We start from the raw sequence: 57,671 nt of genomic DNA on the forward strand, positions 1-57,671 counted from the left end.
GTCAACCTCACGGTGGTTCGCGAGGGCGTGACCACCACGATCGGCGCGGGCATGGTCTTGCTCATGGCGACGGTCTCCGCCTTGCTCGGCTGGGCATTGCTCGCGCTGCTCGAACGGTTCATCGCCCGGCCCCGCGCCTGGCGGATCTGGCTCGGCGTGGCGATCGCCGTACTCGCGCTGTCGTTGGTGATGCCGTTCAACTCCGGCGAGATCGATGGCTCCGCCCAGGTGGCTCTGCTGGTGATGCACCTCGCGGTTGGTGTCCCGCTGATGGCGCTGCTGGGCCGGACCGCGGGCGATTAGGGTTCAGGTGATGCTGTCGTTCACCTGTTGAGGAGCGTTCATGGCGATTCCCGGGCCGCAGGCCGGCACTGTTCCTGCCGTCTTCGAGAAGTTGGAGGCGCGGTTCGAGGGGATTCGGGGCGACAACCACCTCGAGCGGCTCTGGAATGGCGGGCGCTGGCTCGAAGGCCCGGTGTACTCGCAGGCCGGCCGGTATCTGCTGTTCAGCGACATCCCGAGTGACCGGATCCTGCGCTGGGACGAGACGACGTACGACGTGTCGGTCTTCCGCCAGCCCGCGGGTAATACGAACGGTCACACCCTCGACGAGCAGGGCCGTCTGATCAGCTGCGAGCACGGGAACCGCCGCGTCACCCGGACGAACCACAACGGCTCGATCCAGGTCCTCGCCGACAGCTGGGAGGGCAAGCGCCTGAACAGCCCGAACGACGTGGTGGTTCATCCGGATGGGTCGATCTGGTTCACCGATCCGGCGTACGGGATCGACTCGGACTACGAGGGGTTCAAGGGCGAGATCGAGACGGACGGCTGCCACGTCTACCGGCTCGACCCGGCGTCGGGGGACGTCACTCGGGTCGCGGACGACTTCGACCGGCCGAACGGGTTGGCGTTCTCACTGGATGGCACGCAGCTGTACATCACGGACACCGCCCGCGCGCATATCCGCCGGTTCGACGTGAAGGACGGCGGGCTTACCAGTGGGGAGTTGTTCGCCGAATGCGGCAACGGCGCGTTCGACGGCATCCGTCTGGATAGCCAGGGCCGGGTCTGGGGCGCGGCCGCCGACGGCGTACACGTGTACCACCCCGACGGCACCCTGCTCGGCAAGCTCCTTGTGCCCGAAACCGTCTCCAACCTCACCTTTGGCGGCGCCAAACGCAACCGCCTCTTCCTCACCGCCACCACTTCCGTCTACTCGCTCCACCTAACCGCCACCGGCGCTCCCCAGCCGTACGACAACTAGGTGGGTGCCGCCCGCTCGGCCTGGTGACGGCTGGTCGCGCCGCGCCGCAACGGCCAGAGGGCCGGTGCGGCGCGGCGCGCACGGCGTCGCTATTAGGCGAGGGAGTAGTAGTAGAGGGCGGAGGAGTTGTACGGGGTGTAGTTGTAGTTGTGCTGCATCAGGCCGAGCTGGCCCCACTTGGACTTGAAGACGATCGCGTTCACCGTGATGGCGGAGTGGTCGTCATTGCGGTACGAGACCCGCCGGTTGGCTGCGCCGACGTTGGAGTCGGGGCGGTAGCTGCCATCGTTCCAGTACTTGTCGTCACCGGGGGAGTTGATCCACTTGGTGTTCGTGCTGGCGGTGTTGTGCCAGGCGTACGAGTGGCAGTTGTACTTGCGGGTTGAGCTACGCAGCCGGGTGGCGTTCGGGTAGTTGTTGGCGACCCAGTTGTTGTTCGAGGTGATCTGCGCCGACGACAGTTCGGTCGTCATGTTGATCGCGGCGACCGCGGTGCCGCGCGGCGTGTAGACCGTGGTGTTGTTGTCCGTCGGGCCGAAGACCGTGTCCGAGGCGCCGGCGATTCGCTGCAAGGGTTGAGCGGAACGAGCTTCGCCGGTGGCCAGGAATGACCGAGTGGCCGGGTCGGCCTGGAGCGTCCGCGAGGCCGTCGATTCCTTGCTGGCAAGGGCCCTGCCGATGACGAGGCTGGTGCTTGCCTGGCCGACGAGGCCGTAGACGTCAGCGCGGGCCGCCTTCGCCTGGAGCTTCTCGCGGCTTTCGGCGACCAGTTGCGTGACCTGGTTGGCGTTCAGCGTGCGTCGTACGGCGTCCTGAGCCAGCAGTGTTTCGATCCGGCGGAACGACGCGTCGACCTGGCCTTGCTGCAGCAGAGTGGCCTTCGGCGCAATGGCCGGGCTCATCGACTCGTAGCGCTTGAGTAGTTCGGCGCCGGCGTCCGGGCGGGAGGCCAGGGCTGCGAAGCCGCTGAACCGGGACGACATCTTATCGAAGCCCTGCTGGGGATTGTTGAACGCCAGCATGTCGTCGTACAGCGGGTAGCGCAGCACGGTGTCGACCAGGGCGGCAGTCGACATCCCGGCCAGGGCGGCGGCCGGTACCTGCGTCACGCGCAGCATCTCGTCGTGGGTGGTCAGGCGCTTCCAGGCGGCGGTGCCTGGGAGCACTGGATAGCTGTAGGCGGCCGTCGAGGCCTCAATTACTGGTGTGGCCGTGGCCGGCTGGGCCAGTCCGACGGAACCCGTAACGACCGTCAGCGCCACCGCGCTCAGCACGAACCGTCGAGTGATCCTCCCCGCGCCGTTCTGACCAGTGGAGATGTCTTGATTTGTCACCGCTGTCCCCTCACTTATCGGCGTTTACCGGCGCGGACGCTACCTGCCGTTATCACTCATGTACAGAGCGAGAGGGGTGGGAGGTAAGTTTCCAACTTGCGCAAGACCTCAGCGCCAATTCGTGGACAGCAATCCGTGAGTGGTCGCGTTATGACGCGCCCACTCGCGGGAGCAGGGCAGGCTCCACCGTATTTCGCGTCCGACCGTCGCGGGGTTTTCCACAGCCCGGCCCGGCCCGGCCGGGCCGGACCGGGCCGGACCGGGCCGGACCGGACCGGGGCGGGGCGCCGGGGCGCCAAGGCGGCTGCTGGAGCAGCGGGTTCCTGTAGGCGGACCGGCGCCAAAGCGCAGCGGGTTCCCACGGCCGGAGCCGCGGGAACCCGCTGGGAGTCGGACGGGCCCGCGAGGAGCCCTCTGGAGGCCGGACGGCTCGGGCCGCCCGGAGGTCGGACGGCGAGGAGCCCTTTGGAGGTCGGACGGCTGGGGCCGCGGGGCGGTCTGGTTAGAGCTTCTTGAGTTGGTCGATGATGGTGAAGACGGCGAGGAAGCCGAAGGCCAGGAAGGCGAACAGCATGACCGCCGTGCGGAAGGTGTTGATGCGGATGGCCTTGGGCAGCGCGTGGGAGTTCATCCACCACAGCAGGCCGGAGTAGACGAACATCATCGTGCCGGCGGTGCAGGCGGAGATGACGAGCAGGACCAGCGGCTGGTCGAGACCGGCGAGCAGCACGATGATGCCGAACGCGACCAGGCCCCAGACGAGCACGAAGTACAGCTTGGACTCGGTGATGGTCGACGTACGCAGGTAGCGGGCCTTGACCATGTCGGCCGTCAGCCGCGAGGTGTAGTCGACGATGCCGGTGGCCGCGGCGAACAACGAGAACGCGCCGATCGCCCAGAAGAGGTAACCGAACCAGCCGCCCACCAGGGTCTGCAGGGTGGTGCCCTCGATCTTGAGGAAGCTGATCTTGTTCTCCACGGCGGGATTCCCGAACAGGGTCGCGTGGGACAGCATCGAGGTGAAGACGATCGTCACGATGGTGATGACCACGAAGGTGGCCGCCTGCTCGACGTTCGCGAACTTCCACCACTGGCGCCAGCGACGCAGGTTGGCCTCGTCATTGCCGAAGACGTAGCCGTTCGCGGTCGGATCGGCCTCGGGCTCACCGGTGACCGGCGAGACCAGTCGCGGCACGTGCACGCCCATGCCGAAGCCCTTGTCGCGGATCCAGTTGCTCTGGCAGAGGTTCTGCCCGCCACCGGCTCCGGCATACGCGATGGCGCCCATCATCAGGGCGAAGCCGAGTTCGTCCACCGGGAACTGCGGGTTGACGGCGGCGTCGCCGAGCGCGCTGTAGGTCTTGCCGCGAATGGCGAAGACCAGCGCGAGAATGACCAGCAGTGCCACGGCCGCGATCTTCACGAAGATCAACCGCTCGAGCATGACGTAAACAACGGGGGCCAGGGTGAGGATCGCGCCGATCACCACCAGGATGCCGATCGCGATCCAGCGCGGATTACCGCCGCCGAACAGGTACGTCAGCATCGACGCGGAGCTGGTCGCCCAACCGGGCCAGAGGTTCGCGAAGTAGGTCATGATCGCGAAGAACAAGCCCCAGTGTTTCCAGTACCGGTTGAAGCCGGTCAGGGCGGTCTCACCGGTGGCGAGCGTGTACCGCTCGATCTCCATGTTGAGGAACCACTGGATCGCGACGCCGACGACCGCGCCCCAGAGAAAGACGAGTCCGACCTGCGAGGCGATGTACGGCCAGAGGATGAACTCGCCCGAGGCCAGACCGACGCCGGCGCCGACCATGCCGGGGCCGACCACCCGCCAGGCCTTCGAAGGTGGATCTGGCAGGTCGCGGATCTGTGGAGCCGGCAGGTTCTTGGTCGGCAGGTTGAAGTCCGTTGAGTTCCGCGTCGCGTCTACCATCGCTCCTCGTTTCCTCGACCCCCTCGTCGCGAGGCTAACCAAGTAAGGGCTTACCGGCGAGCCGACACGGAGACTTGCGTCACAGCACTACCCAGGGTCAGCAGATGTCACCATCCGTACGGCGTTCGCGATGCGCCGGGCCCGGGTCTCGGGTCGTTTGGCCTCCTCGATCGCGTTGACGTGTTCTCGGCGATGGCCGAAGCTCAACCGGTCGAACGCCTCGCGCGCGTCGGCGTCCGCGAGCGCTGTCGCCAGGTCGTCCGGTACCGCGATGGTTCGCTCCGAGGCGTCGCGTTCGACCGTGACTGTGACTTGGTCACCTGGGCCTTTACCTAGTTCGGTGCGGAGTTGCTTCAGCAGGCCGAGGCATTTCCCGCCGCCCATGCTGACGATGGACCCGCTGTACGGCAGGCCGTCGAACGTTGCCCGCACGGGGATCCGCCCGCCGCCGCCGAGCGCGTCGATCACCGCGGGCGGCACCGCCACGAAGGCGCCACCACCCGCGCCCGCCTCGATCGTGCCCTCGAAACTCTCCATGCCAGTGAGAATATCCGGATTCTCCGGCGGCGGAGAGAGGTGAGAAATCCCTGTGGACAAAGAGAAAGCCAGGGTTGGACGCCCACTTGGTCAGAAGAGTCCGATGAACGGCGACACGCCGGGGCATAAGGGTCCGATGACACGCCGGGGGGAGTGGGGGTTATGGGCGGCGGGAGAGGGGGCTGGGCCACCAGGTGCGGGGGCCGATGTCGTGGGCGAGGGCTGGGACCAGGAGGGAGCGGACCACCATGGTGTCGAGCAGTACGCCGAAGGCCACCATGAACGCGATCTGGACCAGGAACAGGATCGGCAGTACCGCCAGCGCGGAGAACGTTGCCGCCAGTACCACCCCGGCCGAGGTGATCACGCCACCCGTCACCGCGAGCCCGATCAAAATCCCCGGCCTCGTGCCATGCGACAGCGATTCCTCCCGCACCCGGGTCATCAAGAAGATCGAGTAGTCGATGCCCAGGGCAACCAGGAACACGAACGCGTACAACGGAATCGACGGATCCGCCCCCGGGAAGTCGAACACGTGGTTGAAGACCAGCGCCGAAACACCCACGGTGGCTCCGAACGACAGTACGTTCGCGACCACCAGGAGCACCGCGGCGGCGATCGACCGGAGCAGCAGCATCAGTACCACGAAGATGACCGCGAGGATGGCCGGAATGATCACCCGCAGATCCCGTTCGCTGGCCTTCAGTACGTCGAGGTTGATCGCCGTACTGCCGCCGACCAGCACGTCCGGCGAGATCCGGTCCAGTTCTTGCCGGAGATGCTCGACAACCTTCGTCGCGGCAGGGGAGTCCGAGGCGGGTTCGAGCGTCGCCTGGACGAGAACCTTGCCATCGACGACCTTCGGCGGCGCGCCCGGTACGCCCGGTGCGCCCGACGTGGACGGCGCGGCGGAGGCGATGCCCTCGACGCCGGTGGCCACCTTGACCACCTCGGCGGCACGATCGGCCGGGGCGATGATCTGTACGGGCGTACCGGAGCCGGCCGGGAAGTGCGCCGCGAGTACGGCCTGACCGGTGACGGACTCGACCTCATTCAAGAACAAGTCGTCCTGCCGAATGCCCTCCGCCTTGAACGTCGGCAGGAAAGCGGCGCAGGCGAGCAGCGCCAGGGCAGAAACCACCCAGACCTTGCGAGGGCTGCGACCCACCAGACCGGAGACGCGGCCCCAGAGACGCTTGCTGTCGACAACATCCCGGGCATGCACGTGGTCCACCCGCGGAATGACCGGCCAGAAGATCCTCCGGCCGAAGGCGAGTAGCACGGCCGGGAGGAAGGTCATCGACGCCACGAGAGCACCGGCGATGCCTAGCGCGCCGACCGGCCCGAGGCCCTTCGTACTGCCCAGCTGCGACAGCAACAGGCAGAGCAGACCCATGATCACCGTGGCGGCGCTCGCGGCGATCGGTTCGATCGAGGCCCGCCAGGCGATCCGCATCGCCTGGTACTTGTCCTCGTAGTCGTGCAGCTCTTCCTTGTACCGCGACACCAGCAACAACGCGTAGTCCGTCGCGGCACCGACGACCAGGATGAACAAGATGCCCTGGCTTTGACCGTTCAACTCGATCAGGTCGTTGTGCGCCAGCGGGTAGACCACCAGCGCGGCCAAGGCGAGACCGAAGACGGCCGTGAGCAGTACGGCGATCGGCAGGATCGGGCTTCGGTAAACGATCAGCAAGATGATGAACACCACCGCGAGCGCGACGCCGAGCAAGATGCCGTCGATACCACCGAAGGCCACGACGAAGTCCGCGAAGACACCGCCGGGCCCGGTCACGTAGACCTTCAGCCCAGTCGGCAGCAACTCCTGCTTGATCGACGTACGCATGGTGTCGGCCACCGCGAACAGCACGGTCTCGCCCTCGGTCACCACATCGGCGGCCCGATCGCCGTTCAGCTCGACCACGAGCATCAGCGCCTTGCCGTCCTGGCTCGGGATCACCGTTTTGGCCGGGGCGGCGAGGTAGTCGCCGATCGGCGTGCCGTTCGACAGCTTGAGCGTCGGGACGGAGGCGAGGAAGGCGGCCGCCTTGGCCTGGTCGGGCTTGGTGATGCCCTCAGGTCGCTCGATCACGACGAAGTACGGCAAGGCGGCGGAGTCGACGAACTTGGCCGATTCGGTGTTCACCTTGGTGGACTCGGCCTGTTTCGGCAGGAAGTTGGCGTTGTCGTTCTCCTGGACCTCGCTCAGCCGCCCCACGGTGGGACCGCCGATACCGGCCAAGAGCAACCAGGCGACCAGTACGGCGGCCAGCCCGGCCCGAACTCCCCAACGCGACTTCCGCTCCACGTCGTCCCCTCCTAGGCAGTCAGTCCACCGCACATTAGCGGGTTCCTCTCATGGCCTGACGACAGGTGTGCGGGAGCCGTTTCGCCGACGTAACAACGAGATGACTGCTCGGAAACACCCCGGTCATAGCTTCCTGAGCTAATCAAGGACGACGCCCGCCCGGCGTGGAGATGATCGGAGAAGCCATGACGCTCGAGGCACAGCCCGAAGGTGTCGCGCTGCGTGAGCAGCACGGCACGGTCGGTACCGTGGAGGCGCCCAGGCCTGGCCGCTGGATCGATGCCTGGGACCCCGAGGACCCGAAGTTCTGGGCCGACAAGGGCCGCAAGGTCGCCCGGCGTAACCTCTGGCCGTCGATTTTCGCCGAGTTCCTGGGCTTTTCCGTCTGGCAGCTGTGGAGCATCGTCGTGGTGTCGCTGCCCGCGGCCGGGTTCACCTACTCGATGGACCAGATGTTCTGGCTCGTCGCGGTGCCCAGCCTGGTCGGCGCGACGCTGCGGCTGCCGTACACGTTCGCGGTGCCGAAGTTCGGTGGCCGGAACTGGACCGTGGTCTCCGCCTTGTTGCTGCTCATCCCCGCCAGCGGTCTCGCCTTCTTCGTCAGCCGCCCGGAAACACCGTTCTGGCTGATGGTGGTGATCGCGGCCACGGCCGGTGTCGGTGGCGGCAACTTCGCCAGCAGCATGACGAACATCTCGTTCTTCTTCCCGGAGAAGGACAAGGGCTTCGCGCTGGGCATCAACGCGGCCGGTGGCAACCTGGGCGTCGCGGTGGTCCAGCTGCTGGTGCCGATGGTGATCGTCGCCGGCGCGGGTCTCACCCTCGGCCGGGCCGGCCTGATGTGGATCCCGCTGATCGCGCTCGCGGCCATTCTCGCCTGGCGCCTGATGGACAACCTGTCCGCCGCCACCTCGTCGTTCACCGCCTCGGTCGCCGCGGCCAAGCGGCTGCACACCTGGATCATCTCGTTCCTCTACATCGGCACCTTCGGCTCGTTCATCGGCTTCTCGGCGGCCTTCCCGCTGCTGGTCAAGACGACCTTCCCCGAGATCGCGGCGGTCAAGATCGCGTTCCTCGGCGCGCTGGTCGGTTCGGTCTCGCGGCCGCTCGGCGGCAAGCTGGCCGACCGCGTCGGCGGTGCGCTGGTCACGGTGATCGCGTTCGTCGTGATGGGCGTCGGCATTCTGTCGGCCGTCGCCGCCCTGGGATCCGACAACTTCACCTGGTTCCTGCTCAGCTTCCTGGTGCTGTTCGTCGCCAGCGGCGCGGGCAACGGGTCGACGTACCGGATGATCCCCGCGGTCTTCCGGCAGACCACCAAGGACGTGGACGGCAAGCCTGAGCCCGCCCGGGCCCGGCGCGAGGCGGCGGCCTGTATCGGTATCGCCTCCGCGGTCGGCGCGTACGGCGGCTTCCTGGTCCCGCGTGGTTTCGCGATCTCCACCGGGGAGTTCGGCTCGCTGGTACCGGCCCTCTACACCTTCTGCGGCTTCTACGTCGTCTGCCTCGTCGTCACCTACGTCTGCTACCTGCGCCGGGGCGGACCGCTCAGTCAGGAACGCGTATGACCGCAGGGGTTGCCACGCATTGCCCGTACTGCGCGCTGCAGTGCGCCACCACCCTGCACCCGGCGAACCAGCCGGGTGCGGGGCCGGTGAGCGTCGAGCCGCGAGACTTCCCGACCAACCGTGGTGGCCTTTGCCAGAAGGGCTGGACCGCTGCGGCCGTACTGGATGTGCCCGATCGCCTGACCACGCCGCTGATCCGCAAGGACGGCGTACTGACGCCCGCGAGCTGGACCGAGGCACTGGACTACGTCGCGGAGCGTATCAACGCGCTTCAGGCGGAACACGGCAACGACTCGGTCGCGGTCTTCGGTGGTGGCGGGCTCACCAACGAGAAGGCCTACGCGCTCGGCAAGTTCGCCCGGGTGGCGCTGCGTACGGCGAACGTCGACTACAACGGCCGGTTCTGCATGTCCTCCGCGGCAGCGGCGACCAATCGGGCGTTCGGAATCGACCGAGGGCTGCCGTTCCCGCTCGCGGATGTTGGTGACGCCCAGGCCGTTCTGCTGGTCGGCAGCAACCTGGCCGAGACGATGCCCCCGGCCGTCGCGCATCTCGCCAAGGCGCAAGAACAAGGCGGCGTGGTCGTCGTTGACCCGCGTCGTACGCCGACCGCGGCCCTGGCCGACGTACACCTGCAGGCGACGCCTGGGACGGACCTCGCGCTCGTACTGGCCCTGACGCACGTAGTGCTGCAGGAGGGCCTCGCGGACCAGGACTACCTGCAGGAGCGTACGGACGACCCGGACGGGTTGCACCGCTCAACAGCCGGGTGGTGGCCGGAGAGGGCCGAGCGCGTTACCGGCGTACCGGCGGCGCAGATCCGGCAGGCGGCGCGCTTACTCGCTGCAGCGGCTCCGGCCAACGGCGGCGAGGGGTGCGTCATCATGACGGGCCGAGGTGCCGAGCAGCACAGCAAGGGCACTGACACCGTCACGGCCTGCATCAACCTCGCACTGGCCCTCGGCCTACCTGGACGGGCCAACAGCGGCTACGGCTGCATCACCGGCCAGGGCAACGGCCAAGGCGGCCGGGAGCACGGCCAGAAGGCGGACCAGCTTCCGGGCTACCGCAAGATCGACGACCCGGCCGCGCGCGAATACGTCGCGAACGTCTGGGGCGTAGACCCGGCAGACCTTCCCGGCCCAGGTAAGAGCGCAGTAGAGCTCATCGACGCCCTAGGCACTCCGGAGGGCCCGAAGGCGCTCCTGGTCCATGGGAGCAACCTGATCGTGTCGGCACCTCGGCTCGCCAGTGTGCGCGAGAGGCTCGCGAGCCTGGATCTGCTCGTAGTGGCGGATGTAGTTCCGTCCGAGACCGCCTTGCTTGCCGACGTGGTTTTCCCGGTTACCCAGTGGGCCGAGGAAGAGGGCACGATGACGAGTCTGGAAGGCCGAGTCATCCGTAGGCGCCAGGCCCTTCGGCCGCCCGGTGACGCCCGTAGCGACCTGGCGATCTTCGCAGGCCTGGCCGAGCGTCTACCCACGCGGAGCGACGGCTTCAGCTTGGACCCGGCAGAGGTGTTCGACGAGCTGCGAGAGGCCAGCAAGGGCGGTATCGCCGACTACGCCGGAATCAGCTGGGACCGGCTCGACGCGGGTGAGGCGCTGTTCTGGCCTTGCCCGGCCGACGACCACCCCGGTACGCCGAGGTTGTTCGCGGATCGCTTCGCTACTCCGGACGGTAAAGCCCGCATTGTGCTGGTGGACCACCGGGCGGTGGCGGACGACCTTCGTGCCGACGCGCCGCTCTACCTCGTTACCGGCCGGCTCTTGCAGCACTACCAAAGTGGCGCGCAGACCCGCCGGGTAGCGGAACTGGCCTCGGCCGAGCCGGAGGTCTTCGCCGAACTGCACCCGCGCGTGGCGACCCGCCTCGGCGTACCCGATGGCGGCGAGGTCGAACTCCGTACGGCCCGCGGTTCGATGCGGTTGGCGGCGCGGGTCAGTTCCGACGTACGGCCGGACACCGTGTTCGTGCCGTTCCACTACGGCGGTGCCGGCGCGGTCAACGAGCTGACGAACGACGCCCTCGACCCGGTGTCGCGTATGCCCGAGTTCAAGGTCTGCGCGGTCGAGGTGCTGGCCGTCGCGAACACCAGGGAGGTGTCGGCATGACCCGTGTGATCGTGATCGGCGCCGGTATGGCCGGAACGCGATTCGCGGACCGGCTCGCCACCGAGGCACCCGGCCGGTTCGACGTCCAGGTGCTCGGCGACGAAGCGCCGTACAACCGGACCAGGCTCACCGAGTACGTCGCGGGGCGTGCCGCGGCACCGGCCGTCGGCCCGGGTGGACCCGGGGTCGTGCGGATCGACCGCGCCCGGAAGTTCGTTGTCGACGGCAACGGCCGGCGCTGGGACTACGACCACCTGGTCTTCGCCACCGGCGCGGCCCCGGCTATTCCGGCCGGGCTCGGTGCGCTGCCCGAGGGGTGTCACGTACTCAGGTCCGCCGACGACGCGCGGGAGATCGTGGCCGACGCCGAGGGCGTACGGCGCGCGGTGGTACTCGGCGGCGGCGTTCTCGGCGTCGAGCTGGCCTGTGCGCTGCGCGACCGGGGTGTCGCCGTCACGGTGGTTCACGACGGCGAGGCCTTGCTGGAGAAGACGATCGGCCTGACCGCGGGACGCCGGGTGACCCGCGCGGTTCGTGGTCTCGGTGTCGAGGTGATGCTCAACGCCGAGGCCGGCCGGATCGTGGCGCGTGACAACCGCTTTCGCGCGGTCGAGCTGAGCCGCGGCCGGGTGGTGCACGGTGAACTCCTGATCGTTGCCTGCGGCACCAACCCGCGTACCGAACTGGCCCGCGCGGCTGGTCTCACCATCGGCGCGACCGGTGGCATCGCGGTCGGCGCGAACCTGACCAGCGGCGATCCCGCCATCCACGCGATCGGGGACTGCGCCGAGGTCGACGGCGTTCGCACCGGCACGGTCGAGCCGGCCTGGGAACAGGCCGACGCGCTCGCGAACATCCTGCTGGCCCAGGGCGAGTACGAGGCCCGTCCGGAGGTCGTTCGCCTCACCGCGGGCGGTCTGGACGTGCTCGCGATCGGCAGTACCAGTGCGCAGGGCGAGGTCGTCCAGCTGGACGACGGCGAGCGGTACGTCCGGGCCGTACTGACCGACGGCATCGTCCGTGCGGCGGTCAGCGTCGGTGCGCCCGAGGTGGCCGCCGAGCTCGTGTTGCTGGCGGACCGGCACACCCAGGTGGACGGCGCCACGCTGCTCAAGACCGAAGAACCCAGTACTAACAAAGACAGCACGGTGTGCCGCTGCAACGGCGTCACGCGCAGTGTCATTCGGCAGGCGTGGGAAGGCGGAGCCGACAGTGTCGCCGGCATCGCCAAGCAGACCAGAGCGACCACCGGTTGCGGCAGCTGTGTCGGTGCTGTCGGCAACCTTCTCGACCGGCTTCGGCAGGGCGAGACCGAACCCGTTCCGGCCAGGAGGGCAACGATGACCGAACTGAAGCAGGCCAAACACGTGGTGGTGGTCGGTGGCGGCATGGTCGCGCACCGGCTGGTCGAGGCACTGCGGTCCCGCGACGAGAACATCGCCTGGCGGATCACCGTTTTCGCCGAGGAGCCGCGGCTGCCGTACGACCGGGTCGCGCTGACCAGCTACTTCTCCGGCCGCGATCCGCAGGACCTGGCGCTGGGTGAGCCCGAGCTGTGGGACGACCCGGCGGTCACCCTGCGCAAGGGCGTTGGCGTCACCTCGATCGACCCGGCTGCCAAAACCGTCGCGACCACCCGCGGCGAGGTGGTCGGCTATGACGAGCTGGTGCTCGCGACCGGTTCGAGCGCATTCGTACCGCCGGTCAAGAACAGCGACGTCCAGGGCTGCTTCGTCTATCGCACGATCGACGACGTCGCCGCCCTGCGCACGTATGTCGAACGCCTCAAGAGCGAGCGCGAAGGCGATGTCAGCGGCGTGGTCGTCGGCGGTGGTCTGCTCGGTCTGGAGGCCGCGGGCGCGCTTCGGGCCCTCGGTGCCACCACGACCGTGGTCGAGTTCGCGCCACGCTTGATGCCCTTGCAGGTGGACGAGGGCGGCGGCAGTGCGCTCGCCCGGCTGATCCGCGGCCTCGACGTGAACATCATGACCGCCAGCCAGACCACCAAGGTCCGTACGAACACGATGGGCGCGGCCAAGGCGATGTCGATCGCCGACGGCGCCGACGTACCCGCTGACGTGGCCGTCTTCGCGACAGGTGTCCGTCCCCGCGACGAGCTGGCCCGGAACGCGGGTCTCGAGATCGGCGAGCGCGGCGGTGTCGTCGTGGACGCCTCCTGCCGTACGTCGGTTCCGGGCGTCTGGGCCATCGGTGAAGTGGCCTGTATCGAAGGCCGGGTCTGGGGTCTGGTCGCACCCGGGTACGCGATGGCCGAGATCGTGGCCGACCGCCTGCTCGGTGGCGAGGCGACCTTCCCGGGCGCCGACTCCTCCACCAAGCTGAAGCTGCTCGGCGTGGACGTGGCCAGCTTCGGTGATGCCTTCGGTACGACGGAAGGCGCGCTCGACATCGTGTACGCCGATCCCGTCGCCGGGGTCTACAAGAAGCTCGTGCTCTCGGACGACGCCCGCACGTTGCTCGGCGGAATCCTCGTTGGCGACGCCTCGGCGTACGCGGCACTCCGGCCGATGGTCGGACGCCCGCTCGGCGTGGACCCCGCGTCGTACCTGCTGCCGGAAGGGGCGCAGCCGGCGCAAGGGGAGCTGCCCGACGACGCGGTGGTGTGCTCCTGCAACAACGTTGCCGCCGGCACCATTCGTTGCGCCGTCCGGGACGAGGGTTGTAGCGACATCACCTCGTTGTGCGGCAAGACCAAGGCCGGTACGAGCTGTGGGTCCTGCCTTCCGCTGGTGAAGAACCTGCTGAACAGCGAACTCGCCGCCGCCGGTGTCGAGGTCAGCAAGGCCCTGTGCGAGCACTTCGAGCTGTCCCGCGCGGAGCTGTTCGACGTTGTCCGGGTGACCGGGCTGCGCACCTTCAGCGAGATCGTGACCCGCCATGGCAAGGGCCGCGGCTGCGATATCTGCAAGCCGGTGATCGCCTCGATCCTGTCCAGCCTGGACCCGGGCGGCCACGTGCTCGACGGCGAGCGCGCGACCCTACAGGACACGAACGACTTCGTGATGGCCAACCTGCAGAAGGACGGCACGTACTCGGTGGTTCCACGGGTTCCGGCCGGGGAGATCACGCCGGAAGGCCTGATCACGATCGGCGAGGTGGCCCGCGACTTCGGGCTCTACACCAAGATCACCGGTGGCCAGCGAATCGACCTGTTCGGCGCGCGGATCGAGCAACTGCCGGCGATCTGGGCCCGGCTGGTCGACGCCGGATTCGAGTCGGGCCACGCCTACGGCAAGGCGCTGCGCACGGTGAAGTCCTGTGTCGGTTCCACCTGGTGCAGGTACGGCGTACAGGACTCCGTGGGCATGGCGATCGCGCTCGAACTGCGCTATCGCGGTCTGCGCTCGCCGCACAAGCTCAAGCTCGGCGTCTCCGGCTGTGCCCGCGAATGCGCGGAGGCCCGCGGCAAGGACGTCGGCGTGATCGCCACCGAGAACGGCTGGAACCTGTACGTCGGCGGCAACGGCGGTATGACGCCGCGGCACGCGCAACTGCTCGCCTCGGACCTGACCGACGAGCAGTTGCTGCAGGCAATCGACCGGTTCCTGATGTACTACGTACGGACCGGCGACCGGTTGCAGCGCACTGCGACCTGGATCACCTCGATCGAGGGCGGCCTGGACCATGTTCGCGAGGTGGTGATGGACGACAGCCTTGGCATCGCGGCGGACCTGGACGCGGCGATGTCCGCGCACGTGGATTCCTACGCCGACGAATGGCGCGCGACGCTGAATGATCCGGACAAGCTCGCCCGGTTCGTTTCGTTCGTCAACGCTCCCGACCAGCCGGACGCCGATCTCCGGTACGTGGTGGAGCGCAACCAACCCCGGCCGGCGACCCCGGCCGAGAAGGAACTGACCGGACCGGTGCTGTTGGCCGGCCCACGACTGGAGGTTCGCTCATGAGTGTTCCGACGATGGCGGTCACCACCGCCGTCTGTGCCTACGAGGTGCTGCTGCCCGAGCGGGGTGTCGCCGCCCTGGTGGGCGACCGGCAGATCGCCTTGTTCCGCACCCACGACGGCACCGTGTTCGCACTGGACAACCAGGACCCCTTCAGTGGTGCCAACGTGCTGTCCCGCGGCATCGTCGGCAGCCGGGGCGAGGTACCGACCGTGGCCTCGCCGATGTACAAGCAGGTGTTCGACCTGCGCACCGGGCAGTGCCTGGACGATCCGGAGGTCCGCGTCGCGAGTTACCCGGTGTCCGTCGTCGACGGCCAGGTAGTGGTGGGGTATGGCGACAACTAGACCGGGACCGCTCAGCGGTTGCACCCTGGTCGTCACCGCCCACCGGCGGGCCGACGACCTGATCGCCTCGTTCGAACGACGTGGCGCGAAGGTGGTGCACGCCCCGACCCTGCAGATCATTCCGATCGAGGAGGACGCCGCCCTGGTCGAGGCGACCCGGCGGGTGATCGCGAACCCACCGGACGACGTCGTGGTCACCACGGCGGTGGGCTTTCGCGGTTGGATCGAGGCGGCCGACACCGCCGGACTGGCCGCGGATCTGCTCAGCACGCTCGAGCAGGCCCGGCTGCTGGCGCGCGGCCCGAAGGCCCGGGGCGCGATCCGGGCCGCCGGACTGGTCGAACACTGGTCGGCCAAGTCCGAGACCACCGCCGAGGTGGTCGAATGGCTGCAGAACGAAGGCGTCAGCGGACGCAAGATCGTCGTCCAGTTGCACGGCATGTCCGATCCGGGTTCGCTCGAGGCGCTCCGATCCGCGGGCGCGTCCGTTCGTGGGCTCGAGGTGTACCGCTGGGGTCCCGCGCCGGACGAGGCCGCGGTGGACCGCGCGATCGGGCAGATCTGCGCGGGCGCGGTGGACGCCGTGGTGCACACGTCGGCCCCGGGCGCGCAGGCGATGCTGGACGCCGCCGCGCGCTCCGGGGTGTACGACGAACTCGTCGCCACCTTGCGCGGCGGCCGGGTGATGAACGCCTGCGTCGGGCCGATCACCGCGCTGCCGTTCCGCACCATCGGCCTGGACCCGGTGGTGCCCGACCGGTTCCGGCTCGGCGCGCTGATCCGGATCGTCACGGACAAACTGATCGACGACAACGCCCGCTCGATCGAAACCGAACTCGGCCCGCTCGTGATCCGCGGCGGCGCCGCCGTACTGGATGGCACGGTGTTACCCCTCGGCCCGGGCCCTCGCGCCGTACTCGCCGCCCTGGTGGCCGCGGGTGGCGACGTGGTGTCCCGGCCGGACCTGCTCTCGGTACTGCCGGGGGCCGAAGACGTTCATGCCGTCGAGGTGACGGTCAACCGGCTGCGCACGGCGATCGGACGGCCCGAACTGGTCCGTACGGTCGTCCGGCGCGGCTACCGCCTAGCAGTCGCAGGAGGCGCATCATGATCGATCTGGTTGCAGTCGCTCACGGTACGGCGGACCCGCGGGGGATTCGTACCGTCCGGGACCTCGTTCGGGAGATGGCCGTGTCGCGGCCGGAAATCCCAATGTCGTTGGGGTTTGTCGACGTGCAGGAGCCGGCGCTTCCGGGGCTGGTATCCCGTGTTGTTGCCGATAGCAACCAGTCGGTGCTGGTTCCGTTGTTGCTCAGCAGTGGGTATCACGTCGGCGTGGACATCGGCCGCGAGGTCGTACGCCGCCCTGGCCAGGTGGTCGCCGCGCCTGCGCTCGGGCCGTCCCCGGTGCTGGCCGACGTACTGGTGGATCGGCTGGGAGACCTGAGCGGGATCGACTCGGTGGTACTCGCGGCCGCGGGGTCATCCGATCGGGCCGCGCTGCTCGACTGTTCGGCGACGGCCGCGCTGCTGGGTGAACGGCTCGGGCGGTCGGTGGAGGTCGGGTACATCTCGGGCGCGGGGGAGCGGCTCGGGCCGGTTATCGCCCGTACGCCGGGAAGGGTGGCGGTGGCGACGTACTTGCTGGCGCCCGGCTTCTTCGCCGATCGCGCTGCGCGGATCGCTGGTGCGGCTGGGGCGGTTCGCTGCTCGGCGCCACTCGGAGCGGACCGCCGTATCGCGCAACTCGCCCTGCAACGGTATGACTTGGCTCTCGCATCCACCACAAAGCGACGAGTGGACGCGTTTTGCCGCTGAAGGCCGACGCGCACCCGCGCGCTCACGGACGAGCGGCAAAACGCGTCCACTCGTCGCCACCCTGGGCGCCGGCCAGCCAGTTTTGACCTGGTGGCGAAACTGTCGGTGGCACGGTTTAGCCTTCGGGACATGGGATTTCTCGACCGCTTCCGCCGTTCCGCTGCTTCGTCGGATGCCGCTGCCTCTGGGCCGCCGCCAGCTTCGGTCTCTGCAGGCGCGGTGGCCTCTGCTGGCGCGTCGGCTGAGGTGGAGGACGCGTTGCGCGAGCAGCTGGTCGACTGGATCCGGCCTGGGTTCCTGGATCGGGACGAGGTGCTGGATCGGGCGCGGGACTACTTCGAGGGCGAGGACGAGTCCATCCCTGACGAGCGGATCACTGTACTGGTGGACGAGGCCTGGGCTGCCCGTCTGGCCGAGCAACGGATGTGGACCGGCGAGAGTGACGCGGAGCGGTTGGAGGCGGCGTTCGAGCACTTGGAGAACTCGGGCGTCGTGGCCCGAATGAACTTCACCTGCTGCCAGACCTGCGGAGTCGCCGAAATCGGTGACGAGCGACCGGACCCGAGTTACGCCGGCTACGTCTTCTTCCACCAGCAAGACGCCGAACGCCTCGCCGATCCAGATCCGCACCTCTTCCTCGCGTACGGCGCCTTCGACACCACCCGCGAGAACTACGTCGCCAAAGACGAGGCCATCGGCCGCCAGATCACCGTCGCCCTGACCCAAGCCGGCCTACCCCACACCTGGACCGGCTCCGCCACCGAACGAATCTCCGTAGGCCCCCTAACCTGGCATCGCCCCCTCCCGGACTAACCCCACGGACTGGCCTTCACCTCGCCCACTGCGCTCGCGCCCGCCGGTGGGTGCCAGCCCTTCGATGCGGAGTGCCCAGGCCAGTAAGAGTGTCAGTGCACGGTCAGCTCGTCCGCGAAGATGTAGTCCGCGAAGTTCGCGTGTGCCTTCGTGAGCCGGACCTTCACGTGCCGCGCGTCGACCGACGCGAAGGCCAGATCGAACCATCTACTGCCCGGCGCGGACGTTGTCGCCCGCTCGGTGTAGGTGACACCGTCGGTACTGGTCAGCACGACGACCTGGTCCGGCCGGTAGTTGTGCTCGCCGTCGGCGTACTCGCGCAGGGAAACCGCCCGAACCGGCTTGGTCTGGCCGAGATCCGCTGCGAGCTCGACCGTTCGAGTCTGACCAGCGTTCAGGTGGAATCCGTAGGACAGCCCGTCGGTGTAGTGACCCGCGAGACGTGCATCCACCGATTCGGCGTTCGCAGTGTCCGGGTACGGCGGATCGGTGGGCTCGTGGGTGACGCCCCGAACCAGGTTCGGCCCCAGGTCGCCGTACACGTTGATCTCGTCGACGAACAGGTAGTCCGCGTAATGGCCGTGCGTCTTGGTCAGGCGGACGGTGACGTATCTGGCGGTGACCCGGTCGAAGGCGAGGTCGTACCAGCGGCCGGTGGGTAGGCCGGTCGATGCGACAGCGCTCCCGTTGACGATCACCTCGACGCGGTCCGGCGTGTAGTCGTGGTCGCCGTCGTCGAACTTGGCCAGCCGCAGACGTTCGACCGCTCGCGTGGATCCAAGATCGACGTTGAGGTCGACGGTTTTCGTCTCGCCCGCGGCCAACTGGTAGCCGTACCCGAGGCCGTCGTCGTAGCCGCCGGCGCCTTGTCCGTCGGTCGACTCGTTACCCGCGTCGGGATAGGCCGGGTCGGGTGGCGCGGACTTGGTGTACGTGCGTCCCCAGGCCAGATCGTGCTTCGGCGCGGTCGCGGCCTCGTAGACCTCCACCTCGTCGAGGAACATCACGTCACCACCGGCCTTGGTGAACTCGACGCGGACGTACCTCGCCGGGACGGCATTGAAGTCGACGTCGTACCAGACACCGGAGTTGCCGTTCGCGCTCTTCTGCGTACCGCGTTGGGTGTACCGGATGCCGTCCACGCTGGTGAGGACGCGAACCTGGCTCGGCCGGTACGCCGGGTACTCCTCGTAGGCGTGCGCGCGGACGTTGTCGATCGTGCGGGTCGAGCCGAGATCGACGGTCAGGGACGCGGTCCGGGTTTGACCGTTCACGACCTTGTAGCCGTACGTCCGGCCGTCGTCCCAGGCGTCGGCCGGTATACCGTCCGTTGCCTCGAGACCTGCGTCGGGGTACTCCGCGTCAGGCTGCGGTGACAAGGTGTACGACCGGCCGCCCGCAAGGTTGGCCGCGGTGAGAGGCGTGCCGCTGATCTCGGCCGAAGCGACCTCGCCCGCGGTTTCGATCCGGACGTGCCGGGTCTTCGCGTTGAGGCCAGTCAGACCCGTGGTGACATTCGGGACCTCGGTCCACCGGCTGCCGTCGTACGAGATGGCGATCTTGGTGTTCGCGAGGTTCGTACCGGTCAGGCGGACCGTGTCGACCTGGGTCTGGCGGCCCAGGTCGAGCTTGAGCTGGCCGTTCTGGCCCGCGTGCCACGTAGTCGCCGGGTCGTCGTCGATGGCGTTGGCGGGGCTGCCGACGGTGGCTGTGGCAGTCGCCGTACGGGCCGGGTCCGGTACTGAACGCCCGCTCGCGATGTCGAGGGCCAATCGCCGTACCCGCGTCATGTACTGCGTGTCGGGCGTGTAGAGGTCGCCCCGGCTGGCGAGGGCTGCGCCGAGTTGGCGGGCGAGTGGGGCGTTGGTCTTGCCGATCAGCGTGAGGACCTCCCAGTCCTCCAGGCCGTCGCGCAACGACTCGTAGCGGACGGTCGACTCGATGGTCATCCGGTCCTTGTCGGGCAGGACGATCCAGGCATCGCCCTTCACGTCCTGGTCCTTGATGTTGTACTGCCAGTTGTTGAAGGCCCAGTGCAGATAACCCGTGACCTGGCGGGAGTAGGCGAACCACATGGTCAGGCGCTGGTTCCACTGCGGCTGGTCGATCGCCCGGTTGAGATAGTTCCCGACCGGCAGATTGCAGTTATAGAGCCAGAGCTCCTTGCCCTCCGCGCGACCGGCGTCCCAGTCGGCCGTGTGCTCGCCGTAGGCCAGCATGTTCGGGATCAGTATGTCGGTCCGGGGACGAAGGAAGTCGTGGAACGACGCGTCACCGAGTTTGACCTGCGGCCAGTGCTGCTTGATCCGGTTCGCGATCGCGTTGTACGCCTCCTGCGCATGCGCGGCGGCCGGCTCGTCGCCGACGTGCATCCACCACTTGTTCGTCCAGCTCTTGGCGGCGAGGTGATCGCGGAGAGCGGGCACGTACTGGTCGATCCAGTTGTTCGCGGCGGGTGAGTCGTACGGCACCCACTGGCGTCTGCCGTCGGAACCGATGATCTCCAGGTCCCACTTGGTCCGGTTGTTCGGGCCACCGGCGAGCCAGAAACCTTCCAGCCGCTTGGCCATACCGGCGTCGATGAAGAACTGGACCACCTGGTCGAACCTGGCCCAGTTGAACGTGTAGCGCCCCTGCGCATCCGGCCGCGTGCCGCCGTCGAGCAACATCGTGACCATCGGGATCGCCAGGTTGTTGGTCCGGTGCTGCTTCATCGACTTGGCGACGTTGCCCGCGAGCTCCCACCAGCCAGGGCTGTACCGCTCGACGCCGTAGTACTTCTTGATCGTCTCCTCGGGATACTCCGACCAGGAGATGTCACCGAACAGCAGCGTCCACATCGACTGGCTGAACCCGCTGTCGATCGCGTCCGGGATATCCACCGCGCGCACATCGATCTTGATCGGTACGACGCGGTGGCCGGCGTTGGTGACCACCGAGGCCGTGCCCTCGTAGAGACCGGGCGGCGTGGTCTTGGGAACGTAGGCGTTGATCCAGATCGGCTGCGTAGTACGAGCCGCGACCGTGGTGCTCGGGCGGTTGGAAAGGCCGTCGGGGAACGCGGCGGGCCCGTTGCGGATGACCGGGTAGATGGTCTTGTTGTCCCACCAGGGCAACAGCGAGTTGCGCTCGAGGTCCTGGTAGTCAACGAAGTGGTAGGCGAGATTTCCGGCGCCGATCTGCGCTCCGCCTGGGCCACTGAGCGCGGTGAACTGAACGGTCTCGATGCTGAACTGCCGGTCGGAACGAAGGACGATCTGGCCGCCCTCGTACTCGTTCCGCCCGGTGTCGAGCGTGACCGTCCGGCCCGCCTGAGCACTCGGTCGAGAATCCCGGAAGACACTGGCCGACGACGGCTCGGTCCACACCTCCGGCCCATCGCCGACCACCTGCCGGCCAATCTGCGAGCCAGTCCGCTGGTCGGCCTCAGCTGCTGCTGGTGCTGCCGTGGTGGTGCCGGTGATGGCGAGCGTCGTCACCAGCAACGCGGCGAATATCTTCCGCACATCTGCCCCTCAAGTCGGGTATGCCACCCACTGTCAAGGCAATCCGACCCCACGAGGAGAAAACGCGAAAGACCTTTTCCAGTCCGCTCGAAAAGCTTGCTCGATCAAGGAATGAACTCAACGCCGTGGACGGCGGGGTCAGTCGGCCAGGGCCTTGAGGTCGGCCTGGCAGCGGCGTTCTACCTCGGCCAGTTCGGCCAGGGTTTCGTCGATGTCGCGGCGGCGCTGTTCGAGTTCGAGCCGCCTAGAGGTGATCTGCTCGAGCAGGTAGGTCAGCTGGCCCTTCTCGCCCGGCTCCGCGTCGTACATGTCGACGATGGTGGCGATCTCGTCCAGGCTGAAACCGAGCCGCTTGCCGCGCAGGATCAGCCCGAGGCGGACCCGGTCGCGCGGGTGATAGACGCGCACGGTGCCGCGGCGTTCGGGCGTCAGCAGGCCCCGGTCCTCGTAGAACCGGATCGTGCGCAGCGTGACGTCGTACTCGGCCGCCAGTTCGGCGATCGACCAGGTCCGGCTGTCGGCACTCACCTGGATATTGTGCACGTCGCCAGCATGCTTTACGTTTACGTAAGCGTCAATCACCGGACCCGCGTCAGAATCACCTGGACCCCTGGAGTCGGAATGTCCTTCGAGCTGTCCCCTGAGCACAACGAGTTCCGCGCCAGCGTGCGCGACTTCGCCCAGGCCGAGATCGCGCCGTACGCCGCCGAGTGGGACCGCAAGCACCACTTCCCGGTCGACGTGGTGCACAAGATGGGTGAGCTGGGTCTGTTCGGTCTGACCGCTCCCGAGCAGTACGGCGGCGCCGACGGGGACTTCACCAGCCTGTGCGTGGCGATCGAGGAGATCAGCCGGGTCGACCAGTCGATGGGCATCACGCTGGAGGCCGCCGTCGGGCTCGGCATCAACCCGATCCTGACGTACGGCACCGACGAGCAGAAGGCGGAATGGCTGCCCGACCTCGTCGCGGGCAAGCGCCTCGCGGGATTCGGTCTGACCGAGCCGGAGTCCGGATCCGACGCCGGCGCGACGAAGACCCGCGCCGTACTCGAGGGTGACGAGTGGGTCGTCAACGGCTCGAAGCAGTTCATCACCAACTCGGGCTCGTCGATCACCTCGGTGGTCACCGTCACCGCCCGCACGGGTGAGCGCGCCGACGGAAAGCCCGAGATCTCCACGATCATCATTCCGAGCGGTACGCCGGGCTTCGTGGCCGAGGCACCGTACGACAAGCTCGGCTGGCACGCCTCCGACACGCACCCGCTGAGCTTCACCGACTGCCGGGTGCCCGCGGCGAACCTGCTCGGCCAGCGCGGCAAGGGCTTCGGCCAGTTCCTCGCGACGCTGGACGACGGCCGGGTGGCGATCTCTGCGGTGGCCCTCGGTTGTATCAAGGCCTGCCTCGAGATGTCCGTGCAGTACGCAGGTGAGCGCAAGACCTTCGGAGTGCCGATCGGCGCCAAGCAGGGCGTGGCCTTCCAGATCGCCGACCTGCAGGTGATGGCCGACGCGGCGGAGATGCTGACGTACAAGGCCGCCGCGCTGAAGGACAAGGGCGCGCCGATCAAGGAGTTCAAGCAGGCCGCGGCCGTCGCGAAGCTCTACAGCACCGAGGCCGCCGTCACCGCCACCCGGATCGCGACCCAGGTCTTCGGCGGCTACGGCTTCATGGAGGAGTACCCGGTCACCAGGTTCTACCGCGACGCCAAGATCCTGGAGATCGGCGAAGGTACCTCCGAGGTTCAGCGCATGCTGATCGCGCGTGGACTGGGCCTCCCCGTCGAATGAGTCGAGGTCCGTTGAGTGAGCGTGTGAGGATGCAGGCATGAGCCGGGATCACTGGACAGAGTTCAAGGTCGCGCGCGAGGCGACGGTCGCACCGCCCGAGAAGGCCGCGGCCAAGCTCGCTTCGCAGAACAAGTTGTACGTACGCGACCGGATCGGGCTGTTGCTCGACGAGGGCTCGTTCGTCGAAGACGCGCAGTTGGCCAACGCCCTGAACCCGGGTCTCCCGGCGGATGGCGTGGTCACCGGCCGTGGGCTCGTCGACGGCCGGCCGGCGTTGGTCGTCGCGAACGACCCGACCGTGAAGGCCGGTTCGTGGGGTGCTCGTACGGTCGAGAAGATCGTCCGGATCACCGAGGTGGCCCTGCGCGACGAGCTGCCGATCTTCTGGCTCATCGACTCCGCGGGCGCGCGCATCACCGACCAGGTCCAGCTGTTCCCCGGGCGGCGTGGCGCCGGGCGGATCTTCCACAACCAGGTCGCGCTCTCGGGCAAGGTCCCGCAGATCTGCTGCCTGTTCGGCCCGTCCGCGGCGGGTGGCGCGTACATCCCGGCGTTCTGCGACCTGGTGATCATGGTCGACGGCAACGCCTCGATGTACCTGGGTTCACCCCGGATGGCCGAGATGGTCGTCGGGGAGAAGGTGACGCTGGAGGAGATGGGCGGCGCCCGGATGCACACGAGTGTGTCGGGCTGTGGCGATCTGCTCGCGAGCGACGACGCCGAGGCGATCGACCTCGCCAAGCAGTACTTCTCGTACGTGCCGGGTTCGTGGCAATCCAACCCACCGTCGTACGACGCGGGGGAGGCGGGCCGTGCGTTCACGCGCGACCTGGTTCCGGCCGAGGAGAGCGTCGGGTTCGACATCCACGACGTGATCGACGCCATCGCGGACGCCGACTCGTTCTTCGAGCTCAAGCCGTCGTACGCGCCGGAGCTCGTCACCGGCTTCGGCCTGCTCGCCGGTCAGGTGGTCGGGTTCGTCGCGAACCAGCCGGCGGTCAAGGGTGGCGTGTTGTTCGTCGACTCGGCGGACAAGGCGGCCCGGTTCATCTGGCTGTGCGACGCGTTCAACATTCCGCTGGTGTATCTGTGCGATGTGCCGGGCTTCATGATCGGCTCCGAGGTGGAACGCGCGGGCATCATCCGGCACGGCGCGAAAATGATCACCGCGGTATCCGAAGCGACCGTGCCGACGGTTTCGGTGATCGTGCGCAAGGCCTATGGCGCCGGGTTGTACGCGATGTGCGGGCCGGGCTTTTCGCCGGACGCCTGTATCGCGTTGCCGACGGCAAAGATCGCGGTGATGGGTCCGGAGGCGGCGATCAACGCCGTGTACTACAACAAGATCCAGGAGATCGCGGACGAGACCGAGCGGGTGGAGTACGTCTCGAAACTGCGCGAGGAGTACGAAACCGATATCGACATCCTCCGCCTCGCCGCCGACCTTGTCATCGACGCCATCGTCGAGCCGGAACACCTCCGCGAAGACCTGATCGCCCGCCTGGCCGCCGCCCAAACCAAGTCCCGCCACTTCTCCACCCGCCGCCACGGCGTCCCCCCGGTCTAACCCCCCCACCCCCACCCCCACCCGCCCACCCCGCCACGCCCAGCCAGCCCGTTGTATCCCGTTCATCGGACTCTTGTGACACGGCGTGTCGGCGTTCATCGGACCCTTGTGACGAAAGGGATGGCGGGCCTTGCATGCATTCGTCGGAATCTGCCCTGCGAAACCTGCACCGGCACGCGGCGCCTGGGGGCAGATTCCGACGAATGAAGGCAAGGTGGAGGTGCCTGGCGGTTGCCGCCTGGGGCGTCGGCCCGCACGTGGTCACAAGGGTCCGATGAACGTCGACACGCCCTGTCACTCGCGTCCGATGACACGCCGGGGTCTGGGCACAAGGGTCCGATGATGGGCGACACGCCGGGTTACAAGGGTCCGATGAATGGTATGCAGCGGTCGGCCGGGCGTGGTGGTGCTGTTAGAGGACGCCGGCGAAGGGGTCGTCTAGGGAGTGCCAGTCGAGGGTGGTCAGTTCGGCCTCGGTGAGGAGGCAGGCGTCGAGGATGGCCTGGAGGCGGGCGGGGTCGAGGCCTACGCCGGTTGCCACCAGGGTGCATTCGGCTAGGTGCTCGGTGTCGGACCATTCGCCGAGGGCGCCGAGGGAGGCGCTGAAACCGGCGGATTCCCAGCGCACGCGTTGGGTCGGGCGGTTGGCGAGCCAGACGACGCCCCGGCTGCGGACCACGCCTTCGACGATGGACTCGAGGGCGTCGTTCAGCCGGGCCGGGTGCAGCGGCCGGGTGGATCGCCAGAGCACGGTGGTGACGCCGGCCTCGTTCGGTTGCAGCCCGGCCGCTTCGGCCAGGACGCCCGCCCAGGCCTCGGCTGCGGCGAAGTCGAAGGCGCCGGTCTGGGAGACCTGTCCGGCCGGTACGCCGCTGGGGTCCGTTTCGACGACGGTGGTCCGCGGGTTCAGGTGGCGGAGCAGGTTGTGCAGGCGTTGCGGCGCGGCGGCGCGGTGGGCGTTCGCCAGTACACAGACGTCGGCGTATTCCACTTGGCGCGCGGTCAGCTCGGCCACGTTACGGCGGTCCGGCGCGCCGAGGTTCAGCCCGCGCTCGGCTAGCAGTTCGTCGCCGGAAAGCTGTTCGACCAGCAGTACGGCGTCCACCACGCAGGTGACGGTGTCGACCGAGATGGCGTCGGGCATCGCCGCGACCAGCGTGGCGGCCAGCGGGCGGGCCTCCATCGCAGGCGGCGCGGCGAGCACCAGGTGCTGCCAGTGACCGCGATCAACCAGAGTCTCGAGAAGCGGCAGCAGGCATTCGATCAGCTGGCAGGCGCCGCAATCGTCACCCACGGCGAACTCCCCGGAGTCCAGCGTCTGCCAACCCGAATCGGCCCAGCCGGCGCTCAGCGGATCCACGCTCGGTGACTGCTGGACCACCTTGCCGGCGGCCGAGACCAGTCGCCAGGTGAGCACCTCGCGGGTGGCCAGCTCGTCCTGCTCCACCACGATCGCGGCGGTGCCGGGGGTGAGCATCGCGGTCAGTACAGGCTCGCGCAGGGTCGTCGAGAGTCCGACGAGCAAGGTGAGCGGAGTCTTCTGGTGGGCGGCCATCTCCGCATTATATGAAAATCGTTTTCACTAGTCCAGTCTTTGCAAAGGCGGGATTTTCCGCGCGATTTCGGCCCAATCCCGGCCTGTCCGCCGTCGACCGGGATCCGGGTCGAGATGCAGGTGTTAACGGTTAAGGGTTCTCGCCGGGCGGCACGCGGGGTTACCGTCGGCGGAGACGAGCCGGGAGAGTCGATGACCGAACAACCGCGGCAGCCGCCGGTCGACGGCGGGTCCGGACCGGAGTTCGCCGCCGCGCTGCGAGCGGCGATCCGGGCGCGTGGTCTCGGCCTCGAGCGGATTCGGGACCACCTCCGCGCTCGCGGGGTCTCGGTCAGCCTCGCCACGCTGAGCTACTGGCAGTCGGGCCGGAGCCGTCCCGAACGGCGCGAGTCCTTGGTCGCGCTCGACCAGCTGGAGTTGGTGCTGGAGGTCCCGGTCGGTTCGTTGTCGGGCCTGCTCGGGCCGCCCCGCCGTCGCGGGCGTTGGCTGAGCCGGGTGCCGAATGCGCCGGAGATCGCCGCCTTCTGGCCGCAGCCCGAGGCCGTCGATGACGCCGTACGGGCGGTCGACACCCGGTGGGACGAGCGGTTGACCCGGATCAGTCAGCATGACCAGGTCTTCATCAGCGCGGATGGCGGGGAGCGGTCGTACCTGTCGCGGCAGGTCCTGCGCGCCGAGGCGGACGGGCCGGACCGCTGGGTGGTGATCATGCATGTGGACGAGCATGATCGCGAGCTGCCGTCGATCCGCCCGTTGCGGCATTGCCGGTTGGGGCGCACGGTGTGCCGTCCCGAGACCGGTCTGCTGGTCGCGGAGTTGCTCTTCGACCGGCCGTTGCTACGTGGTGAAACGATCATCACCGAACACGAACTGGTCAATGTCGCGCCGTATCCGTCGGCGAGCAATTACGAGCGGAAGTTCCGGCTGCCGGTGCGGGAATACGCGCTCGAGGTGCATTTCGATCCGGCCGCCGTTCCGGTGCGTTGCGAACGGTTCTCCCGTCTCGACGGCGAGGCCGAGATCGTCCAGCAGGTAACGGTCGACGCCTTCTCCGTGCATGGCGTGGCGCTGAATTTCGGACCTGGGCGGTACGGTTTCCGCTGGTCGTTCAGTGCTTAATTGTTAAAAGCCGTAGCGCCTTATTGCACGAGAATTTCGGGCCTACTGTCAGGGCATTCCCCGGACAGTGAGGAGATTCCCGTGGCCCCCAGCAGGAAAGTCGCCGGTGGTTCGCTGTTACTGACAGCGGCCCTGTGCCTGCTCACCAGCACCCCCGCCCACGCCGGCGCCTACCAAGCCCCGACTGGCGCCTATCAAGCCCAGGCGCCCCAAGCCGAAAGGTCCGCCCAAGCCGAACGGTCCGCCCAAGCCGAACGGTCCGCCCAAACCGAAAGGTCCGCCCAAACCGAACGGGCTGCGCAAGCAAGGCAAGCCGGCGCCGGACAAGCCAGACAGGCCGATCCAGCCCAGGGCGTCCGGGCGGTGAGTGCCGCGATTCCGCCCGCGCCGGATCTGGCCGGCCGGTGGATCGCCCCCGACGGCCGTCTGATGGTTGCCGTCACCAACGAACAGGCCGCCGCCCGGGTCCGCGCCGCCGGCGCCGTACCGCAGCAGGTGACCCGTTCCCAAGCGGACCTCGAACGTCTCCGTGCCCAGGTCGACCGCGTAGCCCGCGCCGATACCGGCAACCACCTGCAGAGCTGGGGCATCGACCCCGTCACCAACAGCGTGGTGGTCAAGACCCGTAACCCGAAGGCCTTCCGCCTCAAGGCCCGGGGCGTACGGATCGTCCAGGTCAGTACGACGTTCCGCCAGCAGGCTGGTGACGTGAACCCGGGTGATCCGTGGTGGCCGGGCAGCGAGACCTACTGCTCGGTCGGCTTCGGTGCTACCGATGCCCAGGGCAACAAGCACTTCCTGACCGCTGGGCACTGCACCAACGATACGAACCAGGCGGCGTACGGCGAGAGCAGCCAGCGCAACCGGATCGGCACCTCCAACGTAGGCGGCAGCCGTAGCGTCAACGCCCGCGAAGGCGACATGGGCGTGGTCGCGGTGACCGAGACCGGCTGGAACCTCAGCGCGAGCGTCAACACCTGGGGCCAACCGGCCGTCACCGTGACTGGTTCGGCCGAGGCGATCGTGGGCGATACCGTCTGCCACTCGGGAAACACCGCGCCGAATTTCGAATGTGGCAAGGTCAACGCGGTCAACCAGTCCATCGACTACGGCAACGTCGTGATCGACGGGCTGACCACGACGAGCGCGTGTTCCCAAGGTGGTGACTCTGGCGGCGCGTGGTTGCGCGGCGACAAGGCCGTCGGCCTGCACTCCGGTGGTGAGAGCACCTGCCAGGCCAACCAGGACAACTCGATCTTCCAGCCGGTCAACGAAGCCCTGACGAAGTGGGGCCTGACCTTGTTCACGGGTACGCCGGATCCCGGCGGTGATACCCAAGCTCCGACCGTACCGGCCAACCTGCGGTCAACCGGTACGACGGCCGCCAGCGTTTCCCTCGCCTGGGACGCCTCAACCGACAACGTGGGCGTGACCGGGTACGACGTCTACAACGGCTCGACCCTCGCAGCCTCGGTAACCGGTACGACGGCCACGATTTCGGGTCTTACCTCGGACATGGCGTACTCCTTCACCGTTCGGGCGAAGGATGCGGCGGGCAACAAGTCCGGGTCTTCCGCGGTCGTGACCGCCAGGACGCAACCGGGTAGCAGCGGTGGACGGACGTTCAGCAACGGTACGGACTATCCGATCCGGGACTACCAGACTGCGGTGAGCGCGATCCGCTCGACGGCTACGGGTGCGGCCGCCGTACCGCTGAAAGTGGTTGTCGAGGGCAACCACACGTGTCTGGAGGACCTCAACATCAGCCTGGTCTCACCCTCGGGCCGCTGGTACTACCTGCAGCGCTATGGCGGGTTCACCTGCCACCCGTTGCCCGCCAGCAAGACGTACTCGGTGACCCCGGTCGCGGGTGAGGCCGCGAGTGGAACGTGGACGCTGCGCATCGGCGACAACGGTCCAGGCGACACTGGCACTCTCACCGGCTGGACCATCACCGTCTGAATCGAAAACCTCTGAAATAAAGGAAAACGGTCAGGAACGTCGGCCCTGCCCCGGCGTTCCTGACCGCGTCAAGGGGCGTCAGCCGCCGGTGGGCCCGGTCCAGCCGGCCGGGATCTTGCCGACTCTGACGCGTTGCGGGTGGTCGCCCACCGGGACCGAGGCGATCTTCTGCCCGGTCGCGAAGCTGATCGAGGTCACCCGGTCGGCGCCGCTTTCCGACACCACGCAGGCCGAACCGTCGCCGCTCACCGTCGCCCAGTACGGTTTGGAGACGGTGACGAGCGGGCCATGCTGCAGGGACGCGCGGTCCACGATCGTGGCGTAGTCGTCCATCGTGCCGGCGACGCAGAGCTTGCTGCCGCCCGGGTTCATCGACAGCCCGTGATGGCGGGAGTCGTTCACCCACTTGGTGCGATCCTCGGTGGTGTTCGGGTTCTTCGGCAGGGTTTTGATCCGGGTGATCTTGTCGGTCGCCACGTCGTACTCGATCACGCCGTTGAAGAACGACACCTGGAAGTAGAGCTTCGTCTCGTCCGGGCTGAAGGCGACCGGGCGCACCGAGTCCGACAGGTCCGAGCGGCCGAAGGCGTCCAGCCGCGCGCGCATGTCGATCTCCCGCACCTTGGCGAACGTGGTGGTGTCCACGATGGTGATCTTGCGATCACCTTTGGTCCAGTCCAGCCACGGCTCGTCCAGCGCGGTGTTGACCTCGCCGATCGAGCTGGTCCACAGGTAGCGGCCGCCGTTGGTGAAGGTGTTCTCGTGCGGTTTGTCGCCGGTGCCGTACGAGCCGAGCTGCTTGCCGGTGTTGATGTCGAGTACGTGCACGGTATTCGAGGTGGAGGCGGAGACCGCGACCCGGCGGCCGTCGGGGGAGACCGCCATGTGGTCCGCGCGATAGCCGGACACCGGGAATCGCCAGTTCACCTGGCCGGTCGTCAGGCTGACCGACACCACGTCGGCGAAACTCGGCCGGGAGACGACCACCGAGGCGCCGTCCGGAGTGGTGTACATGTCGTCGACGAACTGATCGTGACCTTCGCCGACGCTGTTCCGGATGCCGAGGAAGTAGGCCAGCTTGATCGGGTCGAGATGGATCTCGCGCAGCCGCGCGTCCTTGTCCGGGATCAGGTTGATCCGGCCGATCTTGGTCAGGTCCGGCGTCGACGCGACCACGTCGGCGGTGCCCTCCCAGTTGTTGCCGACGAACAACACCTGCGTGGTCGCGGCCGAAGCGGAGGTGCTCGCGTGGGCGGCGGGCAGCGTAGTGGCGGCCAGAACGGCGGCGCTCAGCCAAACGGCGGTACGGCGGGTGAAACGCATCCTCGTTCTCCCTGCGGCTCGGGCGGTTCCGCGCCTTCGGCGGGCCAGCGGGCGGCAGGCCCGCCGAAAGCTCAGCGGCACTAGGTAATCAACCGGTAGCGTTGTGTCGCTAGGCCACAACCGCCAAGGTGGACCCCCTTTGTTGTGGCTCATCGACAACTGGAAGGCCGCGGCGTGACGGATCGGGCGAGGTTCAGCGCCGTCGTACGGGAGATGGCGGCGGATCCCGCGGTGATCGAAGCCGTGGTCGAGGCCGCTCGCGGTGATTCACCCGAGGTGGCGAGCCTGCCGATCGCCGAGAACCGCCGGCACATCGCGGTGATGGTGGCGGCCGGGCTGGCCGCGTTCGACGATTCCACCGGGCCTGGTGTCGAGGACTTCGCCGCGGCGGCCCGCCTTGGTACGGATCGTGCCGCGCAGGGCATTCCGTTGACCGAGCTGCTTCGCGGCGTGCACGCTGGCCGGAGCCGGGCTATCGCCATCGCGGTCGAGCGGAGCCGGGCCGCGGGCGTGCCGTCGGGGGTACTGCTCGATGTGCTGCTGGAGTTCGAACGGTACGCGGGCGCGCTCGAACGGCACGTCGTCAGCGGCTATCACACCGCCGAGTTGCAACTGGCCCGAACGGTGCGCGACGTCCGGAGCCAGGTGCTTCGGCGCCTCCTGCTTGGCCAGGAGCCCGAGGTTTCGCCGGACGAGCTCGGCCGGGTCCACCTCGATCCGCGCCGGTCGTTCTACTGCCTGCGGTCCGACGTCACCGATCCGGTCCAGGCCCAGACCCTCGAACGGCGCTTTGCCGACGTGGGTGGCGTCTTCGGCCTGGTGGAAGGCAAGCTCGCGGGTCTGATGCCACGTAGGCCCGGCAAGAAGCTCGTCACCGCCGACGAGTTGGTGGTGGTGGCACCGGCCGCGCCACTGCGGGAGATCCCGGCGCTCTACGAGACCTGCGGGCACGCCTTGTCCGCGGCGAACGCCAGTGATCGCCGGGGGCTGCATCAGCTCCAGGACCTCGCGGTGGAGACGGCCTTGGCGACCCAGCCTGCGCTCGCCGCGATCCTGACCCGGGACCTGCTCGGCTCACTTGATCCAGCGGACGCCTTCCACCGGCAGCTGGCCCAGACGGCGAAGGCCTATCTCGATGCCGACCGGCGGCTCGATCGCACCGCGGCCGCGCTGCACCTGCATCCGAACACGGTTCGCTATCGCCTGAGCCGGTTGACCGCGCTGACCGGGTGGTCGCTGGATGCGCCCTCGGAGAGCGTGCTGCATACGCTCCGCGACTGGTGGGCCTTGCAGAACTGGCTCAGTACGCTCCAGCGCGGGGAAATGTGATCGCGCTGCGTGGTCACGGTCTGATAGGCAGGCGGTATGAGTATCGAGCTGCGGCCCTTCGAAGACGCCGACGCGACGCAGGTGCGCGATCTGTTGTCCCTGTCGTTCGCGGAAACCATCACCGACGAGGACTGGACGGTCGAGCTCAACGTGCACGAGCCCGAACGGGGTCTCGTCGCGGTCGACGGCAAGGAGGTTGTCGGCTACGCCTGCATCTACTCGTTGTCGATGACCGTGCCGGGTGGTCCGGCGCCGGTCGCGGGCGTGAGCATGGTGACGGTCAAACCGACCCATCGGCGGAAGGGCATCCTGCGGCAGCTGATGAGCCGCCAGCTGACCGGGTTGTACGAAAGCGGTGCCGAGCCGGTTGCCGCGCTGACCGCGAGCGAGCCCGAGATCTATGGCCGGTTCGGGTACGGCCTCGCGAGCGAGCATCTCCGTCTGACGATCCCGCGCAAGCCCGGGCAGTTGCGGTCCGTGCCGGGGGTGGAGGACGTCGAGGTTCGGTACGCCGATGTCGCCGAGTCGCTCGACGAGTGCACGCGGATCCACAACGAGGTCGCTGCCACCCGTGTTGGCATGTTCCAGCACAACGGCGGCTGGCCGGCGTACGTGAGCAACGAACTCGTGCTCGCCGGAGGAACCGGTGGAGGTTCCAGCGCGGCCCGGTGCGTTCTGGCGCGCAAGGACGGTTCGCTCACCGGCTACGCGTACTTCCGGACCAAGCGGGCCGTGGAGAACAACGCCGCCCGGAACACCGTGCTGGTCGACCGCGTGCACGCCACCGACCTCGCGTCGTACGTCGCGCTCTGGCGGTTCCTGCTGGACCAGGACCTGATGACCGAGACCAGGTTCGGGCGGTTCGCGCTGGATGACCCGTTCATGACGCTGCTGCTCAACGGCCGTCCGGCGCAGCCTCAACTGTTCGACGGCCTCTGGATCCGGCTAGTGGACTTCCCGCGCGCTCTAGCGGCTCGTACCTACGAGAACGAGGTAGACGTCGTACTGGGAGTTCGAGACGAGTTCTGCCCTTGGAACGAGGGCTCCTGGCGGCTGACCGGTGGGCCGGGCGGAGCCACCTGCGAGCGCACTACGCAAGCCCCGGACCTACTGGCCGACGTACGCGACTATGGCGCGCTGTACCTCGGACGGCCGGGTCTGACCCGTCTCGCGGACGCGGGCCTCGTCGAGGAGTTGACGCCGGGTGCGCTCCTGCGGACTTCCCAGGCCTTCCGGACCGAGCGCTTGCCCTGGTTGGACACCGGCTTCTAGCCGGAGGCAACTCGGGGCAGGAGTGGTCTGAAGGCGGGATAGCCTGCCGAGATGCAGCCGAACGGTGCGCGCCGCTCCAGCGCCCTAGCGGCGGCAGGTGCCGTAGGTCTGGCTGCTGCCGCCGTGGGCCTGGTTGTGCTCGTATCGTCCACCGGCAGCGTTCGCCCGGTCGGAGAGAGTACGGCGGTCCGTACGCCGCCAACGACGTTTCCCACGCCGGACAACACTCCGACGCCTCCGGTGTCCAGTCCCGGCGGGAAGCGGCCCGAGCCGATCGACCTGCCCGAGTGGCTGACGCTGGGCCTGAAGTTCATCCTCTACACCTTGGCTGCGGTGGTTGTGGCCAGTCTGGCGTACTTCCTGGTCCGGCTGCTCTACCGGTTCTTGCGGCAGCTGCGCCTGCCCAAGGTCGAGCCGGACACTTCGGAGGACTGGGAGCGCGTCGCCACAGAACGCCTCGCAGACGCGGTAGACCAAGGCTTGTCGGGCATGAACTCGGGTCGCGCCACCGATGCGATCGTGGCCTGCTGGGTTGCGCTCGAACAAGCCGCCGCCGGTGCTGGCGTACCGCGGGAAGCGGCCGAGACGCCGTCGGAGTTCACTGTCCGGGTTCTTGCCCTTGGCAACGTGTCAGCCGATTCACTGGCCGAACTGGCTGCGCTGTACAAGGAGGCCAGGTTCTCCGCCCATGAGTCGAGCGAGGAAGACCGGCAACGAGCCCGTACGGCGCTCGTACGACTCGGTGACGAGCTCACCGCCGCCGCAGCCCCTGCAACCCCAGCAGCTCCTGCAGTCCCTGCAACCCCGGCAGGCGAGTCATGATCACCAATCGCCGCCTGGCCGCGCAACACCTCGGAATCAGCCTCGGCGTGGCTCTACTGCTGGTACTGGCCTTCTCGGTCCTTAAGTACCAGCCGAAGCCCGCGTGGTTTGTAGCCGTTGCAGTCGCCATTGGCCTCGTCTCCCTCGCAGTGCGGCTCATAGGCCGTCAGCTGACTCAAACGTCCTGGCCCGAGAAGTCCGAGCCGTACGCCGGTGCCTGGCGCAATAACGACAGCCGGGCGCAGTTCCTGGCGACCTGGTTGCAGGAGTCGCATCGAGACCCCGAAACCTTCACGAGGCGGGTGCAACCGCTCCTGACGGAACTGGCGGCCAACCGGCTTCGCGGCCGCCACGGCGTGGACCTGGCGGCTGAACCCGGCCGGGCCCGGGAAATGCTCGGCGCCGAGACGTGGGACCTGATCACGGCCACCGAACCATCCACCGTCACGTACGGGCGGATCGAGCGGGCCATCGAATCCATCGAGAATCTGTAGGGACGTGTAGTGGGAACTGAGCAGATGCGACTCGCCGAGGTATCCGCGCTGAGCCGTGAGGTGCTGAACCGGGTCGGGCAGGCCGTTGTCGGCAAGCAGTCCGCGCTGGAGCTGGTGTTCGCCGGCATTCTCGCGGGCGGGCATGTCCTGCTGGAGGACTTCCCGGGACTAGGCAAGACCTTGGCCGCCCGCTCGTTCGCGCAGGCGATGGGCCTCGACTTCCGGCGGGTCCAGTTCACCCCGGACCTGCTGCCCTCGGACGTCACCGGCGCGTTCGTCTTCGATCAGCGCACGGCGGAGTTCGTGTTCCGCCCCGGCCCGATCTTCACCGGGTTGCTGCTGGCCGACGAGATCAACCGGACGCCGCCGAAGACCCAGGCCGCGTTGCTGGAGTCGATGCAGGAACACCAGGTCACGGTCGAGGGCGAGACCTTCCCGCTGCCCAGGCCGTTCCACGTGCTTGCGACGGCGAACCCGGTCGAGTACGAAGGCACCTATCCGCTGCCGGAGGCCCAGCTCGACCGGTTCATGCTGCGCGTCGGCTTCGGTTATCCCACCGCCGAGGAGGAGTGGGAGGTGCTGCAGCGCCGGATGGGCCGCCGCTCCGAGGACCAGCAGGTCGAGGCGGTCATCGATGCCGAGGGCCTGTACGCGGCCCAGCAGGCGGTCGAGACCGTCACGGTGGACGACACCGTCGGCCGGTACTGCGTGGATCTCGCCGCGGCGACCCGGCGTGACTCCCAGGTGCTTGTGGGCGCCTCGCCGCGTGGCTCGCTCGCGCTCTTGCTCACCGCCCGGGCGTACGCCGTGATCCAGGGCCGCGACTACGTCGTACCGGAGGATGTGAAGGCCGTCGCGGAGTCGGCGCTGGCGCATCGAATCACCGTCCGGCCCGAGCTGTGGCTGCACGATGTGACCGGCGCGACCGTCGTTCGCAACGTGCTCGGCGCGGTCGCGGCACCGCCGACCGTGCACGCCGCCGCCGCGACGTCGACCCCGGCCGGCGCCGCCGGTTCGACACCGGCCTCGGCCGGCGCCACCGGTTCGACATCGGCCTCGGCCGGCGCCACCGGTCCGACCGAGGCCGGTGCTGGGAATCCGGCGGACGCGATCCGGTGAGCAAGACCTGGCGGCCGACGCACGCCCACGTCCGGGCGGTCGGAATGTCCGCGGCGCTGGTGCTGATCGCGGTGGTACTGCGCCGTCCGGACGCGGCCGTGCTCGGTCTGCCGCTGGCCGTGCTCGCGTTCTGGGGTGCGTTCGCCCGCCCGGCAGGTTCACCCGCGGCCGCCGCCGAGCTGGACGCCACCACGTTGTTCGAAGGCCAGGCGACCGGCTATCGCGTCCAGGTGAATGGCCTCGACGACCGGGCCGACCTGATGGTGGTGGCCGTACCGCGCGGCAAGTGGTTCGCCTATGACCCGGTTGGTGGCGCGCGGGCGATCGTCGTACCGCCGGGTGGTCGCGCCGAGGTGGAGCTCGGCGTGCGCTCGCAGCGATGGGGACGCCGGGCGATGGAACGACCCGTCATCACGTGCACGTCGTTGCTGGGCGCCTACCGGACGGAACCACTTGAGGTGGGCGCGGCCGACGTACTGACTTTGCCGTTGCGAGAGGGCTTCGCCGCGGTGGACGCCGTACCGCGCCCGGCCGGGCTGGTCGGCCTGCACAGATCCAGACGGCCTGGGGAGGGGACGGAGCTCGCGGGCATCCGGCCGTTCCGTACGGGCGACCGGTTGCGCCGGATCAACTGGGCCGTTTCCGCCCGGACCGGCGAACTGCATGTCACCTCGACCTGGTCCGACCGCGATACCGAGGTGGTACTGGTACTCGACACCGGCGACGACATCGGCGTGAGTGAAGGCATCGACGGCCGGGCCAGCAGCCTGGACACCGGCGTCCGCGCGGCCGCCTCGATCGCCGAGCACTACCTGCGGCACGGCGACCGGGTCCGGCTGATCGATACCGGCGTGGGTGTTCGTTCGGTGCGCCCGGGCACCGGCCGCGGTCATCTGCGGCGGATCCTCGACGCGCTCGTACGGGCCGACGCCCGGTCCATGCAGCGCGATCCGAACCAGCTGGCCCAGCGCGAGCGGATCCGCCCCGACAGCCTGGTGATCGTGCTCAGCCCGCTGCTCAGGCGGGCCGTACTCGGTCACGTGGTGACGCTGGCCCACGCGGGCTGCACGGTCATCGCGGTCGACACACTGCCGGACCACGTCGGCAAACTCGACGAGGACCACGATCCACAGGCCTGGCCGTTGGCCTGGCGGCTGCGACTGCTCGAACGCCGGGTGGAGCTGGACCGCCTCGGCGATCTCGGCGTACCGACGGTCGCGTGGCGAGGTGCCGGCACGCTGGACGAGGTGCTCCGCGACGCGAGCCGCCTGGCCTCCGCCCCGAGGTTGCGCTGATGAACCTCGCCGAACGCATCAACCTCTGGGCCACCCGGGTCCGCGCCGCCGGCCGTGTCGCCGTACTGTCCCGCCTGCTGATCCTGGTTTCGGGTGGATTGGCCCTGACCATCGCGGGGCTGCAGCCGTGGGACCAGGTCGACCTGGTGCTGTACGCCGGAATCGCCGCGCTGGTGGTGACGATCGCGTTGCCCGATTCGGCGGCGCCGTTCGCCTTCCTCGTGGCTGTGGCGGGCGGTTGGCTGATGCGCGGGCCGTCGGAACCGGGCTGGCAGGTCGCGGCGGTCGCGATGGCCCTGGTCGCGTTCCACCTGGCCACGGCGTACGCCGCTCAGCTGCCGGCGTACGTCCGGGCCACAGGTACGACGGCGCGCAGGTGGTTGCTCCCGGCAACGGTGGCCCTGCTGCTCGCCCCGGCCGTCGCGGCCATGTCCGCGTTGGTCCGCAACGCCGAACTCTCCGGCAGCCTCGCCCTAACCATCACCGCCCTGGCCCTCGCCACCACGGCCTACTACCTTCCGACTCAGGACACTAGAGCGTGCGGCGGAAGGCGACGAGGGGGTAGGTGGTGTCGCCAGGGCCGGGGAACGTGGTGGCGGACTCCAGGGTGAGGCCGTGCAACGGGGCGCGGGAGACCAGGTAGGCCAGGGAATCCTGGGCGCGGACCCGGTTCGGGGGATTGCCGCGGGCCACTCGGCTCGACTCGGTCTTGTCCACGGTGGTGACGAACAACCCGCCCGGTTTGAGCACCCGTGCCGCCTCGGCCAAGAGCGCGTCGCTGTCATCCACCAGATGCAGGAGCCACACGGCCGTGACCGCGTCGCAGCGCAGATCCGCGATCGGCAACGAACCAGCGTCGGCCTGAGCGACATGCCCGGGCAGCCGGACGGAGGCGCGCTGGAGCATCGCCGCCGACAGGTCGACGCCGTGCACCAGATGGCCCTGGGCCGCGAGTTCGGCCGCGACAATGCCCGTACCGATGGCCAGGTCGAGTACTCGCCCGGGTTTGCCGAGCAACTGATGTACGGCGGCCGCCGCGGCTTGGGCCCGTTCGGCACCACCCCGGGTGTCGTCATACCGGTCGGCCACGGCTTCGTCGTACTCGAACGGGGTCTTCCACAACGACGTCCAGGAGATTCCGACCTGCGCCAGCATTCGCCGGACCAGCGGCAGGGAGATGCCGACGACGTTGTGGTGATCGCCCTCGATTCCCTCGACAAAGGCACCACCGAGGCCGTCGACGGTGAAGGACCCGGCGACGGCGAGAGGCTCGCCGGTGCCGACGTACGCCTCGATCTCCTCGTCGGTCAGGGTGGCGAAGAAGACCTTGGTGGAGGCCAGTTCGCGCAGCTCGATCCGGCTGCTGGTGTCGAACAGGCAATGCCCGGTGTGCAGTACGCCCGAGCCGCCGCTCATCGCGCGCAACCGGGCGCGCGCCTCGTCCGGCGTACCGGGTTTGCCGTAGGCCACGCCGTCGATCTCCAGCACCGAGTCGCAGCCGAGCACGGTGGCATGGCCGTCCAGTTCGCTCACTACCGCGCGCGCCTTCAGCACGGCCAGCGTGCGGGCGAGTTCGCCCGGGGAGGGCGCGGTGACGTGGTCCTCATCGACGCCGGAAACGATCACTTCGGGCTCGACACCGGCGTTGCGCAGGGTCTGGAGCCGCGCGGGAGAGGCGGAGGCCAGGATGAAACGGGTCACGCCCCAACGTTGTCACAACCGGCCCCGCCCACGCAGGAGCGGGGCCGGTGCGACGTACGGCTGACGTTTGTTACAGCCTGCCGAGGGCCCGCACGAGCGGATCGAGGCCGAGCGAGCCGAGGTTGAGCGCGTCGCGGTGGAACGCCTTCAGGTCGAAGTCGGCGCCCTTGCGCTGCTGGGCGTCGGCCCGGGCCTGCAGCCAGATCCGCTCGCCGACCTTGTACGACGGTGCCTGGCCGGGCCAGCCGAGGTACCGGTTGAGCTCGGCCTTCAGCATGTCGGTCTCCATCCGGCAGTGCGCACGGAGGAACTCGAAGCCGAGCTCGGCGTTCCAGGTCTCACCCGGGTGGAACCCGAACGGGTTGTCCTTCGGGATCTCCAGCTCCAGGTGCATGCCGATGTCGATGATCACCCGGGCCGAGCGGAACGCCTGGCCGTCGAGCATGCCGAGCTTCGCGCCCGGATCTTCCAGATAACCGAGCTCGTCCATCAGTCGCTCGGCGTACAACGCCCAGCCTTCACCGTGACCCGAGACCCAGCAGCCCATGCGCTGCCAGCGGTTCAGCAGGTCGGCCCGGACCATCGTCTGCGCGACCTGGAGGTGATGCCCCGGCACACCCTCGTGATAGACGGTGGTGACCTCGCGCCAGGTGGCGAAATCGGTCTGCCCCGCGGGCACCGCCCACCACATCCGGCCGGGCCGGCTGGTCAGGTCCTCGCTCGGACCGGTGTAGTAGATCGAGCCGTCCGACGTCGGTGCGATCATGCACTCGATCTTGCGGATCTCCGGCGCGATCTCGAAGTGCTTGCCGCCCAGTTCCGAAACCGCGGAGTCGGCGAGTTCCTGCATCCAGTCGCGGAAGGCCTCTTTGCCCTTGATCATCCGCGCCGGGTCGTTGTCGAGCAGATGCGCGGCGGCCTCGATACTGCGGTCGCCACCGTTCAGGCCGGCCGAGATCTCCTGCATCTCGTTCTCGATCCGGGCCAGTTCCTCCCAGCCCCAGGCGTACGTCTCGGCCAGGTCGACCTTGGCGCCGAGGAAGTTCCGCGACGACAGCTCGTACACCTCCTGGCCACAGCCGTCCCGGGTCGGCGCCTGCGGGGCGAGGTCCGTCTCCAGCCAGGCGCCGAACTCGTCGTACGCCGAACGGGCCTGCGCGGCTGCGGTCTCGACCTTCGCGCGCAGCGATCCCTCCGGTGCGCGGGAGGCCAGACCGGCGAAGAAGTCGTCCCCCTCGGCGCCGGTCCAGCTGGCGATCCGGGTGGCCACGTCGTTCACCTGGCGCAGCGCGGACACCCGGCCCTGCGCGGCCTGCGCGGTGAGGCTCTCGCGGTACTGCCCGAGGGCGGTACCGACCTTGCCGAGCCGGGTGGCGATGGCCTCCCAGTGCTCGTCGGTCGCGGTCGGCATCAGGTCGAACACCTGGCGGATCTCGGCCGCGGTGGAGGCGATCGCGTTCAGCTGGTACTGCGGAACGCCGGCCTCCTGGGTTTCCAGCTCAAGGCCGAGCCGTTCCAGCAGGGCCTCCTTGGCAACCTGCTCGCGCTCGCTCGGGGTTTCGGTGGCCTCCGCCTCGGCGATCGTGCGGCGGGCCAGCTCGGCCTGCGCGCCGAAACCGGCCGGAGAGTAGTCGGGATACTGGTCGTCGAACCCGTCGATGCCCATGAACGTCGCGCTGGTGGGCGACAGCTTCACGAACTCGTCCAGGTACCGCTCGGAGATCCGGTCGATCGGACTCTGCGGGGTCGTCTGCTCGGTCACCCGGCGACACTACCGCCCGGCAGGACCCGTCGTCAGTGCCTGATGGCACCCGGTTCTCCAACGTTTTCCGCCGTACCGTAACGGGCAGGTGGCTTGTCATGGCGTGCGGTCGTGGCGCTAGTGTCTCCGCCTTGCGATGCACGCACCTGGACACCGGAGCTGAAGCACGAACTTCCGACTCAGGACACTAGCTGCTTGGAGTGAGACCGGTTTTGGCGTCGAGCAGTTGCAGGAGTTCGTAGGCGACCACCTCGACATCCTTGTGGCGCCACTCGGCCGCGCGATACACGCAGGCGATCAACCCGCTGCGATGAACCCGGCGGAAATCCCCGTACACAAAGGCATGCCGGGCCTTGGTCTCGTCATTCGCGCCCTCGGTCAGCCCAAGGTGCCAATCGCCGTACTGCTGCCACGAATGCGACTCCAGATACGCGTTCTGCGCATCCGCCCCGGGCTGAACCTCACCCCAGTCGCTATCGAGCACATACTGCCGCCCCTCGATCAACCGCCGAGCCTGCTCCACCGCACCCGCATTAACCGCGTACCTGGCCATCCCCCCAGTGTGCCAACCACCCACCGCACGCGCCCGCCGTTCCACCCTTTCCGGGGGTCATCCCGTCAAACACCTTCGGACGCTCGTCCCGTCAACACCTTCCGACAGTCGTTCCGTTGAATACTTTCCGACGGTCGGACGCGGAATGCGGTCGCGCATGCCGCCTGTGCCCGGGACTGCAAGCACGACAAGGCAAGTCGCGGCAGGCATATCCACAGATCCCGCATTTTGCGTCCGACCGTCGGAAAGTATTGAACGGAGAACACCTCCGCGACGGAGAACACCTCCGCGACGGAGAACACCTCCGCGACGGAGAACAGCTCCGGGACGGAGAACAGCTCCGGGACGGAGAACAGCTCCGGGACGGAAAGGAGCGTCGGGAGGGAAGGGCCGCGGGGAGGGGCGTGAAACGAGGGTGGGTGGTTAGGGGTGGGCGCTGGCGCGCCAGCGGCCGGGGCCGTGTTGGAGGGGGCGGTGGACGTTGCGCCAGTAGGACGCCCAGTCGCTCGAGCGCTCGTCGCTCCCTGCGCCGGTGGTCCCTGTGCCGCCAGCCGAAGCGGAAGTCGCTCGGGCGGCGACTACCGCCACTAGAGCGGCCAACTCCTCGGGAGTCGGTTCGCCCTTCACGACCTGCAGTACGGGCTTGTTCTCTTCAGTCACGGCTCTTCCTCTCTCGCACGTCCGACGAACCTCTACCGGCTTCGACGGACGCAAGGGCCTACAGCGGGATGTTGCCGTGCTTCTTCGGGGGCAAGGTGTCGCGCTTGGTACGGAGTAGCCGAAGCGCTCGGACGATCTCCGACCGGGTTTCGCTCGGCTTGACCACGGCGTCGATGTAACCGCGCTCGGCCGCGATGTACGGATTTGCCAGGTGGTCCTCGTACTCGGTGATCAACTGCTGGCGACGGGCCTCGGTGTCCTCACCGGCTTCGGCCGCCTGGGCCAGTTCCCGCCGGTGCAGGATGTTCACCGCGCCTTGTGCGCCCATAACCGCGATCTGCGCCGTCGGCCAGGCCAGGTTGATGTCGGCGCCGAGGTGCTTCGACCCCATCACGTCGTACGCGCCGCCGTAGGCCTTCCGGGTGATGGTGGTGATCATGGGCACGGTGGCCTCGGCGTACGCGTAGATCAGCTTCGCTCCGCGGCGGATGATGCCGTTCCACTCCTGGTCCGTGCCGGGCAGGAAACCGGGTACGTCCACGAAGGTCAGGATCGGCAGGTTGAAGGCGTCACAGGTACGTACGAAGCGGGCGGCCTTTTCGCTCGCGTCGATGTCGAGCGTGCCGGCGAACTGCATCGGCTGGTTCGCGACGACGCCGACGGCCCGGCCTTCCACCCGGCCGAAGCCGACGATCATGTTCGGCGCGAAGAGCGACTGGATCTCGAGGAAGTCCCCGTCGTCCAGTACCGCCTCGATCACCGTGTGCATGTCGTACGGCTGGTTCGGCGAATCCGGGATCAGCGTGTCGAGCGCCAGATCCGTTTCGGTCGGGTCGAGCTCGGCCGGGGCGTCGTACACCGGAGGGTCTTCGAGGTTGTTCTGCGGCAGGTGCGCGATCAGGGTCTTGACCCATTCGATCGCGTCTTCCTCGTCGCTGCCGAGGTAATGCGCGTTACCCGACTTGGTGTTGTGCGTACGGGCACCGCCGAGTTCTTCCTGGGTCACGTCCTCGCCGGTGACGGTCTTGATCACGTCGGGCCCGGTGATGAACATGTACGACGACTGGTCCACCATCACGGTGAAGTCGGTGACGGCCGGGGAGTACACCGCGCCACCCGCACAGGGGCCCATGATCAGCGAGATCTGCGGGATCACACCCGAGGCCCGGACGTTGCGGCGGAAGATCTCGCCGTACAGGCCGAGGCTGACCACGCCCTCCTGGATCCGGGCGCCGCCGGAGTCGTTGATGCCGACCAGCGGGCAGCCGATCTTCATCGCGAGGTCCATCACCTTGACGATCTTCTCGCCGAAGACCTCACCGAGGCTGCCGCCGAAAACGGTGAAGTCCTGGGCGAAAACGCACACCTGGCGGCCGTCGATCGTGCCGAAACCGGTGACCACGCCGTCGCCGTACGGGCGGTTGGCCTCCAGGCCGAAGGAGGTGGACCGGTGCCGGGCGAACTCGTCCAGCTCGGTGAAGCTGCCCTCGTCCAGCAGCAGGGCGATCCGCTCGCGCGCCGTCTTCTTGCCCCGCGCGTGCTGCTTCTCCACCGCCCGCTCGGAACCCGCGTGCACGGCCTCGTCCAGCCGGTGCTCCAGATCCGCGAGCTTTCCGGCGGTCGTATGGATGTTCACGGTCTCTCCCATAAGCGGGCACTCTAACGCCCACCACCCCTCCACCCCGATGACCTCCACCACATCCGCAGCCATTTCTACTGCTCGGTAGATCCAGGCCCGCAGGTTGCAAGAACCTGCAGAAGCCCGCTGCACGAACCTGCAGAAGCGCTCGCGGGACGCCGCGCCGAACCTACGCTCGGCCCCGATCCGCAAAATCCACGGAAAGGTCGATCACATGCGTCGAGCACTTACCGCACTCGCCATCACCGCCGCCGTTCTGTTCGCGTCCGCCCCACCCGCGATGGCCGGCACGCTCTCGGTCAAAGGGGCCTCAGGGGAGCTCAACTTGTGGGGCGGCCGACTCACCGTGACGGACACCGCCTGCGATGACGACTCCGTCTACGCGAACTGGCGGACGGACTTCGGCGAGACCATCAAACTGAAGAACGAGATCGGTTGTGGCTTTTATAAGCTCGAGGACCTTCCGCTGCCTCCCGGGAAGCAGACCGACGTCATTTGGCGAGTCTGTGTCGACAAGTCCTGGCCGACTGGTGACCTTTGCTCAGGCTGGAAGAGAGAAACCGTCTACAACCCCTCCTAGTTCCGTCCAGCGCCTGCCGCGGCTGACCGGCGCCTGCCCCGGCTGACCGGCGCCTGCCCCAGCGGGCGGGCGCCGGTCAGCAGGGTGAGCGAGCGGGCGCGGAGGGTGGTGGGGTGACCGAGGGACGGACGGGGAGGCGGGGGAGCTTGGCTGCGGATAGGGTGGCCCAACGTGACCGAGACGCAGACGGAGAACCGCACACGGGCGCGCTTCGAGGTACCTGAGGAGCTGCGTGGTGATGTGCGCCTGCTGGGCGAGCTGCTGGGGCGGGTGCTGGTCGAATACGCGGGCCAGCCGCTGCTCGATGACGTGGAGCGCCTGCGCGAGCTGACCATTGCCGGGGACGGTGAGGCCGCTGAGCAGCTGGTCGCGTCCTGGCCGGATGAGCGGGCGGAGGATGTCGCTCGCGCGTTCACGTGCTACTTCCACCTGACGAACCTGAGCGAAGAGCTGCACCGCGCGCGGGTCCTGCGTGAGCGGGACCGCGAGGGCGACGCGCCGACCACGTCGGAGCTGGCTCAGGCGGTCGAGCAGATCGGTGAGCTGAGCGGCGAGCAGCAGGTCCGCGCGCTGCTGAACGGGCTGGAGTTCCGCCCGGTGCTGACGGCGCACCCGACCGAAGCGCGGCGCCGGGCCGTCCTGGCGACGATCCGCCGCATCTCGGCCCTGCTGGAGGAGCGGGCCGACCCGCGTACCGGCGACTCGGAGCGCCAGGAGAACACCCGGCGGCTGCTGGAACAGGTCGACATCCTCTGGCGTACGTCGCAGCTGCGCACCAGCCGCCCGACCCCGCTGGACGAGGTCCGGTCCGCGATGGCGGTGTTCGAGGAGACCCTGTTCGACGTGATCCCGTCGGTGTACCGGCGGCTGGACGACGCGCTGGCCGGTGACGCCGCCGGGACGCGCGTTCCCGCGGTGGCGCCGTTCGTGAAGCTTGGGTCCTGGATCGGCGGCGACCGTGACGGCAATCCGAACGTCACCGCCGCCATCACCCGCGAGGCCATGCAGATCCAGGCCGACCATGTGTTGCGCTCGCTGGAGTTCGCGACCGACCGGCTCGGCCGCGCGCTGACCTTGGATGCTGCGACCACTCCGCCGTCGGCGCCGGTCCGGCGGATCCTTGAGGACGCCCGGGCGCAGGCGCCGGAGTTGCTGGCCGATATCGAGACGCGTTCGCCTGCCGAGCCGCACCGCCAGCTCCTGCTACTGGCGGCTCGTCGGCTTGCAGCCACTCGGGCCCGGGATGCCGACTTCGGCTATCCCCGCGCCTCGGACTACTTGCACGAGCTGAAGGTGCTGCAGGACTCTCTGGTTTCTGCAGGCGCTCCCCGGCAGGCGTACGGCGAATTGCAGCAGTTGATCTGGCAGGTCGGGTCCTTCGGGTTCCACCTGGCCGAGCTCGAGGTCCGCCAGCACTCGTCCGTACACGCCAAGGCCCTCTCCGAGGTGCTGAGCGGCGGCGAGTTGTCCGACCAGACCGAGGAAGTACTAGCCACCCTGCGGGTCATCGGTCAGATCCAGCAGCGGTTCGGTCCTGAGGCCTGCCGCCGCTACGTGGTCTCCTTCACCCGGAACGCGGCCGATCTCGCCGCCGTGTACGAGCTGGCCGACGCCGCGATGGACGGACGGCCGATCGAGCTGGACGTCGTACCGCTGTTCGAGACCGGCGAGGACCTGCAGAACTCGGTCGAGGTGCTCGACAACGCGATCCAGCTGACCCGGGTCCGGCACCGCCTCACCGCGAACGACCGCCGCTTCGAGGTCATGCTGGGCTACTCCGACTCCGCGAAGGACGTCGGCCCGGTCTCGGCGACACTCGCGTTGTACGACGCTCAGGCCCGTATCACCGCGTGGGCCCAGCGCAACGCGATCCGGCTCACCCTGTTCCACGGACGCGGCGGCGCCCTCGGCCGTGGCGGAGGCCCGGCCAACCGCGCCGTACTGGCTCAAGCGCCTGGATCGGTCTCGGGCCGCTTCAAGCTCACCGAGCAGGGTGAAGCCATCCCTGCCCGGTACGGCGTTGCCGCCATCGCGCAGCGCCACATCGAGCAGGTGACGGCTGCAACGCTCCTAGCGTCTACACCGGCGGTGGAGGAACGTGCGGCCAAGGCGGCCAGCCGTTTCGCCGATGTCGAGAAGGTCCTCGACGAAGCAGCCCGTACGACGTACCACCGGCTGGTCCGGGCGGAAGGCTTCGCCGAGTGGTTCGGCCGGGTTACCCCGCTCGAGGAGCTTGGGTCGCTCCCGATCGGTTCGAGGCCCGCTCGCCGGGGTGTGGCGGTTTCGTCGCTTGAAGACCTCCGGGCCATCCCGTGGGTGTTCGCGTGGTCCCAGGCCCGGGTGAACGCTCCCGGCTGGTACGGGCTTGGATCGGCCCTAGCGGCCGTGGGCGACGTACAGGTGCTGCAGGAGGCCAACCAGCACTGGCCGTTGTTCCAGGTGATGCTAGAGAACGCCGAGATGTCCCTGGCCAAGACGGATCGACGCATCCTGCAGCGTTATCTTGACCTAGGTGACCGGGCCGACCTCACGCAGCAGATGCTGGACGAGCACGCCCTGACGACCGAATGGGTCTTGAAGGTTCTTGGCGGCGACAGGTTGCTCGCGGGCCGTCGAGTTCTCGGGCGGGCTGTAGAGCTCCGCAATCCGTATGTGGACGCCCTGTCGTACCTGCAGCTTCGGGCGCTCCGGACGCTTCGTACCGACGACACGTTGACCGAGGCGCAGATCGAGCGCACTAGGCGGCTCCTGCTGCTCACGGTTTCTGGAGTCGCCGCCGGCCTGCAGAACACCGGCTGATGGACAACCCCTTCGCCGACCTCGACCGGCCGCCGCTGGACGCGCGTTTCCTCACCCAGCGGCTGGTCCGGCCGGGCGCGGTTTGGACGGCCATCGAGGTGCTTGCGGAGACCGAGTCCACCAACGCGGTTGTAGCGGCTCGGGCGCGTGAAGGCGCTCCGGAGGGCCTTGTCGTCGTGGCGGAGTACCAGTCGGCTGGACGCGGCAGACTCGGCCGGACGTGGACTACCCCGGCCCGGTCGGCCTTGCTCTTCTCGGTCTTGCTGCGGCCCTCAGACGTCTCACCAGCGCGCTTGCCATGGCTGGGCCTGCTCGCGCCGTTGGCGGTGGCTGCGGCCGTACGGACGGTGGGGGAAATCCCTGCGCTCGTGAAGTGGCCGAACGACGTTCTGCTGGAGGACCGGAAGCTCTCGGGCATCCTGCTTGAGCGGGTTGATACTCCGGACGGGCCTGCCGCGGTTGTTGGAATCGGGCTGAACATCACGCTGCGCGAGGACGAGCGGCCGCACCCGGCGGCTACGTCGCTTGCGTTGGAAGGCGCGGCCACTACGGATCGCGCGACCGTGCTTGCGGCGATTCTTCGCGAGTTGGGGACGCGGTACCAGTCTTGGGTCGGTGCTCAGGGCGATCCGGGCCAGCTGCTCGTGGACTACACGGAGTTGTCGGCCACCTTCGGCCGGGAGGTCCGGGTCGAGTTGCCAGACGGCAGCACGCTGATCGGAACCGCCACCGGCTTGGATGCCGACGGGCGCCTGCTGGTGCAAACGGGCTCCGGCCCGCGCCCCCTGGCCGCCGGCGACGTCACCCATCTCCGCGCCATCTGACCGACAATCCCGCGAGTGGTCCAGACACGACCACTCGCGGGAGACGTCAGCTGGTAAAGAGTTTGGCGGCGGTGATGAGGGTTTGGATGATGCCGTAGCCGAGGAGCACGGCGACCAGGGTCCAGGAGATGACCAGGCGGGCGGTCTGGCCGGTGGGGGTGTTGCTCATGCGTTGCTCCCGGCGGTCTCGGCGGACTCGGATTCGGTCTTTTCGTGGTGGCGCTCGGCTACCGGGCGGATCAGCAGGTTCGCGATGAAGCCGATCGCGAGTACGCCGACCATGGTGAACAAGGCGGGCCGGTAGGCGTCCGCGGTCAGGGTGCCGGGTTTGCCCTCGCGGTCGAGGAAGCCGTTGATGATCAGGGGCCCGGCCACTCCCGCTAGCGACCAGGCGGTCAGTAGGCGGCCGTGGATCGCGCCGACCTGGTAGGTGCCGAAGAGGTCGCGCAGGTACGCCGGTACGGTCGCGAAACCGCCGCCGTAGAAGGACAGGATGACCGCGGCGAGGGCGACGAACACCAGCGTGCTGCTACTGCCGATCGAGGCCAGCAGGAAGTACAGCAGCATGCCCACGCCGAGGTACATCGCGTAGATCGGCTTGCGCCCGATGACGTCCGAGGTGGACGACCAGGCGAATCGGCCCGCCATGTTGAAGACCGAGAGCAGGCCGACGAACCCGGCCGCGGCGGCCACGGCCACTGAGGACTTGCCGTCGCTGCGGAAGAAATCCTGGATCATCGGGCTGGCTTGTTCGAGGATGCCGATACCGGCTGTCACGTTGCAGAACAGGACCGTCCAGAGCAGCCAGAACTGCGGCGTACGGATCGCGTTCGCGGCGGAGACGTTCGCCGTGGTGACGAGTGGTTTGGCCTTCACCGACGCCGGATCGAACCCCGCGGGCGTCCAGCCGGGCGCGGGCACGCGGATGTTGAACACCCCGAACATCATCACCAGGAAGTACCCGGCGCCGAGCGTGAGGAAGAGCCCGACCAGAGCACCACCGCCGGCCACGGAGGACGAGACCTTGGGGTCGTACCCCGCGTCGTACATCGAGAGCAGTTGCCGCGACAGCGGGCTCGCCACCAGGGCACCACCGCCGAAGCCCATGATGGCCAGGCCGGTTGCGAGGCCCGGGCGGTCCGGGAACCACTTGATCAGGGTGGAGACCGGGGAGATGTAACCGATGCCCAGGCCGATACCGCCGACGACGCCGTAACCGAGATAGACCAGCCACAACTGGCCGGTCGCGATACCGAGGGCCCCGACGGCGAATCCGCTGGCCCAGAAGCACGCCGAGACGAACATCGCCTTGCGCGGGCCGTTGCGTTCCACCCAGGTGCCGCCGATCGCGGCCGACAGTCCGAGCATCACGATCGCGATGCTGAAGATGACGCCGATCGCGGTCTGGCTGGTCTCGAAATGCTGTACCAGCGAGGTTTTGTAGACGCTGGTCGCGTAGGCCTGGCCGATACACAGGTGTACGGCGAGGGCGGCCGGGGGAATCAGCCAGCGGCTGTAACCCGGTGGCGCGATGGTGTGTTCACGGTCGAGTGCCGAACCGATGCCCATGACAACCTTTCCGGAGTGCAGTAACCCCCGGGCGCGATCTTCCATCACTCCGACCCGGCTTGGCCAGCCCCGTCCCGCGACTTGACCGAAAGTGCGGCCGTTCGCCCTCAGAACCTGTGAGACTGTGCGTATGGCGATCTCCGCGAAGCTGCTGGGCGAGGACGAATACGTTGTCGCGAGTACCCGTACGCACTGGAAGGCCCTGATCGTTCCGGTGCTCGTGCTGATCCTGCTGGCCGGAGGCGGTGGCTTCCTGGCCGCGATCGTGCCCGACGGCGGCCTGCAAGGGCCGTTGCGCATCCTGATCGGCGTGGTGGCGCTGGTCGCGTTCGCGATCTGGGGGCTGAAGCCGTTCCTGGCCTGGTACTTCTCCACCTACACGCTGACGAACCGGCGGATGATCACCCGGCACGGCGTGCTGAATCGCACCGGCCGGGACATCCCGCTGATGCGCATCAATGACGTGTCGTACGAGCACCACCTGATGGACCGGTTGCTCGGCTGCGGCACGCTGATGATCGAGTCGGCCGGTGAGCGCGGCCAGGTGGTCCTGCCGGACGTGCCGCATGTCGAGCGGCTGCATCTGCAGATGTCGGACCTGCTCTTCGGCGGCCCGGACGGCCGCAGTGGTGACGGCATTCTCGATGACGAGCAGCCGCCGCAACAGCAGCCTCGGTCCCGCAGTACGGACTCCGCGACGCTGTTCAGCTCGGAGGAAGAGAAGCCGTAGCGCTCAGCGGATCAGTTCGGAGGAAGAGAAGCCGTAGCCCTCAGCGGATCAGTTCGGAGGAAGAGAAGCTGTAGCGCTCAGCGGACGGCCGGCAGGTCGCCGGTGTCCTCGGTGAGCTGCTGCAGCTTCTCATCGCTGAAAGGGACTTCTTTTTCCACCTCGTCCAGGATGATCTCCTCGCGGAAGACCCACTTGCGGTAGGACCAGAAGCGGAACAACGTGCCCAGGCCGAGGCCGACGAAGTTCGCCGCGATGTTGTCGGCGAGCGCGGTGTGCAGATCCAGCACATACCGCGAGAACGCGAGGCAGGCGGACGCGATCAGCAGGCCGATGCCGTTGAGCACGAAGAACAGCACGTATTCGCGGTGCAGGCCGGTCCGCTCGCGGTGGCGCCAGGTCCAGTGCCGGTTCCCCAGGTACGTCGCCATGGTTGCCGCGGTCACCGAAATGAACTTGGCCGTGACCGGCTTGTCATGCAGCATGCCGTGACCCGCGTCACCGAACACCAGCGGATTGTCGAATACCAGCCAGTTGTAGATGGGCAGGTCGACAACGAGTCCAAGCAGGCCGACCAGACCGAACTTGGCCACCTCGTGGACCAGGTGCTCGACCTGGCGGTACAGCGTCGTGACGATCTTCAAGGGGCCGTCGCGCTTTCTGTGAACTCTGCGTAGGAGGGCAAATACCCAGACTACCCATCCAGAGTCCATAGCACGAAACAGCCTCGGCCGGAACCCGTGACCAAGCCGCCAGGCACTAGGCTCCGGGGGTGGAATTCTCGCGAGACGATTTACCCGTTGGAACACCGGTGGTGGGCATGGTCGGCGGCGGCCAGCTGGCCCGGATGACCCAGGAGACCGCGATCGCGCTCGGCGTCCAGCTGCGGGTGCTCGCGGAGGGGCCCGCGGTCTCGGCCGCGCAGGCTGTCGCGGACGCCCCGGTGGGCGACTACCGCGACCCCGACGCCGTACGGCGTTTTGTCGCGGGGTGTGACGTGGTCACGTTCGACCACGAGCACGTACCGACCGAGCTGCTGCGCGAGATGGAGGCCGCTGGAGTGGCCGTGCGGCCCGGGCCGGACGCGCTGGTGCATGCCCAGGACAAGGGCGTGATGCGCGAGCGGCTCGCCAAGATCGGGATTCCCTCGCCCGAGTTCTCGCTGGTGGCGGACGTGGCCGAGGCCACGGCCTTCGCGGAACGGGTCGGCGGGTTCCCGATCGTGCTGAAGACCACCCGCGGCGGGTACGACGGCAAGGGCGTGTGGGTGGTGGACGGGCCGGACGAGTGCACCGACGCCTTCGCGGCCGGCGTGCCGATCCTGGCCGAGGAGAAGGTCGACTTCGTGCGCGAGCTGTCCGCCCTGGTGGCCCGGTCACCGCACGGCCAGGCGGTGGCCTATCCGATCGTCGAGTCGGTCCAGATCGACGGCATCTGCGTCGAGGTGACCGCCCCGGCGCCCGGGCTCGACCCGGAGCGCGCGGCGCAGGCCCAGCAGAACGCGCTGCGCATCGCCGGTGAGCTCGGCGTGGTCGGCGTACTCGCGGTGGAGATGTTCGAGGCCCGCGACGGCCGGCTGCTGGTGAACGAGCTGGCCATGCGGCCGCACAACACCGGCCACTGGTCGATCGAAGGCGCCGTCACCTCGCAGTTCGAGAACCACCTGCGCGCCGTACTCGACCTGCCGCTGGGATCACCCGCCGCGCGTGCGCCGTACACGGTGATGGTGAACGTGCTCGGCGGCGATGTGGCCGATATGCACAAGGGCCTGCTGCACTGCATGGCGCGCGACCCCGAGCTGAAGGTGCACTTCTACGGCAAGCCCGTGCGGCCCGGCCGGAAGGTGGGCCACGTGACCGCCTACGGCCCGGACCTGGACGAGGTTCGCGAACGCGCCCGCCACGCGGCGGCGTACCTGACCGGCACCATCGATGAATAGGAGCACGTTGTGAGCGCTGTCGTCGGGATCCTGATGGGATCCGACTCCGACTGGCCGACGATGGAGGCGGCAGCGCTGGTCTGCCAGGAGTTCGGCGTGCCGTTCGAGGCCGACGTGCTGTCGGCGCACCGGATGGCCGAGGAGATGATCGAGTACGGCAAGGCGGCGCACGAGCGTGGGCTGAAGGTGCTGATCGCCGGTGCCGGCGGTGCCGCGCATCTGCCGGGCATGCTCGCTTCCGTCACGCCGTTGCCGGTGATCGGCGTACCGGTGCCGTTGAAGTACCTCGACGGGATGGACTCGTTGCTGTCGATCGTGCAGATGCCTGCCGGCGTTCCGGTTGCCACGGTGTCGATCGGCAACGCGCGCAACGCCGGGCTGCTCGCGGTCCGTATTCTCGGCGCGTCGGACCCGTCGTTGCAGACCAGGATGACGGAGTTCCAGACGGCTCTCGCGGAGCAGGCCAGAGCTAAAGGTGGTACGGTCCGAGCCGCTGTCCAAGGCTTGGGTAAAGCCTGACAGCGGAGAGTTTCCACCAATGCGGGGTGGGTAATCGAAAGATCCCACCGCCTGTCGTCTAAGGTCGTCGATCGTGACTCCGCCCGTTGAACCGGACACGCAGCGCATCCCGGTCCGTTACTGGATCTGGCTGCTAGGCGCTGCCGTCTCCCTGCTCGGCGACTACACGATGACGTTCGCCGTCGGCTGGTCCGCCAGCCAGTACGGCGGCCGCGTGGCCGGGCTGGTCCTGCTGCTGATGGTGGCGCCGCGAGCGGTGCTGCTGCTGATCGGTGGGGCCATCGGTGATCGCTTCGGCGCGCCGCGGGTACTACTGGCCAGCTGCGTCGCGATGTTCGTACTGACCGCGGCGCTGGTCCCGGCCAGCCTCGAGTTCGGCGAACCGGTCTGGCTGCTGATCGTGACCAGCTTCGGCTTGGGCGTGATCGAGGCCTTCTTCCTGCCGTCGTACCGCGCCATGCCGCGGCTGCTGGTGCCGACCAGCGTCGTACCGCGCGCGCTCGCCAGCCTGCAGGTGCTCGGCGTGCTCTTCGCCGTCTGCGGTACGGCGATCGGTGGTCTGGTTGTTGGCTGGGCCGGTCTGAAGGCGGCGTCCGGCCTGAACGCGATCACCTTCTTGATCATGATCGCGACCCTGCTGGTGATTCGCGGCACCACCCAGCAGCACGGTGCCACCGGTACCAAGATCATGCGCTCGATCGGCGACGGGCTGAAAGTTGCCTTCGGCAATCCGCTGACCCGGACCCTGCTGATCGTGATGCTGATCGCGTACGGCCTGCTGCAGCCGATGGACGGCCTGATCCTGCCGCTGCTGGCCCGCGATCACGGCTGGAGCGCCTCCACCGCCGCGCTGCTGCTGTCGTGCCGCGCCCTCGGCGTTGGCCTGATCGCCCTGCGGATCATGGCCAAGGGGGCGTTTCCGAGGCCCGGGCTGGTCGCGCCGTTCGGCCTGATCATCGCGGGGCTCGGTCTGTTCGGCCTGTCGGAGCTGGAGGCCCTGCCGCTGGCGATCGGTTCGGCCATGGTCAGCGGTATCGGCGTCGGCCTTTTCACCGGACACCTGCTGCCGCTGCTGATGAACTCGGTCGAGAAGGAGTACCAGTCCCGCCTGCAGTCCGTGGTGGTGCTGTGCCAGAGCTCGGCCGTCGTCATCATGAACCCGCTGCTCGGCACCTTCGCCGACCTCAACGCCATCGGCATCACCGGCGTCTGCCTCGGCGTAGGCATCGCCTCCGCCCTACTAGGCGTCATCGCCCTAAACCGCCCCACCTTCCGCAACGCCACCGTCTAACCGCCCGGCGCGTCACTTTCCGCTCATCGGACTCTTGTGACGCGGCGTGTCGCCGTTCATCGGACCCTTGTGACCACAGCGGTGCGTTGACCTCTGCACAAAGCGATCGCCGCGCGGCGCCGCGTCGTCAGAAGCGTCCGATGAACGGCGACACGCCGCGTCACAAGAGTCCGATGAACGGAAAGTGACACGCCCCTCGCGCCGGTTGGGCGGAGGGGCGTGTCAGCGGGTGCGTTACGGCTTGCCGGGGGCTCGGTAGGTCCAGCCGGCGTTGCGCCAGGTGGCGGCGTCGAGGCTGAGGCGGGCGTCGACGATGACGGGGGAGTCGACGACGGACTTGAGCTGGTTCGGGTCGAGCTCGCGGAACTCGGGCCACTCGGTGAGGTGCAGCACCAGGTGTGCGCCTGCACAGGCCTCGACCGCGCTGGCGGCGTACTTCAAGGTCGGACGGACCCGGCGGGCGTTGTCCATCGCCTCGGGGTCGTACACGGTGACGGTGGCGCCGTGCAGCTGGATCCGGCCGGCCACGTCGAGCGCGGGCGAATCGCGAACGTCATCCGTACCGGCCTTGAAGGCGGCACCGAGCACCGTCACGTTGCGGCCGACCCAGTCGGTGCCGAGCAGCTCGTGGGTCAGGTCGACGATGCGCGAACGGCGCCGGCGGTTGATGTCGTCGACCTCGCGCAGCAAGGTGATGACCTCCTCAACGCCGATCTCGCCCGCGCGGGCCATGAAGGCGCGCAGGTCCTTCGGCAGGCAGCCGCCGCCGTAGCCCGGGCCGGCGTTGAGCATGCCGCGGCCGATCCGCTTGTCGAAACCGAGGGCGTCCGCGAGCTGGCTGACGTCGGCGCCGGTGGCGTCGCACATCTCGGCCATCGCGTTGATGAAGGAGATTTTCGTGGCCAGGAAGGCGTTCGCGCCGCCCTTGACCAGTTCGGCCGTCGGGCGGTTGCAGACCACCACGGGCGTTCCGTCGGCGATCGGCGTGGCGAAGACCTCGCGCAGCCGCGACTCGGCCGCCTCGGACTGAACACCGAAGACCAGCCGGTCCGGCCGCAGGGTGTCGTCGACGCCATGGGCCTCGCGGAGGAACTCGGGCTGCCAGGCGACCTCGATCGCCGTACCGGCCGGGGCCTCGGTCTGGAAGCGCTGCTCGACCTTGGCCGACGTACCGACCGGAACGGTGGACCGGCCGACCACCAGGGTCGGCTGGGTCAGCAGCGGCGCGAGCATGTCGACCACGGAGTTGACCTGCGACAGGTCGGCCGCGTCACTGCCCTCGGTCTGCGGAGTACCCACGCAGATGAAGTGCACGTCGGCCCAGTCGGCGATCTCGCGGTAGTCGTTGGTGAAGCGCAGCCGGCCCGACTCGGTGTGGGTCTTCAGCAGCGGATCCAGGCCCGGCTCGTACAGCGGCGCGCGGCCCTCGTTGAGCGACTTGAGCCGGCCTTCGTCGATCTCGACGCCGATCACGTCGAAGCCGAACTCGGCCATACCCGCGGCCGTATTGGCGCCCAGGTAGTTGGTGCCGATGACAGAAATGCGCAGCGGGCGGTCAGCCGGGGTCGAACCTTGGGTCATGCGGGCGACTCTACCCACCCTGGTAAGCAGCGCGTGACCGGATCGTGTCCGATGGGGTTCGCGGCCACGGCGTTAGTGCGTTCAGTCACTTTCCGGCGTCGGCGTCTCCCGGCCGGGGCGCGTTCGTCGTAGATTGCGACTCGTGAGTAACTCTTTCGACCTTTACGCGCTGTCCGAAGAGCACCAGGCCATCCGCGAGGCGGTGCGGGCGGTTTGTGACGCCAAGGTCGCACCGCACGCCGGTGACGTCGACGAGCTGGCCGAGTTCCCCCAGGCGTCGTACGACGCGCTGCGGGCGGCCGACTTCCACGCCCCGCACATCCCCGAGCAGTACGGCGGTGCCGGGGCGGACGCGCTCGCGACGGTGATCGTGATCGAGGAGGTCGCCCGGGCCTGTGCCTCGACCTCGCTGATCCCGGCGGTGAACAAGCTCGGGTCGTTGCCGTTGCTGCTGTCCGGCTCCGATGAGGTGAAGCAGGCCTACCTGCCGCCGGTGGCCGCGGGCGACGCGATGTTCTCGTACTGCCTGTCGGAGCCCGAGGCCGGTTCGGACGCGGCCTCGATGAAGACCCGGGCGGTGCTCGACGGCGACCACTACGTGCTCAATGGCGTGAAGCGCTGGATCACCAACGCCGGTGTCAGCGAGTACTACACGGTCTTCGCGGTCACCGATCCGGACGCGCGTTCGCGTGGGATCAGCGCCTTCGTGGTGGAGAAGTCCGACGAGGGCGTGAGCTTTGGCGCGCCGGAGAAGAAGCTCGGCATCAAGGGCTCGCCCACTCGTGAGGTCTACCTCGACAACGTACGCATTCCCGCGTCGCGCCTGATCGGCGAACCCGGCACCGGCTTCGGTACGGCGATGGCGACGCTCGACCACACCCGCGTCACGATCGCCGCCCAGGCCCTCGGTATCGCCCAGGGCGCCCTCGACTACGCGCTGGGATATGTCCAGGAGCGCAAGCAGTTCGGCAAGGCCATCGCGGAGTTCCAGGGCCTGCAGTTCATGCTCGCGGACATGGGCATGAAGATCGAGGCGGCCCGCCAACTGACGTACAGCGCCGCGGCCCGATCTGAGCGAGGCGACTCCGACCTGACCTACTTCGGCGCCGCCGCGAAGTGCTTCGCCTCCGACGTCGCGATGGCCGTCACCGTGGACGCCGTACAACTCCTCGGCGGCTACGGCTACACCCACGACTACCCGGTCGAACGCATGATGCGCGACGCCAAGATCACCCAGATCTACGAAGGCACCAACCAGGTCCAGCGCATCGTCATGGCCCGCCAACTCCTCAAAGGCCTCTAAACCCACAGGTCAGAGGGATATTTGCGGGCCGTCTGACGACTGACCTAGCGGGCCTGGGAGCTCGAGCGGCCGACGGTAGGGCAGCTCTGCTCCGTCCCTGCTCCGTGAGGCGTCGATGATCTTGCCCAGCCGCTTCCCGACGGCGGACCGGGCCCGATCGTGCGACGACGGCAGCATGTGGGTGTACTGCCGCAGGGTGAAGGCCGAGTCAGAATGCCCAAGGAATTCTGCGAGGTCCTTGATGTTGACGCCGTCGGCGAGTGTGACGCTGGCGTAGTAGTGACGCAGAGCGTGAAAGCCGTTCTCCCTGTCAGTTCCGTAGTGCCGGCGGCCTCGGGCGTCGGTAGTCGGCTGAGGGATGATCGCGCTAGCGGCGAGGGCCGGTTTCCAGATCATCTCGTTGTAGGTGCGCGCGCGAATGTGCTTGTCGTCGGTCCATCTGAAGAGGAGCTGTACGGTCAGTGGCGGGCCGTCCAAGTCCTCCCAGGGCAGCGTGTACGGGCGGGCGCCGAAGGCTGCAAGGTGCTCGAGAATCACCTCAGCGGTCGTCTCGTCCAACGGAACTTCCCGCTCGGTATCGTTCTTCGGCAAGGTGAAAACGAAGTCGCGACCTAGCTTCTTCACCTGCCGCCGGATGTGAACCATCTGCGTTTCGAGATCGATGTCTTCCAAGGCCAACCCGAACACTTCACTCTGCCGCAGCCCACAGCCGGCCGCGATGATCGGCAGGGGCCGGTATGGCGTGGGATGAGCCTTGATGACCCGGGCGAGCATCTCGTCCGACCAGGCGGCGACGCGGCCCGGCTTCGTAGGAGGTCGTTTGACGACTCGGTCCTGTGCAGGATTCTTCTTGACGTTGCCGTCGGCTGCTGCCAGCCCCAGCGCGCCGTTCAAGACCATGAACGCGCCTCGGGCGGTAGAAGGCCCGAACTGCTCAACCAGCGGGGCCACCCATTTCGCTATCTCGGACGGCTTAATCCCCTGTACCTGGCGATGCCCGAACGGTGGGGCCACATGGAGGCGGGCCAGAGACTCGTAGCGGATCTTCGAAGACGGGTCGGTCATCCGCGAGGCCAACCAACTATCGATGAATTCGCCCAGCTTGACC

General features: G+C 68.1%; 46 protein-coding genes (2 of these 46 cut by a window edge). 28 read left to right on the forward strand and 18 right to left on the reverse strand.

Annotation, left to right across the window (positions count from 1 at the left end):
• A protein-coding gene (locus tag ACFFGN_RS25100; protein WP_380051997.1) for a DUF6069 family protein crosses the window boundary here: on the forward strand, window positions 1–303 show its 3' portion. Its footprint begins 135 nt before the window's first position; the window shows 303 of its 438 coding nt (coding positions 136–438); its start codon lies beyond the left edge, outside the window; the stop codon is at window positions 301–303.
• 40 nt (window positions 304–343) lie between these two features.
• Window positions 344–1,267 carry an SMP-30/gluconolactonase/LRE family protein gene (locus ACFFGN_RS25105; RefSeq protein ID WP_380052000.1) on the forward strand — a complete coding sequence of 308 codons (924 nt, stop codon included), beginning with the start codon at window positions 344–346 and terminating at the stop codon, window positions 1,265–1,267.
• 92 nt (window positions 1,268–1,359) lie between these two features.
• Here the strand turns inward: ACFFGN_RS25105 and ACFFGN_RS25110 are convergent, their stop codons facing one another.
• The 4 genes from ACFFGN_RS25110 to ACFFGN_RS25125 all read right to left on the reverse strand — a co-directional run bounded on the left by ACFFGN_RS25110 (window position 1,360) and on the right by ACFFGN_RS25125 (window position 7,382).
• Window positions 1,360–2,601: a hypothetical protein gene (locus tag ACFFGN_RS25110; RefSeq protein WP_380052003.1), complete on the reverse strand. Its 1,242-nt coding sequence runs from the start codon at window positions 2,599–2,601 to the stop codon at window positions 1,360–1,362.
• Between the two features lie 502 nt (window positions 2,602–3,103).
• The gene (locus ACFFGN_RS25115) at window positions 3,104–4,537 is read right to left on the reverse strand and encodes an Nramp family divalent metal transporter (protein ID WP_380052006.1); all 1,434 of its coding nucleotides are present in this window, start codon (window positions 4,535–4,537) and stop codon (window positions 3,104–3,106) included.
• Window positions 4,538–4,624: 87 nt separating this feature from the next.
• Window positions 4,625–5,074 (reverse strand): YdeI/OmpD-associated family protein, encoded by a 450-nt coding sequence (locus tag ACFFGN_RS25120; protein ID WP_380052009.1) that lies wholly within the window; start codon window positions 5,072–5,074, stop codon window positions 4,625–4,627.
• A 160-nt stretch (window positions 5,075–5,234) separates the two neighbouring features.
• Window positions 5,235–7,382, reverse strand: a complete 2,148-nt coding sequence (locus ACFFGN_RS25125) for an MMPL family transporter (protein WP_380052012.1) — start codon at window positions 7,380–7,382, stop codon at window positions 5,235–5,237.
• A 185-nt stretch (window positions 7,383–7,567) separates the two neighbouring features.
• On the opposite strand from ACFFGN_RS25125, the gene ACFFGN_RS25130 reads away from it, so the two are divergent.
• From ACFFGN_RS25130 to ACFFGN_RS25160, 7 genes are all read left to right on the forward strand, one after another.
• Window positions 7,568–8,950 (forward strand): MFS transporter, encoded by a 1,383-nt coding sequence (locus ACFFGN_RS25130; protein WP_380052015.1) that lies wholly within the window; start codon window positions 7,568–7,570, stop codon window positions 8,948–8,950.
• Complete coding sequence (locus ACFFGN_RS25135; RefSeq protein ID WP_380052018.1) at window positions 8,947–11,064, forward strand: molybdopterin oxidoreductase family protein; 2,118 nt, start codon at window positions 8,947–8,949, stop codon at window positions 11,062–11,064. The genes ACFFGN_RS25130 and ACFFGN_RS25135 overlap by 4 nt, the downstream gene beginning before the upstream one ends.
• Window positions 11,061–14,990 (forward strand): nitrite reductase large subunit NirB, encoded by a 3,930-nt coding sequence (gene nirB / locus ACFFGN_RS25140; protein WP_380052021.1) that lies wholly within the window; start codon window positions 11,061–11,063, stop codon window positions 14,988–14,990. The genes ACFFGN_RS25135 and nirB overlap by 4 nt, the downstream gene beginning before the upstream one ends.
• The gene (gene nirD / locus ACFFGN_RS25145; protein ID WP_380052024.1) at window positions 14,987–15,334 is read left to right on the forward strand and encodes a nitrite reductase small subunit NirD; all 348 of its coding nucleotides are present in this window, start codon (window positions 14,987–14,989) and stop codon (window positions 15,332–15,334) included. The genes nirB and nirD overlap by 4 nt, the downstream gene beginning before the upstream one ends.
• Window positions 15,321–16,445, forward strand: a complete 1,125-nt coding sequence (locus tag ACFFGN_RS25150) for a uroporphyrinogen-III synthase (protein ID WP_380052027.1) — start codon at window positions 15,321–15,323, stop codon at window positions 16,443–16,445. The genes nirD and ACFFGN_RS25150 overlap by 14 nt, the downstream gene beginning before the upstream one ends.
• Window positions 16,442–17,152 (forward strand): sirohydrochlorin chelatase, encoded by a 711-nt coding sequence (locus tag ACFFGN_RS25155; protein WP_380052034.1) that lies wholly within the window; start codon window positions 16,442–16,444, stop codon window positions 17,150–17,152. Before ACFFGN_RS25150 ends, ACFFGN_RS25155 begins: the two co-directional genes overlap by 4 nt.
• A 129-nt stretch (window positions 17,153–17,281) precedes the next feature.
• Window positions 17,282–17,965, forward strand: coding sequence for a DUF6891 domain-containing protein (locus ACFFGN_RS25160; protein WP_380052037.1), 684 nt, complete (start codon window positions 17,282–17,284; stop codon window positions 17,963–17,965).
• Window positions 17,966–18,057: 92 nt separating this feature from the next.
• Here the strand turns inward: ACFFGN_RS25160 and ACFFGN_RS25165 are convergent, their stop codons facing one another.
• Window positions 18,058–21,471, reverse strand: coding sequence for a glycoside hydrolase domain-containing protein (locus tag ACFFGN_RS25165; protein WP_380052040.1), 3,414 nt, complete (start codon window positions 21,469–21,471; stop codon window positions 18,058–18,060).
• A 138-nt stretch (window positions 21,472–21,609) separates the two neighbouring features.
• Window positions 21,610–21,999, reverse strand: coding sequence for a MerR family transcriptional regulator (locus ACFFGN_RS25170; protein ID WP_380052043.1), 390 nt, complete (start codon window positions 21,997–21,999; stop codon window positions 21,610–21,612).
• 93 nt (window positions 22,000–22,092) lie between these two features.
• Between ACFFGN_RS25170 and ACFFGN_RS25175 the strand changes: the two genes are divergently transcribed.
• Window positions 22,093–23,259 (forward strand): acyl-CoA dehydrogenase family protein, encoded by a 1,167-nt coding sequence (locus ACFFGN_RS25175; protein ID WP_380052046.1) that lies wholly within the window; start codon window positions 22,093–22,095, stop codon window positions 23,257–23,259.
• Between the two features lie 37 nt (window positions 23,260–23,296).
• Window positions 23,297–24,826 carry an acyl-CoA carboxylase subunit beta gene (locus tag ACFFGN_RS25180; protein ID WP_380052049.1) on the forward strand — a complete coding sequence of 510 codons (1,530 nt, stop codon included), beginning with the start codon at window positions 23,297–23,299 and terminating at the stop codon, window positions 24,824–24,826.
• 412 nt (window positions 24,827–25,238) lie between these two features.
• Here the strand turns inward: ACFFGN_RS25180 and ACFFGN_RS25185 are convergent, their stop codons facing one another.
• Window positions 25,239–26,381, reverse strand: coding sequence for a CobW family GTP-binding protein (locus ACFFGN_RS25185; protein ID WP_380052052.1), 1,143 nt, complete (start codon window positions 26,379–26,381; stop codon window positions 25,239–25,241).
• 192 nt (window positions 26,382–26,573) lie between these two features.
• Here ACFFGN_RS25185 and ACFFGN_RS25190 point away from each other — a divergent pair, with 192 nt between their 5' ends.
• Together ACFFGN_RS25190 and ACFFGN_RS25195 are read left to right on the forward strand one after the other, a co-directional pair.
• On the forward strand, window positions 26,574–27,500 hold the full coding sequence (locus ACFFGN_RS25190; RefSeq protein WP_380052055.1) for an XRE family transcriptional regulator: 927 nt from the start codon (window positions 26,574–26,576) through the stop codon (window positions 27,498–27,500).
• 81 nt (window positions 27,501–27,581) lie between these two features.
• Entirely contained in the window at window positions 27,582–29,462 is a 1,881-nt protein-coding gene (locus ACFFGN_RS25195) for a proprotein convertase P-domain-containing protein (RefSeq protein ID WP_380052058.1), read from the forward strand.
• Between the two features lie 78 nt (window positions 29,463–29,540).
• On the opposite strand, the gene ACFFGN_RS25200 is transcribed toward ACFFGN_RS25195, so the two are convergent.
• Window positions 29,541–30,785, reverse strand: coding sequence for a YncE family protein (locus ACFFGN_RS25200; RefSeq protein WP_380052061.1), 1,245 nt, complete (start codon window positions 30,783–30,785; stop codon window positions 29,541–29,543).
• A gap of 144 nt (window positions 30,786–30,929) precedes the next feature.
• Here ACFFGN_RS25200 and ACFFGN_RS25205 point away from each other — a divergent pair, with 144 nt between their 5' ends.
• Genes ACFFGN_RS25205 through ACFFGN_RS25235 form a run of 7 tightly spaced genes read left to right on the forward strand, consistent with a single transcriptional unit; the run spans window position 30,930 to window position 37,727 of the window.
• A complete protein-coding gene (locus ACFFGN_RS25205) occupies window positions 30,930–32,114 on the forward strand; it encodes a PucR family transcriptional regulator (RefSeq protein ID WP_380052064.1) in 1,185 nt (394 codons plus the stop codon).
• Window positions 32,115–32,150: 36 nt separating this feature from the next.
• The gene (locus ACFFGN_RS25210) at window positions 32,151–33,386 is read left to right on the forward strand and encodes a GNAT family N-acetyltransferase (protein WP_380052067.1); all 1,236 of its coding nucleotides are present in this window, start codon (window positions 32,151–32,153) and stop codon (window positions 33,384–33,386) included.
• 51 nt (window positions 33,387–33,437) lie between these two features.
• Entirely contained in the window at window positions 33,438–34,208 is a 771-nt protein-coding gene (locus ACFFGN_RS25215; protein WP_380052070.1) for a DUF4129 domain-containing protein, read from the forward strand.
• Window positions 34,205–34,702 carry a hypothetical protein gene (locus ACFFGN_RS25220; RefSeq protein ID WP_380052073.1) on the forward strand — a complete coding sequence of 166 codons (498 nt, stop codon included), beginning with the start codon at window positions 34,205–34,207 and terminating at the stop codon, window positions 34,700–34,702. Before ACFFGN_RS25215 ends, ACFFGN_RS25220 begins: the two co-directional genes overlap by 4 nt.
• A 24-nt stretch (window positions 34,703–34,726) precedes the next feature.
• Window positions 34,727–35,821 (forward strand): AAA family ATPase, encoded by a 1,095-nt coding sequence (locus ACFFGN_RS25225; protein WP_380052176.1) that lies wholly within the window; start codon window positions 34,727–34,729, stop codon window positions 35,819–35,821.
• A complete protein-coding gene (locus tag ACFFGN_RS25230) occupies window positions 35,818–37,116 on the forward strand; it encodes a DUF58 domain-containing protein (RefSeq protein ID WP_380052076.1) in 1,299 nt (432 codons plus the stop codon). Before ACFFGN_RS25225 ends, ACFFGN_RS25230 begins: the two co-directional genes overlap by 4 nt.
• Window positions 37,116–37,727 (forward strand): hypothetical protein, encoded by a 612-nt coding sequence (locus ACFFGN_RS25235; protein ID WP_380052079.1) that lies wholly within the window; start codon window positions 37,116–37,118, stop codon window positions 37,725–37,727. Before ACFFGN_RS25230 ends, ACFFGN_RS25235 begins: the two co-directional genes overlap by 1 nt.
• Here the strand turns inward: ACFFGN_RS25235 and ACFFGN_RS25240 are convergent.
• The 5 genes from ACFFGN_RS25240 to ACFFGN_RS25260 all read right to left on the reverse strand — a co-directional run bounded on the left by ACFFGN_RS25240 (window position 37,648) and on the right by ACFFGN_RS25260 (window position 43,440).
• The gene (locus tag ACFFGN_RS25240) at window positions 37,648–38,817 is read right to left on the reverse strand and encodes a Maf family nucleotide pyrophosphatase (RefSeq protein WP_380052082.1); all 1,170 of its coding nucleotides are present in this window, start codon (window positions 38,815–38,817) and stop codon (window positions 37,648–37,650) included. The two genes, ACFFGN_RS25235 and ACFFGN_RS25240, sit on opposite strands and share 80 nt — an antisense overlap.
• Window positions 38,818–38,887: 70 nt before the next feature.
• The gene (locus tag ACFFGN_RS25245) at window positions 38,888–40,579 is read right to left on the reverse strand and encodes a DUF885 domain-containing protein (protein WP_380052085.1); all 1,692 of its coding nucleotides are present in this window, start codon (window positions 40,577–40,579) and stop codon (window positions 38,888–38,890) included.
• Between the two features lie 187 nt (window positions 40,580–40,766).
• Window positions 40,767–41,132: a hypothetical protein gene (locus tag ACFFGN_RS25250; RefSeq protein WP_380052088.1), complete on the reverse strand. Its 366-nt coding sequence runs from the start codon at window positions 41,130–41,132 to the stop codon at window positions 40,767–40,769.
• 423 nt (window positions 41,133–41,555) lie between these two features.
• Entirely contained in the window at window positions 41,556–41,792 is a 237-nt protein-coding gene (locus ACFFGN_RS25255) for an acyl-CoA carboxylase epsilon subunit (RefSeq protein ID WP_380052091.1), read from the reverse strand.
• Between the two features lie 58 nt (window positions 41,793–41,850).
• Window positions 41,851–43,440, reverse strand: coding sequence for an acyl-CoA carboxylase subunit beta (locus ACFFGN_RS25260; RefSeq protein WP_380052094.1), 1,590 nt, complete (start codon window positions 43,438–43,440; stop codon window positions 41,851–41,853).
• 205 nt (window positions 43,441–43,645) lie between these two features.
• Here ACFFGN_RS25260 and ACFFGN_RS25265 point away from each other — a divergent pair, with 205 nt between their 5' ends.
• From ACFFGN_RS25265 to ACFFGN_RS25275, 3 genes are all read left to right on the forward strand, one after another.
• A complete protein-coding gene (locus ACFFGN_RS25265) occupies window positions 43,646–44,011 on the forward strand; it encodes a hypothetical protein (protein ID WP_380052097.1) in 366 nt (121 codons plus the stop codon).
• A 171-nt stretch (window positions 44,012–44,182) separates the two neighbouring features.
• On the forward strand, window positions 44,183–46,810 hold the full coding sequence (locus ACFFGN_RS25270; RefSeq protein WP_380052100.1) for a phosphoenolpyruvate carboxylase: 2,628 nt from the start codon (window positions 44,183–44,185) through the stop codon (window positions 46,808–46,810).
• A complete protein-coding gene (locus ACFFGN_RS25275) occupies window positions 46,810–47,634 on the forward strand; it encodes a biotin--[acetyl-CoA-carboxylase] ligase (RefSeq protein WP_380052103.1) in 825 nt (274 codons plus the stop codon). Before ACFFGN_RS25270 ends, ACFFGN_RS25275 begins: the two co-directional genes overlap by 1 nt.
• Before the next feature lie 46 nt (window positions 47,635–47,680).
• On the opposite strand, the gene ACFFGN_RS25280 is transcribed toward ACFFGN_RS25275, so the two are convergent.
• Together ACFFGN_RS25280 and ACFFGN_RS25285 are read right to left on the reverse strand one after the other, a co-directional pair.
• Window positions 47,681–47,803 carry an MFS transporter small subunit gene (locus ACFFGN_RS25280; protein ID WP_380052106.1) on the reverse strand — a complete coding sequence of 41 codons (123 nt, stop codon included), beginning with the start codon at window positions 47,801–47,803 and terminating at the stop codon, window positions 47,681–47,683.
• The gene (locus tag ACFFGN_RS25285; protein ID WP_380052109.1) at window positions 47,800–49,203 is read right to left on the reverse strand and encodes an OFA family MFS transporter; all 1,404 of its coding nucleotides are present in this window, start codon (window positions 49,201–49,203) and stop codon (window positions 47,800–47,802) included. Before ACFFGN_RS25285 ends, ACFFGN_RS25280 begins: the two co-directional genes overlap by 4 nt.
• Window positions 49,204–49,333: 130 nt before the next feature.
• Here ACFFGN_RS25285 and ACFFGN_RS25290 point away from each other — a divergent pair, with 130 nt between their 5' ends.
• Complete coding sequence (locus ACFFGN_RS25290; RefSeq protein ID WP_380052112.1) at window positions 49,334–49,933, forward strand: PH domain-containing protein; 600 nt, start codon at window positions 49,334–49,336, stop codon at window positions 49,931–49,933.
• Between the two features lie 77 nt (window positions 49,934–50,010).
• On the opposite strand, the gene ACFFGN_RS25295 is transcribed toward ACFFGN_RS25290, so the two are convergent.
• Window positions 50,011–50,574, reverse strand: a complete 564-nt coding sequence (locus tag ACFFGN_RS25295) for a GtrA family protein (RefSeq protein ID WP_380052116.1) — start codon at window positions 50,572–50,574, stop codon at window positions 50,011–50,013.
• A gap of 128 nt (window positions 50,575–50,702) precedes the next feature.
• Here ACFFGN_RS25295 and ACFFGN_RS25300 point away from each other — a divergent pair, with 128 nt between their 5' ends.
• The 3 genes from ACFFGN_RS25300 to ACFFGN_RS25310 all read left to right on the forward strand — a co-directional run bounded on the left by ACFFGN_RS25300 (window position 50,703) and on the right by ACFFGN_RS25310 (window position 53,679).
• Complete coding sequence (locus ACFFGN_RS25300) at window positions 50,703–51,869, forward strand: 5-(carboxyamino)imidazole ribonucleotide synthase (RefSeq protein ID WP_380052119.1); 1,167 nt, start codon at window positions 50,703–50,705, stop codon at window positions 51,867–51,869.
• 33 nt (window positions 51,870–51,902) lie between these two features.
• On the forward strand, window positions 51,903–52,388 hold the full coding sequence (gene purE, locus ACFFGN_RS25305) for a 5-(carboxyamino)imidazole ribonucleotide mutase (protein WP_380052179.1): 486 nt from the start codon (window positions 51,903–51,905) through the stop codon (window positions 52,386–52,388).
• Between the two features lie 73 nt (window positions 52,389–52,461).
• Entirely contained in the window at window positions 52,462–53,679 is a 1,218-nt protein-coding gene (locus tag ACFFGN_RS25310) for an MFS transporter (RefSeq protein ID WP_380052122.1), read from the forward strand.
• A gap of 234 nt (window positions 53,680–53,913) precedes the next feature.
• Here ACFFGN_RS25310 and ACFFGN_RS25315 read toward each other — a convergent pair whose 3' ends face one another.
• Window positions 53,914–55,260, reverse strand: coding sequence for a UDP-glucose dehydrogenase family protein (locus ACFFGN_RS25315; RefSeq protein WP_380052125.1), 1,347 nt, complete (start codon window positions 55,258–55,260; stop codon window positions 53,914–53,916).
• 142 nt (window positions 55,261–55,402) lie between these two features.
• Here ACFFGN_RS25315 and ACFFGN_RS25320 point away from each other — a divergent pair, with 142 nt between their 5' ends.
• On the forward strand, window positions 55,403–56,563 hold the full coding sequence (locus ACFFGN_RS25320; protein WP_380052128.1) for an acyl-CoA dehydrogenase family protein: 1,161 nt from the start codon (window positions 55,403–55,405) through the stop codon (window positions 56,561–56,563).
• A gap of 9 nt (window positions 56,564–56,572) precedes the next feature.
• Here the strand turns inward: ACFFGN_RS25320 and ACFFGN_RS25325 are convergent, their stop codons facing one another.
• Window positions 56,573–57,671 carry the 3' portion of a tyrosine-type recombinase/integrase gene (locus ACFFGN_RS25325; protein WP_380052131.1) on the reverse strand. Its footprint extends 275 nt past the window's final position, so only the last 1,099 of its 1,374 coding nucleotides appear in the window; its start codon lies off the right edge, out of view; the stop codon is at window positions 56,573–56,575.

Origin of the sequence: Kribbella deserti (genome assembly GCF_042434725.1) — a bacterium.
GTDB lineage: Bacteria > Actinomycetota > Actinomycetes > Propionibacteriales > Kribbellaceae > Kribbella > Kribbella deserti.

What these genes read in the sequence shown, in the direction of transcription:
- ACFFGN_RS25105 (WP_380052000.1), top strand. Translation starts at nt 344, where the DNA reads ATGGCGATTCCCGGGCCGCAGGCCGGCACTGTTCCTGCCGTCTTCGAG.
- ACFFGN_RS25115 (WP_380052006.1), bottom strand. Translation starts at nt 4,537, where the DNA reads ATGGTAGACGCGACGCGGAACTCAACGGACTTCAACCTGCCGACCAAG.
- ACFFGN_RS25120 (WP_380052009.1), bottom strand. Translation starts at nt 5,074, where the DNA reads ATGGAGAGTTTCGAGGGCACGATCGAGGCGGGCGCGGGTGGTGGCGCC.
- ACFFGN_RS25130 (WP_380052015.1), top strand. Translation starts at nt 7,568, where the DNA reads ATGACGCTCGAGGCACAGCCCGAAGGTGTCGCGCTGCGTGAGCAGCAC.
- ACFFGN_RS25135 (WP_380052018.1), top strand. Translation starts at nt 8,947, where the DNA reads ATGACCGCAGGGGTTGCCACGCATTGCCCGTACTGCGCGCTGCAGTGC.
- nirB (WP_380052021.1), top strand. Translation starts at nt 11,061, where the DNA reads ATGACCCGTGTGATCGTGATCGGCGCCGGTATGGCCGGAACGCGATTC.
- nirD (WP_380052024.1), top strand. Translation starts at nt 14,987, where the DNA reads ATGAGTGTTCCGACGATGGCGGTCACCACCGCCGTCTGTGCCTACGAG.
- ACFFGN_RS25150 (WP_380052027.1), top strand. Translation starts at nt 15,321, where the DNA reads ATGGCGACAACTAGACCGGGACCGCTCAGCGGTTGCACCCTGGTCGTC.
- ACFFGN_RS25155 (WP_380052034.1), top strand. Translation starts at nt 16,442, where the DNA reads ATGATCGATCTGGTTGCAGTCGCTCACGGTACGGCGGACCCGCGGGGG.
- ACFFGN_RS25160 (WP_380052037.1), top strand. Translation starts at nt 17,282, where the DNA reads ATGGGATTTCTCGACCGCTTCCGCCGTTCCGCTGCTTCGTCGGATGCC.
- ACFFGN_RS25175 (WP_380052046.1), top strand. Translation starts at nt 22,093, where the DNA reads ATGTCCTTCGAGCTGTCCCCTGAGCACAACGAGTTCCGCGCCAGCGTG.
- ACFFGN_RS25180 (WP_380052049.1), top strand. Translation starts at nt 23,297, where the DNA reads ATGAGCCGGGATCACTGGACAGAGTTCAAGGTCGCGCGCGAGGCGACG.
- ACFFGN_RS25185 (WP_380052052.1), bottom strand. Translation starts at nt 26,381, where the DNA reads ATGGCCGCCCACCAGAAGACTCCGCTCACCTTGCTCGTCGGACTCTCG.
- ACFFGN_RS25190 (WP_380052055.1), top strand. Translation starts at nt 26,574, where the DNA reads ATGACCGAACAACCGCGGCAGCCGCCGGTCGACGGCGGGTCCGGACCG.
- ACFFGN_RS25200 (WP_380052061.1), bottom strand. Translation starts at nt 30,785, where the DNA reads ATGCGTTTCACCCGCCGTACCGCCGTTTGGCTGAGCGCCGCCGTTCTG.
- ACFFGN_RS25210 (WP_380052067.1), top strand. Translation starts at nt 32,151, where the DNA reads ATGAGTATCGAGCTGCGGCCCTTCGAAGACGCCGACGCGACGCAGGTG.
- ACFFGN_RS25215 (WP_380052070.1), top strand. Translation starts at nt 33,438, where the DNA reads ATGCAGCCGAACGGTGCGCGCCGCTCCAGCGCCCTAGCGGCGGCAGGT.
- ACFFGN_RS25220 (WP_380052073.1), top strand. Translation starts at nt 34,205, where the DNA reads ATGATCACCAATCGCCGCCTGGCCGCGCAACACCTCGGAATCAGCCTC.
- ACFFGN_RS25225 (WP_380052176.1), top strand. Translation starts at nt 34,727, where the DNA reads ATGCGACTCGCCGAGGTATCCGCGCTGAGCCGTGAGGTGCTGAACCGG.
- ACFFGN_RS25235 (WP_380052079.1), top strand. Translation starts at nt 37,116, where the DNA reads ATGAACCTCGCCGAACGCATCAACCTCTGGGCCACCCGGGTCCGCGCC.
- ACFFGN_RS25250 (WP_380052088.1), bottom strand. Translation starts at nt 41,132, where the DNA reads ATGGCCAGGTACGCGGTTAATGCGGGTGCGGTGGAGCAGGCTCGGCGG.
- ACFFGN_RS25260 (WP_380052094.1), bottom strand. Translation starts at nt 43,440, where the DNA reads ATGGGAGAGACCGTGAACATCCATACGACCGCCGGAAAGCTCGCGGAT.
- ACFFGN_RS25265 (WP_380052097.1), top strand. Translation starts at nt 43,646, where the DNA reads ATGCGTCGAGCACTTACCGCACTCGCCATCACCGCCGCCGTTCTGTTC.
- ACFFGN_RS25275 (WP_380052103.1), top strand. Translation starts at nt 46,810, where the DNA reads ATGGACAACCCCTTCGCCGACCTCGACCGGCCGCCGCTGGACGCGCGT.
- ACFFGN_RS25280 (WP_380052106.1), bottom strand. Translation starts at nt 47,803, where the DNA reads ATGAGCAACACCCCCACCGGCCAGACCGCCCGCCTGGTCATCTCCTGG.
- ACFFGN_RS25285 (WP_380052109.1), bottom strand. Translation starts at nt 49,203, where the DNA reads ATGGGCATCGGTTCGGCACTCGACCGTGAACACACCATCGCGCCACCG.
- ACFFGN_RS25290 (WP_380052112.1), top strand. Translation starts at nt 49,334, where the DNA reads ATGGCGATCTCCGCGAAGCTGCTGGGCGAGGACGAATACGTTGTCGCG.
- purE (WP_380052179.1), top strand. Translation starts at nt 51,903, where the DNA reads ATGGGATCCGACTCCGACTGGCCGACGATGGAGGCGGCAGCGCTGGTC.
- ACFFGN_RS25315 (WP_380052125.1), bottom strand. Translation starts at nt 55,260, where the DNA reads ATGACCCAAGGTTCGACCCCGGCTGACCGCCCGCTGCGCATTTCTGTC.